A 57,671-nucleotide genomic window follows, 5' to 3' on the forward strand; every position below is an offset into this window, starting at 1 on the left:
CTTCCCAAGGACGACCGAAAACGAAGCCTTCGCTATGAAGCTCGGCGCCACAATCGGCCTGGACGTCGCCCCCGTCGAACCGAGGTCCGCAGAAGGACGCTCGTTTCTTCTGGTCGAAAGATATGACCGCGTCCGCGATGCCAGCGGCGCCGTGCGACGCATACACCAGGAAGATTTTTGCCAGGCGCTGGGCGTGCCTCCTGAAACGAAGTATGCCAGCGAAGGCGGTCCGACATTCAAGGATTGCTTTGAGCTATTGCGGCGAATATCAGCGCGGCCCGCTACAGATGTGTTGAAGCTGCTGGACGCCGCGATCTTTAACCTTATCGTCGGGAATGCCGACGCTCACGGCAAGAACTTCTCAGTCCTCTACGATGAGCAGGGACCTAGAATGGCCCCGTTGTACGATCTGCTTTCAACCGTTGCGTATCCAGACCTTTCACCCAAAATGGCCATGAGGATCGGAAAGTGTGCCACTCTCGCCGAGATGGACGTCGATGGTTGGCAGGCTTTTGCCAAGGAAGCCGGAGTTGGCTTACCTTTGATACGCCGCCGAATTACAGGCTTGGCCGACTCGACCGTTCATGCGGTAGCGAGAGTATTGGAAGACGTCTCAAACCTCTGGATCGATTCCGCTGCGACAAATCACTTTGCGGACTTGATCGAGAGCCGCGCCAAACTCGTCGGGTTGTCGATTTAGCCGAGCCACGGGATGCAATCCTAAAGGGCCATATTTCCGTACTATCCCGAATTCCGCGATCAGATTCGCCGCTTGTTACATCCAACATTTCGCAAGCGTATCCGTACCCGCCATCTGCGCCATAGGCACTGCCGCCCCAAGCATTGATGAATCAACCACGGTCCTCCACGTCGGCATCTGGCACAAAAAAGGCCGCGCTTCCCGTACGCCAGATCGAGATGCCGTGGCTTGTCTTCGGATGCTCAGCTTTCGTTTCGGTCGCTGCAACGGGAAACACGTCGAACGCACCGCGCCAGTGTTCGGAGGGTAGTGAAGTGTCCCTAGTCGGAAGCGCAGGGCCAGGCCGCCGGCGTGCTCAAGCCGGCAGGCAACTTGGTCGAGCTGTCGCCGCAGGTTAAGTCAATCTGTTCCTGTTCGAGCCCGGTCGCCTCGGAGAGGTTTACGCCCTCGATCCGCGTCAGGAACATGAAGGCGCCATCGAAGTCGATCGGGCCTGTAAAGCTCGAGTTGGTAAAGCTGGCGCGCGACAGGTTGGCGTGTGTAAAGCGGGTTCCGGTCAGTTCCGCCCTATCGAAATTGGCGCGCCCGAGTTCGGCTTTCGAGAAACTCGCACCCGTCAGCCGAGCTCCGGTGAAATTGGCACGCTGCAGTTCCGAGTTGACGAAGGACGCTTTTTCAGCGGCGATACCTGCGAAATTGCAGCGATAGGCTTCGATCTTCGAAAAATTCGCGCCCTCGGCCAGAGCGCCGGCTACCGATGATCGCACCAGCGTTGCCTTTTCCAGATTGGCGCCGGTCAGATTGGCTCCGCGCAGATCGGTCAAGGTGAAATCCGTATTGACCAGATTAGCGCCTTGCAGATCGCTGCCGCCAAGCATGAGCGCCTTCTTGTTGCAATCGGTCCAATCCGCTCCGGGTGTTGCCGAGTCCTTGCAACTGGCGGCGTGGCTCACAGCCGGTGCCGCAAGGGTAACAAGGCAGGCGGTCAGCGCCGGCGCCAGCAGGTTTTTCACCGCGCGCGCTGCGATTTTCAGCGCGTCCAGGCGCAGTGCTGTGGATTGGCGCACCGCGCCGCACCCGTGGTCGAGATCGGTTTTGAGGATAGTCATGGCGCCGCTCCAGGACCCACGGGGTCGAATCGATTGTATTTCAAATGGCATACACACCCTTCAGACGATCGGCATCACCGGTTGTGCGTGCTTCACTGGTAAACGTATGACGTTGCTGCCCTTTATGCAAATGACAGAAATGAAAACGGTTTGTTTCAGGCGGCGGCCGCCAACAACCAGTCACGCAATTTGGCGTGCGGGCTCTGCGCGGCAATGGCTGCCGGCGCAAGCAGTTGGTAGACAGTTCCGTCCTCGTTAAATCCCATCGGCGCAGCCAGAATGCCGCTGTCGATGTCACCCCGGACGAGCTGCCACGGGCCGATCGCGACACCGATCCCGGCGATCGCGGCCTGAAGGCTGATGTAGAAGTGCTCGAAACTCTGAGAGCGTCGCCCGAGCGTGCGGCAGCCGACGAGCCTTGCCCAGGTTTCCCACGCGTCCGGGCGGCTGCGCGCATGGAGGAGAACCGCATCTTGACGCAGTTCCGGCAGCCGATTTGCGTCTGATGCGTCGAAGAATGACACGACCTTGTCCGCGCGGCAGACCGGACCGGTCCGCTCGCGAAACAGCGGGATCGCATGGACTTTCTCAGCCTGCTCGAAATCGTTCCGCCGTATGGCGAGATCGATGCCGCGTCCGAGTGTTACCGGACCGCCTCCCGCCACGAGATGTACAGGGACATCAGGGTACTGCCGCTGAAAATCCGGAAGCCGCGGAATGAGCCAGCGCATCAACAGCGTCGGCTCACAGGAGACCACCAGGGCCGGCACCCTCGCCTCCTCCTTGATTTCGTGGACTGCTGCCTCGACAAGGGCAAACCCTTCGCGCACAGCCGCGGCGAGCTTGCGCCCGGCATCCGTCAAGAAGACGCGTCGGCTTCGCCTTTCAAACAGCGCAACGCCCAGATCATCCTCGACGAGACGAACTGCCCTGCTGACCGCGCCATGGGTAAGGCTCAGGGTGTCGGCAGCGCGGCTGAAGCTCTCCAGCCTGGCCGCTGCCTCGAAGCAACGGAGCGCCGCCAAAGGCGGCAGCCGGATGCCATGAATCTGTGAATGCTGCTCACCAATGTTGTCAGAACTCATCGTTAGTCGCCGAACACGCTGTCCTCTAAAGTGCCACATCATCAAAGGAACGGGCAGAATTTACAATGACGGAACTGTTAGCTGTTATCACAATTACCATGTTGGCTGTCGTCAGCCCCGGCCCCGATTTCGCAATGGTCACGCGCAACAGCCTCCTGCTCTCCCGGCGGGCCGGCGTCCTGACCGCGCTCGGGATCGGCGCAGGTGTCTGTATTCATGTCGCCTACACCATCCTGGGCATCGGGCTCGTCATCCGGCAATCAATCCTTCTTTTCAGCATCTTGAAGCTTGGCGGTGCCGCCTACCTGGTCTGGCTCGGTTTCAAGATGTTGCGCGCGAAACCAGCGGGCTCCCTGGAAAAGGTCGACGTCCCGCCGCTCTCCGATCTCGGTGCCCTGCGCACCGGATTCTTCACCAATGCGCTCAATCCGAAAACGACAGTCTTCATTGTCAGCCTGTTCATGCAGGTGGTCGGGGCGACGACACCGCTCTCTGTGCAAATCGGCTATGGCGCATTCATCGCGACGACCCATATCCTCTGGTTCGCCTTGGTGGCATTGTTCTTCTCCTCCGGTGCGGTGCGCATCCGCCTGCTTCGACTGCGGCACTGGATCGACCGCGTCTTCGGCGCCTTGCTGGTGGGCTTTGGCGTGCTATTGGCGTCGACGAGTGTCACCAGGTCCTAGTGGCCCTGAATCTCTCCTGGGAGCCTACCTCGTTCAGCAGCCAGGCAGGCGACTTGCCCGCCACGCAAAAGCATGCAATATCCATACAATCATAAAGGCCGGATATTGCAGTGATGAACGACGACCGCTTACAGCTCTCGTGGCGCCCAACCCTTCGCAAGGCGGATGGACCTCTCTATCTCGCGATCGCGGATGCGATTGCGGCGGACATCGCTGATGGCCGCCTCGTGGACGGCATCCGCCTGCCGCCGCAACGCGTGCTCGCCGAAGCCCTTGGGATCGATTTCACCACCGTCAGCCGCGCATATAACGAAGCGAGGCACCGTGGCCTCGTGGAAGGTCGCGTCGGCCAGGGCACCTATATCAGGGCACGGCGCGTCAAGAACGCCCGTCCGGCGACCGGCGGCATTGTCGACATGAGCATGAACCTGCCACCGTTGTTCGACAATCAAGCGTTTGCTGCAAGGCTCTGGGACGACATGGCGTCACTTCAGGCCGAGCACGGACTCGACCTCCTGATGCGCTACCAGGCGCCAGCCGGGACTGCGCACAACAGAGCCGCTGGCGCCGCCTGGCTGAGGCCGCGCCTCGGCGAGGCGCCGGTCGAGCGCGTGCTGGTCTGCCCGGGCGCACAAGGCGCGCTGCTTGCAACGCTCAGCAGCCTGGCAAAGCCAGGCGACACCATATGTGCCGAGGCCATTGCCTACCCCGGCCTCCGGGCGCTCGCCGCCCATCTCGGCCTCACGCTGATAGGGATCGCCGTCGATGAGAAAGGCCTTATACCAGAATCCTTTGATGAGCTATGTTCAACGCGAACATTAAAGGCGCTCTATTGCAATCCGACGCTTCACAATCCGACAACCGCCACGCTCCCGCTGGAACGTCGCGAAGCGATCGTCGCCATCGCCAGACGGCATGGGGTGCCGATCATTGAAGATGACGCCTACGGCGCTCTGCCCGTCGCGCCGCCACCCGCACTTGCCGCTCTGGCGCCCGATCTCGTCTACTACATCGGGGGCCTCGCGAAGTGCCTTTCGCCGGCGCTCCGCGTCGCCTATCTCGTCGTTCCGGATAGCTGCGGCTCGGTCCGGATCGAGGGCGCCATCCGGGCGACCGCCGGCCTCGCTTCACCGCTCACGGCGGCGATCGCGACCCGCTGGATCGAGGATGGGACGGCCGAGGCCGTCCTCGCCGCGATCCGTCACGAAACGGCCGCTCGGCAACAGATGGTCGAAAACTTCCTTCCCAAGGGTACGGCCGTCACCGACAAAAGTGCTTTTCACGTCTGGCTGCGCCTGCCGCAACCGTGGACACGCGGTGAGTTCAGCGGGCGGCTGCAGACAGCGGGCATTGCGGTCGTTCCGAGCGACGCCTTTTCCCTCTGCCCGCCCCCGGAGGCCGTGCGCTTGGGGCTTGGCGCACCGGCAACACAAGAAGATCTGCGCCGCAGTCTGCTGATCATCGCCGATCTTCTCGGCCAATCCCCCGCCGCATCCAGCCTCGTGGTCTAATGAGCGCCCTAACGTTCTCGGGCGAAATTGTCGCAGCAATGTATGCATACAATAAATTGACAATGTATGCTTTCAGGCGCTTAATCCCCTGGACCTGAGGCGGCGCCTGGAATGGCCGACCGCATACCCAGGCAACATCGGCGCAACATTAGGAAAGCGCCGGACAAGACGCCTGAAAGGAACGACGATGTCTTCGGATCACGATTGGCCGCCCATCCCGCCCATGCAGACCGGCCTGCGCGGCCGTTGCCCGCGCTGCGGACAGGGACATCTCTTCGAGGGATTCCTGAAGATGCGTAGGGAATGCGAAGTCTGCGGCCTCGACTATTCGTTCGCCGACCCAGCCGACGGGCCTGCGTTCTTCGTCATCTGCTTTGCCTGTGTCCCAAGCGTGCTTCTTGGCGTCTGGCTCGAAGTTCAGTACAGCGCGCCACTCTGGGTTCACCTGCTGGTCACAGGCCCCTTCATGCTGCTGACATGCATTCCACCGCTTCGGCCCTTGAAGGGATGGCTCGTCTCAAGTCAGTTCTTCTACAAGGCTGAGGAAGGCAAGGTCGTCAGGCGCAGCGCAGATTCACACGTCCCGACGACGCAGTAGATCTGGCTGAACACCGCCCCTCCGCGGAGACACGCGACCGGTCGCCGATGGCGCGGCGACCGCCTCCAGTTGCGGCAGGCCTTTCAGGCGCCAGGTACCCTCATCGCTATCCGCAAGGCTGACCACTTGCCCGATAAAGGGCGGCAATGGTCGAACAGGGCTTTCTCCTTGGTATCCGCGCGGGCGTGAGGAACTCACCGAAGCCGGTGGCGCAAGGGTTCCTTTCTCAGCAGTTTTTGAGGCGCGACGTGTGGGTCCGTAGGGCTCCCGATCGCGAAGGGCCGGTTCGCGTCCTGAAATCGCAAGCCCCTAAAAAGTAATTGCGCCGCCAACTGTTGATCGTTGACGGCGCTTTTCACCGGAAGCCTCTCTTCTCAAAGGCCGGCTTTAGGTAAAATAGAGACAATAATCCGTCAATGTTGGCCTCATGAAGTTTTTATGAGAGTTTTTTAACAACTATATTCGTCACTCTAAATATCGTTCGGATTATTTATTATTTTTCGCTCTCCGTATCTATTTTAGAAACACACGATTGTTGCCATAATGCAACACTATATAGCAATGAAGTCATCTGAGGATTCGAGGCGAAATTGTTACAAAACTGTCGTTTCACGGTGATAGCGGTGTCGCCGCTGCCCGCCGCGAGTCATTGCGGACGGTTCATTTCGTCGCAGCGCGAGCGAGGTAGCCGGTAAATCTCTGGGGGACACCAGGGTCGGGCCTTGTTGACCTTGAAAACCATTAGAGAGATCGTCCGCATGAATATCAAAAGTCTTCTTCTCGGCTCCGCCGCTGCTCTCGTAGCGGTTTCCGGCGCCCGGGCAGCCGACGCAATCGTCGCAGCCGAGCCGGAGCCCATGGAATATGTTCGCGTTTGCGACGCTTTTGGCACCGGCTACTTCTACATCCCGGGTACCGAAACCTGCCTCAAGATCGGCGGCTTCCTCCGCTTCCAGACCTCCTTCGGTCCGAACGAAGTCAATGGCCGCCAGGGCTGGGGTAACGCCGGTACGTCGGACTGGGATGCCTTCTCGCGCGCTTACATCTCGTTCTCTGCCAAGAGCGACACCGAGTACGGCACCCTCACTGGCTTCTTCGCTGCTGAATTCAACGCTGACAACGACACCGACGAAGGCGACAGCCGTATCGACGTCGACGAAGCCTACATCCAGCTCGGCGGCCTCAAGGCCGGTTTCTTCTACAGCTGGTGGGATAAGGGCCTAAACGGTGAAACCGACTCGATCGGCAACGTCACCGAGTTCAACTCGATCGCCTACCTCTATGATGGCGGTTCGTTCCAGGCTGGTATCGCTGTTGACGAGCTTGAAGGCTGGTCCACCAAGGCCAACGGCGTTGGCGTCGAAGGCATCGTTTCGGCCAACCTCGGCGGCGTTTCCTTCGACCTGCTCGGCGGCTATGACACCGAGTGGGAAGAAGGCGCGATCCGCGCGCTCCTCTCGGCCGACCTTGGTCCGGGCACGCTCCAGGTTGCTGGTATCTGGGCTTCCAACCCGAACACCTATTGGCGTGCATCGGAATGGAGCGTTGCAGCTTCTTACGCCTTCAAGGCCACCGACAAGCTGAAGATCACCCCCGGCGTTCAGTACTGGGACAGCCTGCGCACCGGCAACGAGTTCAACAACGACCTCGACAAGTGGCGCGCTGGTGTGACGCTCGACTACGCGATCACCGAAGGTCTGGCGACCCGTATATCGGTTCAGTACAACCAGGAAGACCTGACGGCTACGACCGACCGCGATTACGTATCGGGCTTCGTCCGCCTGCAGCGTAACTTCTAATCCGATCCCATCGGATGAAAGAGCCCGCAATCCCTGCCGGGGTTGCGGGCTTTACCATTGCCAGCGAAAGCCGCCGGATCCGACGTTCGTCAGTTGGCCGGAGTTGGCTCGCCCAGCGACAGCATCAGACGGTTCGCCCAGTTGAAGAAGGCGGCACCGTGGATCACGTCGGCGATTTCCAGCTCGTCAAGACCCGCCGCAGTCAACCGTGTAACGTGCTCGTCGCTGAAGGCCGGCGGTGTCGCAGTCAGCGCGACCGAGGCAGCGACGATCGCATTCCAGCGTTCGCCAAGTTCGGCACCGACACCCTCATCCAGCAGTTTTTGCACGTCCTCGCCGCGTTTCGAATGATGAGACGCGAAACGTGAATGGACGGATGCGCAGAAGATGCAGCCATTTGAGCGCGAGGCGGCCGTGGCCGCGAGTTCGCGCTCGGCACGCGGCAGGCCCGTGCGGGTGTTGTAGAAGATGTCCTTGTCCGTCTTCGTGCGTGCCTCCAGCACCTCCGGATCGCGCACCAGCAGACGAAAATAGGGAGACTTTGCGCGCGCCGCTTCGACAAGCCCAAGGCGGTGTCGTTCGGTCAGATCGTCCTCCGCCAAGGGCTGGAGCCAGGGTGTCCAGCCGATCTCGGCCTGAGTGAAGGTTACGGGAGGATTTGCTACGTCTGGGGTGATGGCACGTTCGGTCATTGTCTTGGCTCCTCTCGATGACTTATGCGGCGGCACGCTTCGAAGCAGCCGAGAGCAGGCTGAGCCCGGCGATCACGCGAATCTGGAATGCGACGAACGAGATGAGTTGAGACAGCGTGACGATGCCATCCGTCATCCAGCCGGCATCGAGCAGCGCCTGCAACGCTTGCGGGCTGGCCTCGCGAGGGCGGAAGACAAGCAGATGGGCATGTTCCAACGCGGCTGAGAGCCTTTCACCGAGCACGTCGCGGTTTGTGTCCGAGACGCGATAAACTAGCCCAGCCTTGTTTTCGACGCTCAGCGGACCTGCGGGATAATCGCCGTAGGGACCCGTCGCCCGCCCTGCCCCGATCTCCGCCTTCAATACTTCGACAAGCCAGCGGTCCGTACCGCTTTCCTCGAGCGGATTGACGTAGAATTCATAGATATCCGGCTGACGGTGAAGTCCGGCGATGAAGCTCGCGATTGCCTGCCGCTCCGCCAGGGAGACATCGCCATATGCCTTGGGTCGAAACAGCGCGAGATAGCTTTGCTGCGCCTGTTCTCGCGTTTCGGGCCGTTGGGCGCGGATGCGGTCGAGGCTCGATCCCGGTGTGATGCCGGCGAGCAAATCGATGACGTCTGGTGGCACTTGGGTCATGCTTGGTCTCCTCTAAGGGTGAAAGCGGTGTTCGGTCTCAGCCGACCGCTCCGAAACGGCGCGCATGGAACTTCTCCTGCGGCGACCAGCCGAGCGCCGGTGCGACCTTGGTCGCGATCAATTCGATCGAGCGCAGGATCAACGGGTGCGGCGGATCGACCGAGTGAACCTGGAACACGAGGTCGGTCACGCGCTCCACGGTTTCGTCGCGGCTGAGGCTTTCGATGACATCGTCCACCGATCCGACATGCACGTCGAAGGCGGCGATCAGATCGGCAAGGGAGTTGCCGGCAACCTTGTGGCCGGCGGCAATCAGGCGTTCTGCACCGCGGTTCAATCCGATCTCCGCCAGCCGCAGCGCTTCGGCGCGGCTATCGGCGACAAAAAGGCTGCGGGAACCGAGAATGCGCGGCGCGCGACCGGAGGGAAGCGCATGCAGATAGGCGTCAATGATCGGGTTCTGCAGTTCCGCCAATGTGGCACTCGGGTTGTCCTGCGGTCGCGGCTGCGTACGCGAAAGCATCAGGCCGTCGCCGGCGCGACCGGCGCGCTCGCCGCCGGCAACCGAGAAGGTTGCCTGCCAGATACGATCGAGCAGTTGCGGTGCCGCCGGATAGAGACGATCCCCGCCTACGAGCGCTCGGCCGGCCCAGGCATCGAGCACGGTTTGCAGATGCCGGGCAAAGACCACACCACGCTCCGCGCTTTCAAGGCCGAAGGCGGTGAAGGACGATGGCGTTCCGCCTGTACCGAAGCCGACGTCCAGACGGCCGCCGGAAAGCAAATCGAAAACCGCTGCGTCTTCCGCCACCCGGATCGGGTTTTCGAGCGGCAAGGTGATGACGCCCGTGCCGAGGCGGATGCGCGTCGTCTCGGCAGCCACATGAGCGAGGAAAACAAGGGGCGCGGGCAGACCGCCCTCATCAGCATGAAAGTGATGCTGCGCCACCCAAGCCGTATCGAAGCCGAAGCGCTCGGCCGCGACGATCTGCTCCTTGGCGAAGTAATAGCGGGTGCCGGCGGGGACATCGTCGAGCAGGCGCGTGAAAAAGCCAAGGCGCTTGCGTGGGGTCGTCTCTGTCATGGTCTGTCCTGTCTGTCGTTCCCGCTGCATCAGGCAGCGGCCCGGCGGCCTTGCCCGGGAATGGCGTTAATCAGTTCGCGGGTGTAGTCGCTGCTCGGATGTTCGAAGACCTCCGAAACCGTGCCACCGTCGACAAGGCGGCCATCCTTCAGGACGGAAACGGTGTCGGATATCTGGCGCACGACGGCGAGGTCGTGGGAGACGAAGAGGTAGGTGAGGCCGAGATCGCTCTGCAATTCCTGGAGGAGCGCGAGAATGCGTGCCTGGACACTCACATCCAGGGCGGACACGGCCTCGTCCAGCACCAGCACCTGAGGATCGAGCACAAGCGCCCTGGCGATCGCCACCCGCTGGCGCTGACCGCCGGAAAGCGCCTGTGGTCGCCGTGCAAACGCGTCTTCGGGCAGCCCAACCCGGGTGAGGATCGCCCTCGCCTTCTCCTCGCGATCGGTACGCTTGAGCCTGCTGAAATTGAGCAATGGCTCCGTCACGATTTGCAGGATGCCTTGGCGCGGATCGAGCGATCCGTAGGGGTTCTGGTAGACGAGCTGGATCTTGCGTCGAAACTGCCGGAGATCCTCTCCGGTAAGGCGAGAGAGATCTGTCCCGTCGATGTCGATCCGCCCCGCGGTCGGTTTGTCGAAGCCAACGATACTGCGGATGGTCGTCGTCTTCCCCGAGCCGGATTCACCAACGATTGCGTGGGTCGACCCGCGGCGGACGCGAAAGCTCAGATCATCGACGGCGCGAAACCGGCTGCTGCCCGCGCCGGCAAATTCGCGAACGAGACCGTCCACGACGACAATATCGTCCTGAACGCCTGGCGGGCTTGAACGCGTTTCCGGTCGTGACCTGGACACCGGCCGCGCAAAGGACGGTGCAGCCGCAAGCAGTTCTCGCGTGTAAGGGCTGCGCGGCGCCGCAAGAACGGCGCTGGCCGCGCCCTGTTCTTGAATTCGCCCGTTCTGGAGGACGACGATCCGGTCAGCGCGGTCAGCCGCGACACCGAGATCGTGGGTCACGAGGAGCACGGCGGTGCCGTACTCGGCTCGCAATTCATCGATGAGATCGAGAATGCGTTTCTGCACCGTGACGTCGAGCGCACTCGTCGGCTCGTCGGCGATGATCAATTGCGGTTTGAGGGCGACGGCGATCGCGATCAATACGCGCTGACGCATCCCGCCCGATAGCTCGTGCGGGTATTGCCGCGCTCTTAGTTCCGGCTCGCTCAGCCCCACACGCCCGAGCAGCGAAATGACGCGGCGGTCGATTTCGTCCGGGTGCAGCGCTCCGTGGATCCGGAAGATCTCACCGATCTGCGCCCCGATGGTCCTGACCGGATTGAGAGAGTTTCCCGGGTCCTGCGGCACCAGGCTGATCTTGGCGCCACGTACCGTCTCCAGTTGCCGATCGGTCCACCGGGCAATGTCGGCCCCGTTGAGCCTGATGCTGCCGCGCTCCACGCGACCGTTGGCGGCGAGCAGACCGATGATCGACTGCGCCGTGGTCGTCTTGCCCGAGCCGGATTCACCGACAAGGGCAACGACTTCGCCAGGATTGATGCGGAAGGAAACATCTTGGACAGCGCGGCGCAGCGCACTCCCATCATCATAGGCGATGCAGAGCCCCTCGACTTCGAGAACGGGCGGTACTTGTTCGTGGGTTACGGTCATGCGGCGGCCTTTCCAAAGGATTGGCTGACCCGGTTGGCGGCCAATACAACGAGAACGACCACGACGCCGGGAGCCGTCGTCAGCCACCAGGCCGTCGAGATGTAATTGCGGCCTTCGGCGATCAGCAGCCCCCATTCGGGCGTTGGCGGTGGCGCCCCATAGCCGAGAAAGCCGAGCGTCGAGATTTGCAGCACCGCCGCGCCGAATTGCAGCGATGCGAAGCCAAGAACCGAGGTGAGCGAGTTCGGCAGGATGTGCCGCCAAAGCACCGACGCAAACGTACCGCCGCTGCCAAAGGCGGCTTCGACATAGTCGCTGCGGCGCACACGTACGACTTCGGCGCGCGCCAATCTGGCGAAACCAGCAACCGAGGTAACGCCGACGGCAATGGCCGCATTCACCGTGCCGAAGCCGAGCAGGATGATGATGCTGAGTGAAAGCAGCAAGGGCGGGATTGACAGGAAAACGTCGACGAGCCGCATGATGGCGTCATCGAAGCGGCGTCGAACCGAGCCGGCGACGACCCCGAGTCCGGTGCCGACGATCAGGCCGAGGCCAACCGCGACGAAGGCACCAGTCAGCGAATGCACGGCACCATGGACGATGCGGGCGTACAGATCGCGCCCAAGGGCATCGGTCCCAAGCAGATGTTCTGCGCTCGGGCGCTTCAACTGCGCGCCGCCCACACCCTCCAGCGGGTTGAAACCCGTGAAGAGCGAGGGGGCGACGGCCCAGAGGAAAACCGTGGCCAGGATGAGCCAGGAGAAGACAAGGCTCGGAGGCAGACGGCGCAGCAGCGAAACCGCACGCGAGGGCCACCTTTCGGTTTGCCGCTTCGTATCTGCAACGATGTCGTCGTGAAGTGTATCGAAAGTGGTCATGCGGCGGCTCCGATTTTTGTCCTCAGGCGCGGATCGAGCACGGGGAAAAGCAGGTCCACGATGAGATTGATGATCACGAAGGCGAGCGCCGACAGTACGACGATGGCCTGAAGGACGGCGGCGTCCTGGCTGCCGACGGCGTTTTCAGTGAGGCCACCGATGCCGTTGAGCCCGAAGACGGTTTCCGTCACGACGGCCCCGGCGATCAGTTCGCCGAAGAGCACGCCGGCGATGGTCAGTGTCGGGAGGAGTGCATTCTTCGCGACGTGCCGCCAGAGTATCCACTGCCGGTTGGCGCCCTTGGCGCGGGCAACGCCGACGAAGGGTCGCGTCATCACGTCGTCGATGTTGCGCACGAGCACCTGGGCGAGCGGCGCGGAGATCGGCACCGCCAGCGTGATCACCGGCAGGATCAATTCCTGCCAAGGGCCAGGATTGATGACCGGAACGAGCTTCAGGCGAAAGGAAAAGATCTGGATCAGCATGATCCCGAGCCAGAAAGTGGGGATCGAAATGAAGAGTGAAGGAACGGATTGCAGCGCGCCGCGCAACCAGGCGAACGGCGTCAGGCTGGAAAGGAAGGAGATGAGGATCGCCAGCACTGAGGCAAGGAGGAAGCCAAGTGTGGCGAGCTTCAACGTCGCCGGCAGATGAGCCGCAAGAAGACTGCTCACCGGAACACCGGCCTGAACGGAGTAGCCGAAGTTGCCGGTCAGGAATTTGCCGATCGTGTGTGCGTACTGGACGAAAACGGGGCTATCGGCAGCATAGGATGCCCGGATCTCGGCAACCTGTTGCGCGGTCAGCCCAAGATCGGAATTCTGGAACTTGATGAGGACCGCGTCGCCGGGCATCGCCTGCAGCAACACGAAGGAGATCGTGAAAGCGGCCCACAGGACGAAGAGCGCCTGTCCAACACGATTGAGCAAATAGGCGGACATGATCCGTTCCTCTGCACGCAGATATCGAGATATCGGGAGTGGCGGCCACCGCGGGGCGCGGTGGCCGCGGGTCGATCAATGCTCGGCGAGCCAGGTGCTGTAGAAGCTCGGGCGACCGACGGCCTCGAAGGCGACGCCCTGGACATATGGCGCACCGGCATAGGCCTGCGGCTCCTCGAAGATCGGGATCGCATAGGCCTGGTCGACGACGTAATCCTGGATCTCGCCAGCAATCGCCAGGCGCTTTTCACGGTTCGGTTCGGAGGCCAGGGCCTCGAGCAGACCGTTCAGCTTGTCGTCGACGAAGCTCTGGACCTTGTCGCTGATCCCGCCCTTCTGGCGCAGTACGTCACGGTTCTTCGGATAGTATTGGCTCTTGATCACATCGGGGTCGGCGCGGCCGACCATGGCCGGCGAGACCGGCGTCTTCAGGGGATCGAGATCGTCGACCGTCTTGCTGCCGCTATCGCCGGCAAGCACGTTGAGCTTGACGCCCACCTTGCCCCATTGCTGGGCGACGAGTTGCAGCGTTTCCTTGTTCTGTGGCTGGGGCAGCGATTCATAGGCCGTCAGGACCAGTTCCTTGCCGTCCTTCTGGCGCAGGCCATTGGGACCGACCGACCAGCCGGCCTCATCAAGCAGCGCCTTGGCCTTCTCCGGATCGAATGCGAGCTTTGCCGAGATATCCTTGTAGCCGAGTGCCGAGGACGCGATGATCGAGGTCGCCTGCGGATAGTTGGCCGAAAACAGCGTCGTGACGATTTCCTTGGTGTCGGTCGCATGCAGCAGCGCCTGGCGCACCTTGACGTCGGCCACCAGCGGATTGTCCGGCCGAAAAACGACGCTGTTGTTCACGCCGCGTGTCGAAGGTGCGTAGATCTGGTAGTCCTGCGCCTCGACTTGGCTCTCGTCATAGGCCTGGACCTGGCGAATAAAATCGGCCTGGCCCGCAAGCAACGCACCGATGCGGACACTGTCCTCGCCGGTGATGATGTAGGTGATGCCATCGAGATAGGCTCGCCCCTGGTGCTCGAGCTTCGCCGGCCCCCAATTGTACTCCTCGCGGGCCTTGAGTTTCAGTTCCTTGCCGATCGTCTCGCTCTCGACCACGAAGGGACCGGAGCCAATGATCTTGGTCGCGTCGCCGAGTTCTTCGAAGGGCAATGCGAGAGTGCTTGCCGCCACGAGACCGGAGCCGATAACCGACGTTCCCTGCAGGAAACCGGGTGACGGCTTCTTGAAGTAGAATTTCACTGTCAGCGGGTCGACGACTTCACTACGTTCATAGTTGTTGATGACCTCGGAAACCGGGTGCTTCAGCGCTTTGTTGCCGAGGCCGAAAACGTCGTAGTTCTTGGCGACGGCTGCAGCGTCAAGCGGCGTTCCATCAGAGAAGGTGACGCCGGGGCGGATCTTGAACGTGTATTCGGTTGCATCCGCGTTGACCGTCCAGGATTCTGCAATCCACGGCTCGATCTCGAGCGTCTTCGGGTTCTGATAGGTCAGCTTGTCGGTGATCTGATTGAGGATGCCGCCGTTCGGATAGAAGCCGCCTGCGGGGGGATAGAGATTGGTATGGGCCTGCTGCTCCAGATAGATCAGTGTCCCGCCCTTGATTGGCTCCGCCGTGCCTTCAGCCCGGGCACCTGGGTGGGCCAGGCTGGTCGCTGCGAGCATCGCCAGGGTAACCGCAAGCCGTTTCAGTTTCGTCGTCATGAGAGCCTTCCTTCAAAAATCCGAAGGCAATGGTACGACTGTCGCGGCCATTATCAATTAAATCTAGTAAATTAATATGCTATATGTTTTGCCGGATGGGAAAGAAGCATCTCGCTCACAGGCAAGGCTGAGATAATTGTCCCCGGAGCGGATTTTCGCGCCGATCTCGATATGGCATTGAGCGGCTTGGCCTTGTGGAAAAGCGGCCTTACAGCCTACCCCGCCACACACGCGACATGGACGCGTGCTTGATTGCAGCCGCCATTGACAAGCCTGTCATTATCCGTTGAAAAATCTCGGCAATTCCTTTGAACCTCCCAGGGATCGAAAAGCATCATGGAAAGCAACAAAGTCCTCGTCGTCGGCGGTGCCGGCTATATCGGCTCGCACACCTGCCTCGAACTTGCCAACAAGGGGTTCGAACCGGTCGTCTACGACAACCTGTCGAATGGTCACGAGGAATTCGTCAAATGGGGCGTGCTCGAAAAGGGTGATATCCGCGATCGTCAGCGACTCGACGACGTGCTTGCCCGCCACAAGCCGCGCGCGATCCTTCATTTCGCCGCGATGATCGAGGTCGGTGAATCGGTCAAGGACCCGGTCTCCTTTTATGACAACAACGTCATTGGCACCCTGACGCTGCTTTCTGCCGCGCTCGCTGCCGGCGTCGAAGCCTTTGTCTTTTCATCGACTTGCGCAACCTATGGCCTGCCAGAAAGCGTTCCGATCGACGAGCAGCACCGGCAGGCGCCGATCAACCCCTATGGCCGAACGAAGTGGGTGTGCGAGCAGGCGCTGAAGGACTATGGCCAGTACAAGGGCCTTCGTTCGGTGATCCTGCGCTACTTCAACGCAGCCGGCGCCGATCCGGAAGGCCGCATTGGCGAGTGGCATGAGCCCGAGACGCATGCGATCCCGCTTGCGATCGACGCTGCTCTTGGCCGCCGCCAAAGCTTCAAGATCTTCGGCACGGACTACGACACCCGCGACGGCACCTGTGTCCGCGACTATATCCATGTGCTTGATCTGGCCGATGCGCATGTGCGCGCCGTCGAATACCTGCTTTCCGGCGGCGACAGCGTCGAACTCAATCTCGGCACGGGTACGGGCACGACCGTCAAGGAGCTTTTGACGGCGATCGCCGACGTCTCCGGCCGCGCGTTCAATATCGATTTGGTCGAGCGTCGCGAAGGCGATTCCACGACACTGGTCGCCAACAACGACAAGGCACGCGACATTCTCGGCTGGGTCCCGCAATACGATCTGTCGGACATCACCCGCACCGCCTGGAACTGGCATTCGCGTCGCAACCAGGGCGCCTGATGACGGGCTGACGTCGGTGCGGCGTTTCAGGCGCCGCACCGACGACCGCAAGCTACGCCACCTGCTGCGATGGCTTCGGCACGATCCGCGAGCGCAAACGCCGCGTCAGCGGTTTTTCGAAGAGAATATAGGCTGCGACGCCCAATGCCGTTCCCGCTAGCACGGCGAGGAGCGCCGACAGAGCCAGGTCCACACCTGCCCTGGCACAGACCTTCACCACAACTGATATGGCGAAGGTATGCCAGAGATAGATGGAGTAGGACGCATCGCCGAGAAGCATCGGCATCCCGCGCCCGCGAAACCAGCCACGGCCTTCGAGCGCCAATGTGCCGAAGACGAGCATGACGGCCAAGGGGCCAAGGACGAGTTCGTCGAAGGGCAGACGAAACACAGCCAGCGCCGAAAAACCTGAAATGGCGGTTGCAACGAGCGCCCATCCGACACTGCTTCCAGGTACCCTGCCCCGCAGCCAAAGCTCGGCTATGATCATGCCGGCCACGAATTCGAGAATGATCGGCCGCGTGTAGGCGACGAACAACGCGTTGTCGCTGTCGATGGCATAGCCCAGGCCCACCAGCAGCAGGAAGCAGGCGGTGATCGCCAGCAGTCGCCGCGACCGCGGCACAAGCAGGGTCAAGGCGAAGAGGGCATAGAAGAACATCTCGTAGTTCAGTGTCCACCCCTGGACGAGAACCGGCCAGACCTCGCCGGTGCTTGGGGATGGCATGGGAACAAACAGCATCGACGCCATTACGTGAGCGGGGCTGAGCACAAGATTGGGAAAAAGCCCGACAAGGCCGCCAAGGACCATCACGATCGTCGCCAGCCAATAGACCGGCGCGATCCTTTGCACGCGGTCTCGCAGGAACGAGAACGGCGACATCGGTCGGCGCTCGCTGATCACCCACATGATGAAGCCGCTGATGACAAAGAAGATATCGACGCCGGCAGCGCCGATCGCGAAATGATGACCCGTGCGCTCGGCCGCATGAAAGATGACGACGCCGAGCGCCGCAAAAGCGCGCAGATACTGGATGCCGTAGATTGTGGCCTTCACGCTCCCCGTGGTCCGATCCATCAGTACCTCAACTGCGGCATGCCATGCGGTGCGATCCGCGCGCTGCGGACCTCAGCCGGGCGCAATTCAGGCCGGGTAATCGGCAATGTCAGTTTGCCGGCGGCGAAATAGAGCAGGAACGAGCCAACGTGATAGGGGTTCATGATGTCGATCTCGACGAAAGAGCGAACCAGCAGCAGCATCGCGATACCGAAGAGCACCGAGGACTGGGTATCCTGGTCCTGCGTCAGCAGGCGCTTGATGTGGCCGAGCACGGTCGTGAGCAGAATGCCCGATAAGAGGACGAGCCCGATAGCACCGGTTTCCACGATCGCCTCGATGAAGGTGTTGTGGAAGTGGAAGCCCGCGCGCGTCGCGATGTAGAACTCCTCCCAAAGGCGCTCGGCCTCCGAGAAGCCTTGAACCCAATAGGCCTGGTAGCCGACGCCCACCAGGGGCGAGGCCATGGCTGCTTCAAATCCCTGCTGCCACAGATAGGTGCGCCCGGTCAGCGTCGAATCCTTGCCGAACAGACCCAGCACGAGATCGACACCGCCGCCATAGATGCCCGCAACCGCGACCAGCGCGCCGCAGATGACGGCAGCAAGAAACAGACCCTTGCGGTGGCCGGGCGAGAGCAACCCGACGACGCGCATGCCAAGCCAGAGGCCGATAATCACGGCGGCGGTCAAAACGGATGTGGCCGATTGCGAAGCGAGCAACGAATAGGCCGCGAGCAGTCCGACTGCGGCGGATGCGAAGAGCCACAAGCGTCGCTCCCCAAGGGCGACGGGCGCAATGAAAGCGAAATAGATGCCGAGAGAGGCGTAGAAGCCCAACTGGTTCTTCGAAGCGAAGGCGCCGACGAAGCTGTATGTGCCGTCGAGTGGATCGAGATGGTAGACGCCAAAAAGCAGGGAATAGACGAGTACGATCCCGGTCCCCGCGATCGCACCGCGCGTCAGCGTTCTGATGTCGATGAGCCTCATGGCGATCAGGGCGCAAACCACATGCGACAGGTATTGGATCCCGGTGCGGGCCGTCATCGAGGGTGCTGCCGACCAGAAGACCGACAGGCAGGCAAAGACGGCAAAGCCGAGGATCCAGAGACGCCTGCCGTAGTTGCCGAGCACGCGACGGTAATCGACAAGAACCAGCGGCAGCCACAGGCCGTAATAAAGCAGGATCGACGCCTGCCCGAAACGGGAGGAATAGGCGAAGACGAAAAACGACAGCGCGATCGCAACGGTGCCATAGGCGCCATTGCGGTCAGGCGATATCAAGCTCGACTTCGCAATTCTCACGGCCGATCCTACTGCGTCGCGAGGTTGGCTTGAACCTTGATCACGTCACCGGGCAACACCGCCGTGTTTTCATCGGCAGGGATCTCGGTCGGCTTGCCGTCACGCTCGCGGATGATCGAATAGGCGATGACGGCATCTTCCGTATTGTCCTTCGATTGGGCCGCTTCTGCCGATTGCAACAGTGCTTCTGCCATCAGGTCGCGGCTGGTGCCGAGCTTGAGCTCAAGCGTGTCGAGCTCGGCTTCGGTGTTCTGGAGATCCTGCGCCAACTGCGCGTCCCAGTCGTTGCGAAGATTGGTCTCGTCCTGCGCCGCCTTGCTGGCGTCCTGTTTCGCCTTGAGCGAAGCCGTGTCGATGTCGAGCAAGGCTGCCTGCAGTTCTGCCACCCGCTGCTCCAGCGACAGCTTGCGCTGGCTGAGCGCCAGCCCCTTTTCGGCCAGGCTCTCGACCTTCTCGCGATCTTCCACCACCAGCTCCATCTGGCGGTTTTGTGTTTCCGACTTCTTTGTCAGCGACTGGATTTCGCTTTCCAGCAATGACTTCAGGTCGGCGAGTGATTTCAATTGCAGCTTCTGCTTCCGGTCGCGCGAGTTCATCAGAGCCGTCTCGTTCGCAAGAAGCTTGTCGATGCCCGGCACGCCCTGGAGGTCCTTCGGCAACTCGATGTCCTGCTTGTTGGCAATCTCCGCCTGAAGCCGCGCGCGCCGGATCAGCAGCCTGTTGCGTTCGGCCGTCTGCACGCTCGATTCGCCATGAGCGTTGATGTAGTCGCGGGCGAAACGTTGACCGCTTTCGGAGCGACGCAATCCGCCGCCGAGACTGATCGCTTTCAGCACCGTCAGATTGGGAGCGTAGGGATATTCGCCTGGCTTTTCGACCTCGCCCGATAGATAGAGCGGGCGGTATTGTGCGAGTTCGACGGAGGCGGACGGGCGGTCACGCAGACCAAACAGGGTCTGCATCTTCTCGCCAATCGCCTCACCGACCTCGGCGGTCGTCTTGCCGGCCGCCGGGAGATCGCCGATGAACGGCAACGACAGTGCGCCGGACGGCCCGACGGTATATTCGCCGGTGATGACCGACCAATCGCGCACAGCGCCTTCAGCGGTCTGCCACTCGGCTACGCGGATTTTGAGCTTGTCCATGGTGCCAAGTTGATATTCCTCGGCTCGGACCTGAGCGGCCCCGAGGACCAAAGCGCCGGCCAGGACCGTGTGGTGAAGGAAACGAGACACCTTGCGGGAAATCCGGGATTTCCCTGACGGAGCATGTTTGTTCATATGAGCTTCCCGTTAAAAGACGCCGATCCCGCGGCCGACCTTGTTGGTCGGGCGGGAGTCAAAGCGCTGATCGTCAGTAGCTGCCGCGCGAGAAGCAAACGGCTGGAATGGTCTTCACGACGATGGAGAAGTCGCTGAGCAAGGACCAGTTCTGGACATAGTGGGTATCGAACGCGACGCGAGCCGCGTAGGAAACGTCGTTGCGCCCGCTGATCTGCCACAGGCCGGTCAGACCGGGACGCGATTGCAGGTAGTAGACGGCAGCACTGTCATAGAGTTCCAGCTCATCCTGCACCACCGGCCGTGGGCCGACGATGCTCATTTCACCGCGCAGGATGTTGATGAGCTGTGGCAGTTCGTCGAGGCTCAGCTTGCGCAACACGCTGCCGACGACGGTGACCCGGGGGTCATCCTGCAGTTTGCGTGTCGCACGCCACTCCTCGTAAGCGGCTGGATTGTTTCTAAGATACTCTTGCAGAATCCGGTCGCCGTCCGCCCGCATCGTGCGGAACTTCAGACAACGGAAAGGCTTCCCGTTGTGACCAATACGGCGATGGCCATAGAAGACGCTGCCGCCGTCAGAGAACTTGACGAGCGCAACCAGCATCAAAAAGAGCGGGCTCAGAAAGACGAGCGCCAGTGAAGCGACAAAAATATCGAAGCCACGCTTCGAAATTCCACCCACAGGCTTGAGCGCCGCAGTCTCTGCGGCACTGAAAAACGGCGAATTGGCCGATCGAGTCGCAGACTTCATAGAGATGACTCCATTTACGTTGGCGAATGGTCGGTCCCCCGAAAGGGAGCACTCATTATTCAAGGAAGAGTGTGTGGTGAGAATTTGTCTTTTGAAGGCAAAATAATGGCGGGTACCCGAAAGGCGCCCAAATGACGAATATCACTGATTTCGAATATATAATATTTCCATCCCGCGAGACGATATATTATCAGACGACCAAGTCTTACGTTCAGCGCTTTCGTGTATTGTATTCAGGGCGCGCAATTGCGTTGCGATAAAGCCAATATATCTTGGTATCTGTTATGTTTGCCTTCACCTGCAATCACGTGTTTTAGCCTCGATGAAAATTGACAGGCGTCAGTCTTTCCGACCAAATGCTGCGTTGCAACAAGGTTTTGCACCGCACGCGCAGCGAGACACCAAAAGTTAATTTGGTAACAAAAGGTGATGTCAATCGTTACGCAAACAGCAACCAGTGGGCGGTGCGGGCCTGACAAAACGCCGGATGGTGGAAGAATTGCCTTAGGATTGCCATGGAGTCACAAGGGCCGGATCGACGCGGGATCGAAAAACGGCCAATTTGATTCGTATGCTGGTGTTCTAAACGCGACATAAAGACTTTGGAGACAGAGTGGCAGCAGGACGGGCTTTTGGCGGTTGAAGCGAAAGGGCGCTGCCAATATATTGGAACTCTGAGGAGGAAAGGCCGAACTCCGATGACTACATCGTCGACATTACCGAGTGCGAGGTAGCGCTATGTACGCACCGCGCGTTCTTGCGAGCATGCTCGGCACACTGACCGTGTTTGCGATCGTTACCTATTTCCTAAACGGTTCACTGGCGTCGACACTTCTCCAGACCGTCATATGCGCCGTGCTGATGCAGATCGGTTATTTCCTGGCCGTGCTTTACCTCGTGTGGAAGAAGGCGCGGGAAAAGGAAAGACAGGCCGCCGCGTTGACGCAATTGGCTGGTGACGAGAAGACGGCCGCCGAGGCGGCGCCGCGCGGCCTTGATCGCCCCGGGCATTTCAATCGGTGATTCCGACCGGGCTTGCAGTCGGCTGACGGCAACGATCCACCAGAAAATCTTATCTTTGACGCGTTTGCGACACGATCGCCCTGCATGGTTCGGCCGTCGCCATCGCCGGCGACGTCGCGTGGCCGAGCTGACCCAGAAAGCAGGCCACGCTGAACGGAAGTGCGCAGCGTACCCAAAGACCAGTGCGCTGCCTGTAAGACACGATGCTGGAGGCCCACATGACCACGGACGTCTGCGTCATCATCGCCGCAAAGAATGCCGAGGCGACCATCGCCCGAGCCGTTGCATCGGCATTGGCCGAGCCGGAAAGCGCCGAAGTCGTGGTCATTGACGACGGCTCGTCGGATGAAACCGAGGCGGCTGCGCGCTTAGCCGACGATCTGAGCGGGCGCCTGACGATCGTCCGCTTCGAACGCAATCGTGGGCCGTCGGCCGCCCGCAACCATGCCATTTCGATCAGTCGTTCACCGGTGCTTGCAATCCTCGACGCCGACGATTTCTTCCTGCCGGGTCGCCTTGGCCGGTTACTCGCGGAGGATGATTGGGACTTTATCGCCGACAACATCGCCTTCATGGATGAGGCCGCGGCGACCGACGTCGCCCGAAAGATCGATGACTTCCCACCGCAGCCCCGGCTCCTCGGCCTTATCGATTTCGTTGACGGCAACATCTCCCGGCGCGGCGTGAAGCGCGGTGAGGTCGGGTTCTTGAAGCCATTGATGCGCCGCGACTTTCTGGATGCCCACTCCATCCGCTACCAGGAAACGCTTCGGCTGGGCGAGGATTACGATCTCTATCTTAGCGCATTGGCCAAGGGCGCGCGCTACAAGGTCATCCGCAGTTGCGGCTACGCGGCAATCGTGCGCAGCAATTCCTTGAGCGGCAGCCACCGCACAGAGGATCTCAAGCGGCTCTACGAGGCCGACCGGATTATCCTCGCGGCGAACAGACTGGAGAGCGCGGCTAAGGCCGCGATCCGAAGACACGAGCGGCATATCAGGGGCCGTTATCAGCACCGGCACTTTCTTGATCTGAAGAGAGAACGCGGCGCGGCCGCCGCAATAGGCTACCTTCTGCGGCAACCCGATGCCGTTCCTGCCGTCACGGCCGGCATATTCGCCGACAAGACCGAGCGTTTCAGACAGCCTCGCCCGGGTGCTCCCGCCGCGCTCGGTGGCGCCGGAGGGCTGCGTTATCTCCTTTCCGCAACTGTGGACGGTCAAGCGACCAATCGCTGAGTTTCAACTCCTGCCTATGCGGGGACTGGCCAACGGGTGACGCCCCCTACTTCATGGTGATGGTCATCCCGCTGACATCGGCGTTGACTTGCAGGCCGACCTGCTTGCCTGAGAGTTCGAGTTCGGCGCCCTTGTCGTTGGTCATGACTATCACCTGGGCCCCTTTGCCGAGCGCACCACCACCGCCCGCCGCACCGTAGACCCCCGTCACATCTCGCGCGCGGCGAATGTGGCGCACGGTGCCTTGGAAATAGGTCTTAGAAGCCCCAAAGGCGAGGCCGCCCGAGATGCCGCCAACTGTGATCGGGTAGCTGCGACCATGGAAGGTTAGCGTGCCTTCGCCTCCGGCGCCCCCCACGAAGAAAGCGGCCTTGTAGATGGCGAAGCGGATCTTGCCGGTGTCGGCGTGCGCAGCGCTGGCAATAGTGATTCCGGCCGCGGCGATAACGGTGACCACGACTGAACGGAAGCTGGACGAGATTTTCATGATGAGAGCTCCTCAATTGTCGCCGCGGACCCGGCAGGCCGGATACGTCAGCGTCGTATCAAAGTTACAACTGAACAGCCCGGCCGGACATTAGTTCCGTACCCGTAAACTGATTTTCGGACGGGGCTGCCCCCTCATGACAAGTCGCTTCTGTCGAGTATGCCTGCGGCATCCGATCCCTGAACGGATGGATACGACCGAGGCCGAGCGCTAGTCTTTGCCCGAATCCATTTTTTGGATCGAAACCAATGGCTTAGCAGAGAGCGATCCAGTCGCGGCTTGGCGACAGGACGGCACTCGGATCCTCATTCATGGTGCGCCCATCCGGACAGGGGCCGGCGGCAATCGAACTTCTCTCTTGGCCGAATGGGGGATCAGTTCCGCGCATCAGCGCTGGCGCGCCAATGCCGTGGCCGTGTCATCAGAAATACGCGCGCCGTACGGCCGCCAGAACCTCCTGAAAGCGGTCCTTGCGCTCGGCAAGTCTGTTGTCGCTGCTCAATTGCGGTGTCGCCCGCATAGCCTGCCAAAGTGCGAGCGTCGAAGGTGCGGCAAGAACCTGCTTGGCGGCGCTGCGCAGGAAGGTCTGCCGCGGCTCTATTGCTGCCGCGATCACACCGTGACCGACGGGCCGCAGGTTCGGAGCTTCAACCAGCGCCTGTGCCTCGAAGCCCATCCCCCAGAAACGCTCCCCCTTGAGTATGGCTTCGGCGCGGCTCGAGACCGGTACGTGGCGGGGCTGATAGTGGACGCCGACGGTGCTTGCCCAATCGTTCCACTTGAAACTGTTGATGCTGTCAGAGGTCGTCACGGCCACCCAAGGCACGCGGAAGGCATCCGCGAGAATGGCCCCATGCATCGATTCGGCGATGATGAGTTCGGACTGGGCAATCTCACGGATCACGCTTTTCGCTTCGCCACGGGGATCGATATAATGCAGGCCGACCGTACCGCAGGTAACCGGCCACATGCCGGCAACCGCACTTTCCCAGTGCGGAACGAAGCTGCGTTTGTGGCGCTTCGGCAGGTTTTGGAACTCCGGCATCTCTGCGACCATCACGGCGGGATCGACGATGCCCAGTTCGGGCGCGATGCCGATCTTCCCGGCGGTCAGCGGGCCTCGAACACAACGAATGTCCCATTCCTTCGGATCATGCATGTCTGGCAGGGTGCCATAGCCGAAGCCGCTGCCGATAACGAGCTTTCTGATGCCGTCAGGCAGAAGCGCCCGGTTGAGCACCGTGCCTACGCCCACCAGCAGGATATCCTCATGAACGTCGCGCAACCCCGGCAGCAGGAAATCCCAGAGCCAAAGATTGAGGTCGTCGCCGAAATTGCCGTGCTGAGATTCCCAATAATAGGGGTTCATGGGGTAGTCCCTTCTTTCAAAATGCTGGGTACGTCCGGGTACCGACAGGCGGTCTTGTTCTTCCTCCTCGAAGGAGCGTTTCGGTTGCTCAATGCGAGCGGGAAAACTTGCCGACAGCGAGTTCCAGTGCGCTTCGCAGGAGTATGGGATCACGCAGGACCCAACGCGCGAGCAAGCGGAATTGCGGCGACTTACGTCGCTTGAGCCGGCGCGCCTGGCTCCACAGCGCCTGACGCCGTGCCGTATGTTGATAGGAGCGGATCGATGCGATTGCCGTAGGCTTGCGTGAGAAGCGGCCCTCGAGCGTTTCCAGAGCAACGAAGGTGTTGAACTGCTGCTGCAGGAACTGCGGCGAATCGTTGTCGATAGAGTGAAAGATGTTGATGCCCTCGCCCCGCTCGGCGCCAGCTTCGTCACAAAGCACGACGCGTCTTGCGGCGAGAATGCAGTCGCAGAAGAACAACACGTCCTCCGCCGCCAGTCTCAACGCCGCATCGAAGCGGATCCTCTCGAAAAGGCTGCGCCCGATCACCATGCAGGAGAGATGCAGGAAGCTCCAGTTTCTGAGCATCACATTGGTAAGGTCAGGAATTTCGACGACCAGCGGCGCTTCCTGCAGCCTGACGACGCTGTGGCTTTCCGTCAGCTCGGCAACATCGAAATGGTAGTAGAACGCCTCACCGCCGGTGATCGAGGCCCAGTAGCAGTCGGCGCCAAAGCGGCTCATGCTTTCATAGGCATTTTTCAGATGGTCCGGGGTCCATACATCATCGGAATCGAGGAACGCAACGAACTCGGCATCATCAGGAACATGGTCCAGTCCGGTGTTGCGTGCGCCGCCAGGCCCCTTGTTGGGCTGGCGAATCACGGTCAGCCGCGCCCGCTCCCCCTCAGTTAACGGTTTCAACTCCTCATCTATCGAATAGGGTGAGCGATCGTCTATCACCAGCACGTGGAAGTCCTGGAACGTCTGGGCAAAGACGGAGCCGAGCGCCCGCCGAAGAATACCCGGTTCCTTCTGATAGTACGGAATAATAACAGTCAGCTTCGCCATCTTTTCGCCCCTGCGGTTTCTCTAAAAGAGTATTGCGTGGTCTCCTCCCACCGGGTCGCGGCCTTATATTTAGCCCTAGTCCTTTGTCGGGAATCCTTCAAAGGCATCATAGGATGCTCGCTATGCCCTCAACCGTAAATGCCAAGTCCGTGACACGGAATGTCGGCTGGAGCGTCCTTTCAAAGACAGGTACTTTCGGGCTGAAGTTTGTCACGGTGCCGATTCTGGCGCGTATCCTGACGCCGGAAGAGTTCGGAACGGTGGCCGTTGCGCTCACTGTCGTGCAGTTTCTGGCGATGATCGGCGGTGCTGGTCTCGCCTCCGCGCTGATCATTCAGCGCGACGAAGACCTGGAACTCATCCACTCCGCTTTCTGGGCCAATCTCGCGGTCGCGCTTCTGATGGCGCTTGCGCTTTTCGCCTTCGCCGATCCGCTCGCAAGCCTGCTCGGGGCACCCGAGGCGGGTCACTTGCTCCGGATCATGAGCCTGCTGATCCCGCTGCAGCTTGGCGGAGACGTCGCCTATTCGCTCCTTGCCCGCAGGATGAACTTCAGCAAGGACGCGGTCTGGACCATGATCTCCGAGACCGTCGGGGCGCTTGTTGCCGTTGGGGCGGCCCTTCTTGGCTTCGGCGTCTGGTCGCTGCTGGCGCAGCTTTTCGTCTCCGCATTCATCCGCCTTGCCGGTCTCTATACCGTATCCGGCTATGTGCCCAGATTTGTCTTTTCCCCGCGCCGCGTTCTTACGCTCAGCCGGTTCAGCTTCGGCATGATGGGGTCGGAAATGGCCAATTTCGTCACTTTCCAATCGCCGATGGTGGTGATCAGCCGATACCTCGGCCTTTCGGACGCCGGAGCCTATTCGGCGGCAAACCGTTTCTCCAGCATTCCCAACCAGATCGTGCTTTCGGCGGTCATGGGCGTGCTCTTTCCAGCTTTCAGCCATATGGGCGAAGATCGTCAACGGCGGTCACAAGCGCTGATGCTGAGCACGCAGGTCACCACCGTGCTGCTCGCGCCGATGATGTTTGGCCTTTGGGCACTTGCCGAACCGGCGATGCTGGTGCTCTTTGGCCAGCAATGGGCGGCCGCCTGGCCGGCCCTTGGATTGCTTGCGCTGTCAAAGGGACTTTTGACGCCCTGCAGTACCTACATTCCCTACCTGAAAGGGATCGGCCAGGGGATCGTCCTCTTCTGGTGGGCGGTGATCCGCGCCGTCGTGACGACCGCGGCGGTCGCGTATGGGGCGATCGGCGGCTCGCTCGTGGACGCCATGATTGCGCTCTGCGTCGTCAACCTGGCGACGCTGGTCGGCTATTCCTGGGTGGTATTTCGGGCCGACCGCCTGCCCTTCCTGCGCAGCTTCCTGGTCTCGATCAGGCCGATGATCGCCGCTTTCGTGATGGCGGTTGTCGTCAGGCTGTTGCTGGATTTCTATGGTGCGATTGTCCCGAACGCGGTCGTGCAGGTGGTTATCGGAACCGCGGTCGGCGGATTAATCTATCTCGTGCTGATGCTCCTGGTAGAGCGTCCATTGTTGCTGAAACTCTACGGCATGATCCGCAGACGCGATGTTTCGCCGACCGCGCCCGCGGCGGCGGAATAACCGATTTCAAGAGCTGCAAACTGCCTCACCCTCGCCGCATTTCAGCTTGGCGCGCGCTCGTACAGGTCATTTTTCGCCTGACGAAAGAGAAAAAATGCACAATTTTACCGCGCGTCAGCGTGAATTATGCAAGTAGTAGCACTCACCAAATAAGCATCTGAGAATATTCCGTAAACACCGAGGGCATAGGCTTTTTTCCTCGTCACCACCGCTCCGATAGGTACATTTTCCTAGAAACCGCGGAACGCGCCATGCTGCACCGCAACAAACTGCGACCGATTCGTTTGCTGCGGCGCCATATTTTGATCCGCGCCCAAGCCTACCTTTAGCACAGTGAAATGCGGGCTCTGGTCTGCTCTGTTGAAACGGTCGCCTGCAAATGGCGCTGGCAGATAGGGGTGACGGACATCGTGGATGTGAACGCGAACATCTCGTCGCGGATCAATCTGATGCGCATCGTACTGATCTCCGGCATCGTCTTCGTGCACGTGCCGCATGATCCGGCGACGAGCCCGTATGTGGGCACCTATGGTGTGCTCGATTGGCTGCGTGTCTTTCTCGGCGACAGCCTCTTTCGTGTCGGCGTTCCGTGCCTCAGCGCGATCTCCGGCTATCTCCTGTTCCGGCGTGGCCTCGACAATTTCGATTACGGCAAGACGCTGAAGACAAAGGCAAGAACCGTCCTGTTGCCCTTCCTGCTTTGGAACGTAGCTTTTCTCGCGCTCGCCTTCGTTGCGCAAAGCAAGGGTATCAGCTTCGGCTACCTGCCGGATGTCGTGGGTGCAAGCGCACGGGAATGGTTGAACCTTGCCGTGGCGATCCAGGGTCTGCCGATCAACGTGCCGCTCTACTTCCTCAGGGATCTGCTGCTTTGCATCGTGCTTTCGCCGGTCCTGGCGTGGCTGATCAGGCGCTACCCGATGCAGACGCTCGCCCTGCTGTTCGCCTATGCCGTGCTGCCATTGCCAAACGGAATCTTCCTGAAGAAGTCGATCCTCTTCGGTTTCAGCGTCGGCATCTACATGAGCCTGCATCGCGTCGACGTTCGCAGTCTCGACCGCTTGTCCTGGCCGATCGCCATCACCGTTCTTGGCGCCTCGGTGCTGCTTTCGCTCGTGCTCTACCCGTACGGACCGGACTTCCCTGTCTGGGTCGACATGCTGCGCAGCCTGACGGCGCTGTCCGGCATCCTCGGTTCCTGGGCGGTTTCCGCGCTGCTGGTCCGCACGAGCTTCGGAGCATCGCTGGCGCGCGGCGGCGGGCTCAGCTTCTGGATCTTCTGTACGCACTATCCGCTGCTGGTTCTCTTCTGGATGATCTGGAACCGCACCGGTTTCGGATATTATCCGGCCTTCTACTACACGGTTCCGTTCATCACGATCGCCATCCTTGTCGCCGCCTACGGCCTCGCCGGGCGTTGGCTCCCGAACCTGACCGCAATCCTGACCGGCAGTCGAGCGGGAGCGACCCGAGACGCGAGGGCACGGCCGGCGGAAGCGCGCGCCGAACTCTCACCACAGCAAAGGACCTGACCATGAGATCTTCCGGACCTCACCGCCTTGCCCTTTTGAGCCTTGTCGCCATTGGCCTTGCCGGCCCGGTAAGCGCCGCGGGCACTGGAGAGGCAACGTCCTTCATCGACAACTTCGATACCCTAGACACCGGCATCTGGTACGTCTCAGACGGCTGGAACAACGGGGCACACCAGAACTGCACCTGGTCCAAGAAGCAGGTGAAGGTTGAGAACGGCGTTGCGGAACTCTCCTTTGCCGAAGGAAAACTTGGCAAGCGCAATTACGTCTGCGGCGAAATCCAGACCCGCAAGCGCTTCAGCTATGGCACCTACGAGGCCCGTATCAAGACGGCCGATGGTTCCGGGCTTAACTCGGCGTTCTTCACCTATATCGGCCCGGCCGACAAGAAGCCGCATGACGAGATCGATTTCGAAGTTCTCGGCAAGAACCCCGCAAAGGTTCAGATCAACCAATATGTCTCCGCCAAGGGCGGCAATGAAAAGCTCGTCGACGTGCCCGGCGGCGCCAACCAGGGTTTCAACGATTACGCCTTTGTCTGGGAAAAGGAGCGGATCCGCTACTACGTCAATGGCGAACTGGTCCACGAAGTCACCGACCCCGCGAAGATCCCCACCAACCCGCAGAAGATCTTCCTCAGCCTTTGGGGAAGCGACACGCTTTCGGATTGGATGGGCGCCTTCTCCTACAAGGGACCGTCGACAATGCAGATCGATCGGATCGCGTTCACCTCGCCGGGCGACAAATGCCAGTTTGCCGAGTCTGTCGCCTGCCGAACGAACTAGGCGGAGACGAGGAACAGCATTCATAGGCGACGCGTTCAAACCGCGACGTGCAACGTTCTAAACCATGCTCGGCGACGGCCGAGCAGAAAACCGGGTGTAAATGCTGCAGGTACTCTATTTCGCACAGGATCTTGCCGATCCCGCCGTCCGCCGGCGCGTCCTGATGCTTCTTGCCGGGGGCGCAAAGGTCGAGCTTGCCGGGTTCCGGCGCGACGCCAACCCGCTGGCGGCGATCGAGGGCATCGAACCCATTGAGCTCGGGACAACGCATGACGGGCGTTTCGTCCAAAGGATCGGTGCGATTGCCAGGAGCTGCCTTTCGCTCAGGCAGGCGCTGCGCAATGTCGAACGCCCTGATGTGATCATCGCACGCAATCTCGACATGCTGGCGATCGCCAGGAAGGCTGTCAGTGTATTCGGCGGCGACGTGCCGATCGTCTACGAATGTCTCGACATTCATCGCCTGCTTTTGCGCCGTGACATCGCCGGCAAGACGTTGCGGGCGAGCGAGACGTTTCTCGGGCGTGATGCACGACTGCTGATCACCAGTTCTCCGGCCTTCGTCGAACACTATTTCCGCCCGCTGTCCGGCATCTCGGCGCCGACCATGATGCTGGAAAACAAGGTGCTCGAGCTCGACGAGACCGTGGCGCGGCCGCTCGTTCCGGCAGCAATGCCGCCACGGGACGGGCCGTGGCGGATCGGCTGGTTTGGAGCACTGCGGTGCCGCAAGTCCTTGGCACTGCTGTCGGCCTTTTCCCGCAGGATGGAAGGCCGCTTCGAGATCGTGCTGCGCGGCCGGCCCGCCTACTCGGAGTTCGACGACTTCGACGGCTTCGTCCGCAATGAGCCGTTCATTGAGTTCCACGGGCCCTACCGCAGCCCGGAAGAACTGGGCGCGATCTATTCCGACGTGCACCTCACCTGGGCGATCGATTTCTTCGAGGAAGGCCAGAACTCGAAATGGCTGTTGCCAAACCGGCTCTACGAGGGCTGCCGCTTCGGCCGCGTGCCGATTGCGCTGCGTGGTACGGAGACGGCAAGGTTCCTCGCGATCCGCGGGCTCGGCATGCTGCTCGATGAAGCGGAGCCGGAGGCTCTCGCCGCCCTCCTCGGCTCGGTCGACGCCGAACGCTACGCCGAGGCATCCGACCGGATCGCGGCTTGTGCGGCCGATACCTGGATCTTCAATCGCAGCGACTGTGAAAACCTGGTCCGTTGCCTTTCGGCGGCGACGTCGGCGGCTCCGCCGCGGATTGCGCCGAAACTCGCCCCAACGCCCCAGAACGAAGGCGGATTGTCATGAGCAACAACACGCTGGCTTCGACGCGAACCCTTATCGTCATTCCCTGCCTCAACGAGGCCGAGCACATCGAGGGCCTGGTTGAGGGATTGCGACCGTCGGCGGCACGTCTCAACGGCGCCATACTGATCGTCGACGGCGGCAGCACGGATGGCACGCGCGAGATTGCTGCCCGCCTCGCTGCGGCGGACGCATCGGTCCTTGCCCTCGACAATCCCAAGCGCATTCAGAGTGCGGCGATCAATCTAGCGGTCGCCGAATATGGAGCGTCCTTCGACTATCTGATCCGGATCGATGCGCACGGGACCTATCCTGAGGACTACTGCGAGCGCCTTGTCGAAGAGGCGCTTGAGACCGGTGCGGATTCGGTTGTCGTCGCGATGCAGACGGTTGGCTTCACGCCCTTCCAGAAGGCGACGGCCTACGCCCAGAATTCCAAGCTCGGCAATGGCGGCGCCAAGCATCGACTTGGAGCGACGAGCCACTGGGCCGATCACGGTCACCACGCACTGATGCGGATCTCCGCCTTCCAGGCGATCGGCGGCTATGACGAAATTTTCAGTCACAACGAAGACGCCGAGTTCGACTACCGCTTCCGTCAGGCGGGCTACCGCATCTGGATGACCGACCGGACGAGCATGGTCTACTATCCGCGCGCCGAGGTCGGCCCACTCTTTCGCCAATACTTCGCCTACGGACGAGGACGCGCACGCAATGTGCTGAAGCACCGTGCCTGGCCGAGCCTCCGGCAGCTTCTGCCGCTTGCCGTGGCGCCGGTCGCGATCGGCGCTCTGCTCGCCGTCATCAACTGGCTCGCCGTCGTGCCGGTGGCGCTCTGGGCCGCCGCCTGCATCGGCTACGGCATGTGGATGGCGCTTGGCCAAAGGAACCCCTACGGCCCGCTTGCGGCCCTTTCGGCCATGGTCATGCATTTCGCCTGGTCGGCCGGCTTCTGGCGCGAACTGCTCGCTTCGCGAAACCGAAAGATGGCGCCATGACCGGAACGATCGCCAGAAAGCGGATCGATGTTGCGGTCTGCACCTTCCGCCGTCCGGAGCTTGCGGAAACGCTGCATTCGCTGGCGCTCATCACGGTGCCGGCCGATGTCGACCTGCGCGTCATCGTCGCCGACAACGACACGACGCCGAGTGCCGAGGCATTGGTCAAGCAGATGCGCCCGACCATGCCTTTCGAGATCCTCTACGTGCATTGCCCGGCGTCGAACATTTCGATCGCCCGCAATGCCTGTCTCGACAACAGCGCCGGCCACTATCTCGCTTTCGTCGACGACGACGAGACGGTGTCGAGAACATGGCTCGTGCAATTGCTCGACACGGCGCTTGCGACCGGGGCCGATGTCGTGCTCGGCCCGGTTCGCGCCGAATACGCGTTGTCCGCGCCGAACTGGATGCGTCGCGGCGACTTTCATTCGACCCGTCCCGTATGGGTCAATGGCGAAATCCGCACGGGCTACACCTGCAATGTCCTGCTCGATCTCACCCGGCCGGTCCTTTCCGGCAGGCGGTTCAACCTGGCGCTCGGGCGGACCGGCGGCGAGGACACGGAGTTCTTCCGCCATATGCATGCGGCCGGCGGACGTCTCGCCTATGCCCCGGATGCGCTGGTTTTCGAGCCGGTCCCGGAAAAGCGGGCACGCCTTGCCTGGCTTGCCAAGCGTCGCTTCCGCTCCGGCCAGACCCACGGGCGCCTGTTGCGTGAGCCTGGCCAACCTAGAAGGCAGGTTGTGGAAATCGCCCGGGCGATGGCCAAATCCGGCTATTGCGCTGCAGCGAGCCTCCTCCTTCTCGGATCGCCGGTCGCCCGTTCGCGCTACGCCTTGCGCGCCATCATGCATGCGGGTGTCGTCAGTGGGCTTCTCGGCGTACGTGAACTCCAGCAATATGGGGCCGCGACCGCCTGATGACGCTTTCCGCACCAGAGGTCAGTTTTGTCGTCGCGGCCTATAACGCCGCTGACACGATCCGCCGCGCCATTTTGAGCGCGCTCGCCCAGGAACGCGTCGATCTGGAAGTGATCGTCGTCGACGATTGCTCCACCGACGGCACCTCAGCCGTGGTCGAAGAGATCGCCGATCCCCGCGTAAGACTGTTGCGGCTTGCGAAAAACCGCGGACCGGGCGGAGCGCGCAATGCCGGGCTTGAAGCCGCACGCGGCAACTGGATCGCCATTCTCGACGCGGACGACACCATCACCGCCAACCGGCTGTCCCGCATGATTGATTTGGCGACGACCGCCGGCGCTGAGATTGCTGTCGACAACATCGATGTTGCAAACCTCGATGGGCGCGTCGAGCGCATGTTCCCTGAAACCTTGCTCGAGCACCACCGGGTGCTGACACTTGCGGCGTTCATTCAATCCAATGTGCTTTTCCGCTCGACCTATAATTTTGGCTATATGAAGCCGATTTTCGAGCGGCGTTTTCTGAACGAGCATGGCCTGCGCTTCCAGGAAGCCATCCGGATTGGAGAAGACTACATCCTGCTGGCGTCCGCGCTTGCCTGCGGCGGGCGCTGCGTCGTCGATCCCTCGGCCGGCTATTGCTACCACATTCGCGAGGGTTCGATCTCTCGCGTCCTCGAACTCCGCCATATCGAGGCGATGATTGCGGCCGACAGGGATTTCCTCGCAAAACACGCGATCGATGCCAGAGCTATGACAATGCAGCGTCGCCGCGACAGGAGCCTGCGCGAGGCGCATGCCTTCCTGCGCCTCGTCGATCATCTGAAATCCAGATCGTTGGTGGGGGCCGCCCAGGTGGCCTTCTCCGACCCCCGCGCGCTTCGGCATCTCAGGATGCCGATCGCCGTGCGGCTGCGCCGCTTGCTTGCGCCGTTCGCACGATTGAAGTCCGCCACACCGACGGTGGCGGCTGAACGATCCACCTCGGGCAATAGCCCCCACGTACGCAAAGGATAAAGCTATGGACCGTATCAGGACCGTCAGGAAAGCTGTGATCCCGGTCGCCGGCAATGGAACGCGGTTCCTTCCCGCGACAAAGGCGATCCCCAAGGAGATGTTGACGATCGTCGATCGTCCGGTCGTGCAATATGCGGTCGATGAAGCCCGCCAGGCGGGCATAGAGCACATCGTTTTCGTTACCAGCCGCAACAAGCAGGCAATCGAGGACCACTTCGACGACACGCCGGAGCTCATCTCGTCGCTGACCCGTTCCGGCAAGAATGCCCAGATTTCCGAACTCGAGGAGATGCTGCCACGCGCTGGCTCCGTCAGCTTCACACGGCAGCAGGCGCCGCTCGGTCTCGGCCATGCCGTCTGGTGTGCGCGTGACTTGATCGGCGATGAGCCCTTCGCGCTGCTGCTGCCGGATATGCTGTGTCATGGCGCGCGCGGCTGCATGGCCGGTCTCGTCGATCTCTATCGCCAGACCGGAGGCAACGTGGTCGGCGTCGAACAATGCGCCCCGGAAGATGCGTCGAAATATGGCATTGTCGGCAAGGGCGCTGCGGTTCCCTACGGTTTCGAAGTCACGAAAATGGTCGAAAAACCACGTGCCGGCGAAGCACCGTCGAATTTTTATCTGAACGGCCGCTACATCCTTCAGCCGGAGATCTTCGACATCCTCGCACATCAACAACGGGGTGCCGGCAACGAAATCCAGTTGACCGATGGGATGCTGAAACTCTCGCAAAATCAAGCCTTTCACGCCCATCCCTATGAGGGCCGCACCTTCGACTGCGGTTCCAAGGAAGGCTTCATCGCCGCCAATGTCGCCTTCGCACTCGCGCGCGCGGACCTCGGCGACATGGTCTATGCCTCGGTCAAGGACATGGTCCTGTCTCACGAAGGCCGCATCCGCGCGGCATAAAGCTGTTTGGCGCCTCTATTTTCTAAAGGGGCGCCAAACCGTCGGACCAAAAGGGAAACGGACAGAGCGACCCAATGAACCAAAGAAGTCTCCCATTCAACAGCGTCGTGCCGCGGGAAATGGAGGAACCCGATAGGTTCATCGACCTTGACCGGCTCTTCTCGGTCATCGTCCGCCGTGCCAGGCTGGTTGGCGCGTTCGTCGTGCTTTTCCTGGCACTTGGCGCGGCCTATCTCGTTTTCGCGACACCGTTCTATACGTCGATGACGCAGATCCTGCTCGACGAGAACCTGTCGAAATACGCCGAGGAAGAGGCAACACCACAGAACAGCCAGTTGCTCGACACACAGATGGCGAGCGCCGTCGAGATCCTGAAATCCGGCGAACTCGCCTTGCGGGTCGTCGACAAGATGAACCTCGACGACAACGATACGGTTCTCAATCCGCCACGCTCGCCCTTCGGCGTCGTCAAGGACTGGCTGAGATCCGTAACCGGCGTCTTTTCGTTTTTTGGCCCCGAGATTTCGGAAGAAGCAGCGCGCAATGGCCGGCGGCAGAGGGCGGCCGCACTCATCCAGCAGGGACTGGCCGTCGAACGCGTCACCAGAAGCTCCGTCATTTCGCTTGCCTACGGCTCCAGCGATCCACAACTCGCTGCGGCAATCGTGCGCGGCTATGCGGACGCCTATCTTAACGATCAGCTGAACGCCAATTTCGAAGCGACGGAACGCGCCTCCGTCTGGCTGCAGGAGCGCCTTGCGGATCTGAGGCAACGCTCCCAGGCCGCTTCGCTTGAGGTCGAGAAATATCGCAGCGAGAATGGCCTGACGCTCGCCCGCGGCGAACTCATGTCAGAACAGCAGCTGGCAGATCTCAACAGCCAGCTCATCATCGCTCAAGCCGACACGGCAAGCGCTTCCGCGCGCTTCAAGCAGTTCCAGGCAATCGTCGACCAGGGACCCGAAACCGCGGTCAAGAATGCGACGATTTCCGCCAAGGAGGGCGACAACTCCGTCATCCGGGAGCTGCGCACCCGCTACCTCGCCGTCAGCAAGCGTGAGCAGGAAATAACGCAGAGCTTCGGCGCCGATCATCCCCAGGCGGTATCGCTGCGCAAGGAAAGGGCCGATATCGGCCGTCAGATCTTCCAGGAGCTGCAGCAACTGACCGCAAGTTACCGCAACGAATACGAGGTTGCGCGCTCGCGCGAAGCTTCCTTGCGGGAAAACATCGAAGGCACCACCGGTCGCAACTCGGATGCGAACCTATCGCTCGTGCATCTGCGCGAACTCGAGCAGAAGTCGGCAGCGTTGAAGACCCTCTACGAGACCTATCTCAATCGCTATGAGCAGGCCTCGCAGCAGCGCTCCTTCCCGATCGCCAAGGCTCGGGTCATCTCCGCCGCTGGCGTTCCGACCGCGCCCTCAAGCCCGAAGAAGACGCTGGTTCTGGCGCTTTCGGCTGTGCTCGGCATGATGGCAGGCGGTGCCTTTGCCGCGTTCCAGGAATTTCGCGAGCGGACCTTCCGGCTGGAAAGCGACGTGCGCTCCATCCTCGGACACAGGTCTTTCGGCTACGTTCCGCTGATCGGCCCGCGTCAACCGACCACGACGGACCGGGTTCGTGCGCACTTGATGAAGGGCAAGACGCCGCTGCCGACGACACAGGCGGCAGTGCCATTCGAGCGGGTCAGCCGCATCGTGCTCGACGCGCCGCGCTCCTCTTTCGCCGAGACCTTCCGCAACGCCAAGCTCGCCTGTGACCGGATGCTGCATGGCAACGGCTCGCGCGTGATCGGTATCGTTTCGGCTGTTCCGGACGAGGGCAAGTCGATCATCGCGGCGAACTTTGCCGCACTGCTCGCGGCGAGCGGCAAGAAGACGTTGTTGATCGACGCCGACATCCGCAAGCCGGGTCTCAGCCAAATGATCAACCCGCCGCCGAAAACCGGCCTCGTCGAAGCGCTGATCGGCGAATCCTCCTGGCCCGCCGGTATCAAGATCGACCAGAAGACAAAACTGGCGATCTTCCCGGTTGGCGGACAAGCAGGCGCAAAGAGCGAGCCCTATGACAGCCACGAATTGCTCGCCTCCCCGGCGATGGCCGAACTCATCGACAATGCCCGCAAATCGTTCGACTACGTGGTTGTCGATCTTGCGGCGCTGGCTCCGGTGGTCGATGCCAAGGCGTTTTCACCGCTCGCCGATGGCTTCATCTACGTCGCCGAATGGGGCCGCACTCCGTCGCGTCTGGTGCGTGACCTGCTCAACTCCGAACCGCAGATCAATGGCAAGATCCTTGGCGTGATCCTCAACAAGACGGATATGAACGAGCTGGCGAAGTACAGCGACTTCGGTGGCCCCGAGCACTATCGCCATCATTTCGAGAAGTACTATGTCGAAAACGCCGGGACCTATCGCAGGACAGAGGCGGCCTGAGGCCCCTTCGCCTACCAACATACGAAGGTTCGGACAGGAAAAGAACCGGAGCTTTAACCCTGCACCAGAGCGAGGGACTGATAGGATTGAATAATGCGACTGGAACTCAGCCATAAATGGCCGAGCAGCAATACAACCAGGAGAGTCATCAGCGGTCGAACTTGCGCCTTAGGCTGCGCCACTAGCGCTCGGGTTCTGGGCCAAGAGAAATGGCCCCGAAAGGCGACGTCGAGGCCAAGGGAAGAGTGCGTAGCTTCATCTAGGCCCAGGTAAGGACCACGGCGGCACGTGTTCTCACACCATAAAGAAGTCCGAAGATGTCACGGCAAGGTTTATACCTATAGTCGCGAACTGAACGCTGCCACCAGCGGCACTCCCGTTGCTGTCGTAGAAGAGCTTGCCGGTATCCGTCTCGTATATGATCCGATCGCTGGTGTCGGCTGCGAGGCCTGTGGTGTTTTTGACGAACTGGTCCGCAGTCAATGTCCCGGTCCCGGTGATCGCGGTAAAGATCGCATTCTCAAGCCGGATCGTGTCGTCCGCGACGGTGAACCCACTTATTGTATCAACATTCGAAGTGGCATTTAGTGCAGTATTAAAGAAAAAAGTGTCCAATCCGGTGGAGCCGGTCAGGGTATCGTTGCCGAGGCCACCATTGATTATGTCGTTGCCGGCGCCCCCGTTGAGAGCATTGTTGCCGGAATTGCCGCTCAAGGCATTGTTCAAGGCATTTCCAGTGCCGTTGATGTTGGCGGTGCCAAGTAGTGTCAGGTTCTCGATGCTACCCTTCACGGCAGTGGTATTGCCGAGATTGAAGCTGATGCTAGAGCGAACGGTGTCTGTGCCAGCGGCACTGTCGACGCTTTCGTCAACTATATCGCCCGTGTTGTCGACGACGTAAAAATCATTCCCTTGTCCACCCCGCATTTGATCGGCGCCACCAGCGCCGTTTAGGGTGTCATTGCCTGCAAATCCCCGAAGGACGTTGGAGACTGCACTGCCGGTAATGGCGTCGTTTGCATTCGTGCCGCGGACGTTCTCGATGTTCTTCAACGTGTCCTGAGATCCGAAGCCATCGATTGCCGTACCGGTCGACAAGTTGACATTCACGCCGAGATTTCCACCTCGTTGAGCGTCCCGATCGTATCGAACGGTATCAGCGCCAGCGCCACCATCGATCGAGTCTCTGCCGCCGAGCCCCATGAACGCTTCATCGATTGCTGAACCGATGAATGAATCGGCGAACTGTGTGCCTCTGTATTCTTCGAAATTCTTGAAACTCTCGGAGAAGCCAAAAGGATCGATCGCAACACCAGTTGTCGCATCGATTTTAACCCCACCAAGGGCGGTCCTGAGCCCATAGGTATCTTGATAACTCAGGACGTCGAAACCGTTGCCGCCATCGTAAGTATCGTCTCCCTCGCCACCCATGATATGATCGTTACCGTCATTGCCATTTAAGATGTCATTCCCGGCGCGCCCGGACAAATCGTCGTCGCCGGCTGATCCATTGAATGTATCCGCCTTGTTGAACAACCACTCCTCAAAGTTCCACTTGTCGAAGGCGGCGGCGGCGTCATGAAATGTCTCGAATGAAAGATTCAGGTCCTTAATCGTCATCACGGAGGTGGTGCCATTATTCAGTAGTACTTCGATTGAGGAAATTGTGCCCCCAATCGCATCTCCGCTCGCGTTGAACGCCAGTCCAGTGCCAATGATTTTAAGCTTTAGCCCATTGTCGAGGCCGTAGAGAACCGCAGTGCTGCTGGTGCTGAGCCGGGTCGCTGTGCTTAGATCGACCAACTCGCCGAAGGTCGCATTGAAGTCCATTCCTGCGATGGGAGGGTTATACTGTTGAGGATAAATGCCGCCTGGAAAATGATACGTAATCGTGGCCATGGTTCCTCCATGCCGAGCACGCCCGGCCCAATTATGGTTGTGCAGGTGAGGGATGCGAGACTGGAATGGTTATCATTTTAGGTTGTTCTAATTATCAGAAAGCGAGCGATTTGTCACATCGCCCGTTTGGGTGGCAAAATCCCGCGAACACCAAAAGCCTTGCGCTGAACCCCTGTTCTCGAAGCTATGGCGGCGACAAATGATTGCGACCAAGGTGCGCGGATGAACGAGCATGGTCTTGCGCTAACTGACCGGACTCTGGTGCACGTAGCGACCTCGGGGACCGCGACAAACCTTCGAGCGACTCGTCCCGCGGACAGGATCTCGCAGGTAATCTGCAACGTACGGATCATGTTGGCAGGTGTCGAGGAGCGCGGCCCTTTCTTGATCGCCTGCCGGCGGCTCATGGTCCGGAAACGGGGAGCCGAAAGTGCCGAGTGCCCGAAAAGGTGCCCCGCATAGAGCGTGACTTGAAAATCGCTGGTACGGCTGAGCTCAATCTCTCCAGAACAGCGGCGTCAGGATGACGAGCACCGTCAGGATTTCTAGACGGCCGAGCAGCATCATGGCCGACAGCAGGTAAAGCGCCGGATCCGACAAAGTCGAGAAATTGCCGGCCGGTCCGATGATTGGCCCGAGCCCGGCGCCGACATTCGAGAGCGCGGTGGCAATGGCGGATGCGGCCGTGACGAGATCGTAGCCCATGGCGCCCATCGCCAGGCTGCCGAACGCCCAGATGAACATGTAGGCGGTGAAGAACATGAAGACCGTACGCTGGACATCGATGTCGATGAGGCCCTTGCCGTAGTGCACCGTGTGAACCGCATTCGGGTAGATCAACTTGAAGAGTCCCGCCCGGATGGAATTGAAGATGATGATGAAGCGGTAGGCCTTCATACCGCCGGCCGTCGAGCCGGAGCAACCGCCCATGAAGGTTGCGGCGAAGGCAAGCGCGACGATGAACTCCCCCCACAGCATGTAATCGTCGCTGGCAAAGCCCGTCGTCGACAGGATCGACGAGACGGTGAAGAACCCATGCGCAAGCGCATCGTTTGCGGCGACGCCATTGGCAAGCCGCTGATAGAGGCTTGCCGCAAGCGCGAGCACCGTCAGATAGGACAGGAAGACGATGATCTGCGGATCCTTCAGCGTATCGAGCCGGCCGCGAACGATGAAGAGAATGAGCACCGAAAACGGCAGGCTGCTCAATGTCATGAAGAACGTGGCGACCCAGAGGATCGGCAGGCTCTTGAAGTAGCCGAGCGAGGCGTCGTGGGTGGAAAAGCCTCCGGTCGCGATCGTCGACATCGCATGATTGAGCGCGTCGAAGCGGCTCATGCCGAGATAGGAGTAGATAATGGTGCAGGCAACGGTCAGCACCACGTAGATGAGGATGAAGGCGCGCGTGAAGGTGACGATCCTGGCGAAGGGTTTCTCGGTGGTATCCGAGGATTCCATCTTGAAGAAGGACATGCCGCCGACACGCAGGTAAGGCATGACGAAGAGCCCGAGCGCCACGATCCCGATACCGCCCAGCCAATGTAGCAGCGAGCGCCAGAGAAGAATGCCGGGGGGCGCGAAGTCGAGCCCGGTGATCACCGTCGAGCCAGTCGTCGTGATGCCGGAGACCGATTCAAACAGGGCCTTGGCAAAATCGAGCTTCAGCGAAGAGAACCAGAAAGGCACCGCTCCGACGAGCGAAATGACCAGCCAGAGCAAGTTGACAACGAGGAAGCCCATCTTGCGGCTGAACGGCGGCGACCCGCCTTGCGTTGCAGCCATCGTCAGAAGCGATATGCCCCCGGTGATGAAGGCCGAAACGGCAAAGATCCGCCAATCTGGATGTCCATAGACCAGGTCGGCCGCCGCAGGAAAAAGCATCGCCAGCGACAGGTAGAACGCTGCCTTCGCGGCGATGTTAATCGCTGACTGGTAGAGAGGTGCATGCAATGGTCGACGGCCTCAGCGCTGTTGTCCGAAAGCCCGAATCGGCTGTTGGGATCGGCTGGCATTCAATCCGAAAGACGCGCGATTCGCACCCGCCGCGCCAGCATAGCGTATCGGTGATTGACCAAACGCTCCGTTCTTGCCGGACAGTCTAAGCGCTTTATCACTGTCGACGGCGCTGCAAGTGGCGAGATACTACGGTTTCCACAACCGTGCTGCGGCATTTTGCCCAATCAATTCTAACTCACGAAAAGATCAGGGCTTTTGGGCGCGACAAGTCATCACCTTGACTTATTTCTGCGTGTAAAGCCTGCTTCATCCGTTCCACAATGCAACCTTGAGCACGATCGATGACCCCCGCCCGTTTCACCCAATGCCTTCTTGTTCTTCGTTGGACGCCGATCAATCTGGCGAGCGCCCTCCATTGCAACCTGGCATGGATAGAGGCGATGGAGACCGGCGACGAGAAAGTGCCGGAAGAGCTGGCGACCTGGCTCGAGACACTGGCACGAACCCACGAGGAGCTCGGCATCCCGGTCACCTATCGCGGCAAGGGCCTTGAGCCAGCATCGAGCCGCGCTGCACGCCGCTGACTGACAAGGTTGGCGCCTGCCGTGGGAGCACCCCCAGCTAACGAGGATCGCCTGTTCCCGGGGCGATCGCCAAGGCACCCGCCGGACTTAGCGAACCGCAGCGCCACAGACGATAGGATTGCTGCGTGTCCCAGTCGTAGTAATAGGCCGCATCCAGTCGCTTTGCCTTCGCGAAGTCGGAAAAGACCGTGCGCATGGCAGCCATAGCGCCTATGCGCTCACGATCATCGACGGGACAGGTACGCGCCGTGTTGGCGATCCCCCATTCCGTCACCCAGCATGGCCGGCCGCTCTCGGATGGCTTGCAGAAATCGAGGAGCTCGGTGACGACGGATCTGATCGCTTTCGGATCCTTGCGGGCGGGGTAGATGTGGATGCCATAGGCATCGACAAGCTGGTCCATTCCCCGGGCCTGCAGAAGTGTTATCACCTCAGCCGGATCGAGCCGCTCCATGCCCTGTCGGTCCGCTTCCTTGGCACCCATGTCGGAGAGGCCGGCGGAGACGATGGCCGCGGCGCTGCTTTTTTCGCTTTTGCGCACCTCGTCCCGGGTGATCTTTAGCACCTCAATGTAGCGGTCCAGACCTTCTTCAAACGCTGCGCGATCCTTGAGATCGGCGAGCGTTCGCGACGTTGGCTGACCGGGTTTTGGATAGACGGCAAGGTCGCCGTTGTAGCCGGCAAGGTTGATCTCGTTTCCAGGCTCCACCGCTTCGAGGTGAACGCCAAGAGCATCGAGGCGCATGAGCGCTTCGCGAAGACCTGCGCGATACCGATCGAGATCCAGATCGGACAGGCGGTTGATATCCCAGATGCGTCGCTGACCACTACGAGGGCGAACCGCTTCCCCATAGTAGCTTGTGTTCGAAAGCTGGATTTCGAGCAGGATGCGCAATCCCAGCCGGCTGGCTATGGCGACGGCCTCGATGCTTCGGTCGACCGGCCGCGACAGGGAAAGGCGCACATGCGTGGCGCCGCTGTCGGCGATCTCCTTGAGCACGCGCTCCTGTTCGCTGCGATCCAGCCAGGCGAGGTTGAGGCGGTTGACCCCGTAGCGCGCGAAAGCCGCATCCTCGGCCAGCGCGACAGGGGCGCCAGCGATCGCCGCCATGGAAATCTGGGCGGCAAGGAGCAGCGCCCACGGCGCTGCCCTCGTCATGTGGCGATTAGATCCCAACCTGTTTGAGCGCACTTTGGAAGTTCGCCTCGCAAGCCGAGTACCGCTCGGTGACGGCCTGTGCGTCGATCTTGGACAGGAAGTTGGCAAGATGGGTGCGCTTGTCGCCTTCGCGGTTCCACACCCCGGCCTCGATATAGGGGAAGCCGATGAATTCGAGCATCTCCCGCATGCGGTCGTCGACGGCGATCATCAGCGACGGCGTGCCCGCCTGCATGCCGATGACGCAGCCGTGGAACCGCCGACCAATGCACAGGTCGCGGGACGACGACCAGGCGCGCCACTGGTTGGTGTCGAAGAACACGAGGAGCTCGTTCTGCCGCTGCCATTTCTCCTGATGCTTGTATTCGGTCTTGCCGGTGATGCGTCCGCTCGAGCGATCATAGACTGGGGCGTTGTCGTCAACGGGAAGCGTCAGGTTGTAGGCGACAACCTCGTCCTGGATGACGTAGCTTGCGACGCTATCGGGCTTTAAGAGCGCATGGGCATCGACGATCGTGTCGGCGACGCTGCCGAGATAGCCGCCGAGAGCGAGTTTCTGGGCGGATGCCAGGTCCGCATTGGCAAGAGACGTCAGCGAGCGCCGCATCTCGTTCGGCGCGAAGAAGAGCGACGGGCAGCCGGTCGGCTTGACGAACTTCATGCCTTCGGCCCTGAGGAACTCCGCGGTGAAATAGCCCCGGGTCAGGAAAAAGCTTTCCTTCTGCTTCAACACCTCGAGGAATCGCAATGTGCCGGCCGGCAGGTTCTCCTTGAGCCCCTCACGCTTCTGGATGCCGATGCCCATCACCAGCACCGGCATCTTCAGTTTCTCAAAAACATCGGCTTCGAGATCGGCTGAATATCCCGGACGCAAGAGGTTCGCCGAGGCGAACACGCACATGTCGAATTCCTTGTTCAGCGCATCATAGACATCGTTGGCTCCGCGGCTGTTGGCCAGGTGCCAGAAGGGCACATAGGTCACATCATGTCCGCGCAGGGCGTAAGCTGCCCCCTCGCCGATCAGGTAGTTGCCGGTGTTGGCGATCTTTTTAACCTGATCGATCAGGTCCTTCTTGCTTCGGATGTCGTCGAAGTAAGGCTTGTGATGAACCGTCGCACCGGAAACGCGCGAGACGGTACGCTGGAGATAAGAAGGGATTCCGGTGAGCAGGATACGCATCGATACACCTGAGTTATGGACTGACCGACAGAGTTGACGAAGAGCGCGGGCGGAATGAGGAGACGTATGCGCGGTCTTCCTGTTTCTGCCCGAACAGTATGAAATCGATCGCATCATGCCTCGGGTGCGAACGCACCCGAGGCCCATGCAATTTACTGGCCGATGCCGATCTCGCGCAGCACCGTGCGGAAGTTGCGTTCGCGGTCGGAGTAGCGGTCCACCAGTTCCGACGCGTTCAGACCGGCCAGATGGTCGGCGACGAACTGCGCGCGGTTTTCCGCCTTTTCGAGGTCCTGGACGTCGACCGCCGGCAGACCGGTAAAGCCCAGCATTTCGCGCATGCGGTCGTCGACCGCCACCATCAGGCTTGGAACGCCCGCCTGCATGGCGATGATCGAGCCGTGGAACCGCCGGCCGAAGTTGAAGTCCATGTGCGAGGCCCACGCGCGCCACTGGTTGGTATCGAAGAAGGTGCGCACGTCGAACGGCACCCTCTGGCGGTCGGCGCCCGGATAAGTAAGATCGCCGAGCATCTTGCCCGAGCAGGAGTCGAAAACCCTGCCATCGGCATCCGGCTCGACCTTCATGTCGAAGTGCAGGAACTCGTCCTGGATGACATATTGCGGCTTCGCGCCCTCGGGGTTCAACGCAAGGGCATCGACAATGCAATCGTGATTGGCACCGAGATAGCCCGAGAAGATGGTCTTTGCCTGTCCGATCTTGACGTTCGGCAGCTTGCGCATCGACGCGCGCATGTTGTTCGGCGCGAAGTAGACCGAGGGGCAACCAGTCGGCCGAACGAACTTGAAGCCCTGGTCCTTCAGGTAGCCGGCCGTTTCATAGCCGCGCGTCAGGAAATAATGTTCACGGTCCTTCAGGACGTCGAGCAGCCGCCTCGTTCCTTCCGGCAGGCCGGTTTCCAGATCCTTACGGTTCTGGTGGCCGATGCCGAGCATGACGATCGGCATCTTGAGCTTGCTTAGAACATCAGCCTCCGCATCCGCGGAAAGTCCCTTGCGCAAGAGGTTCGCGCAGGTGAAGACGCAAATATCGAAGTTGTTGTTGAACTCTTCGAAACCGGTGCCGTTCTTGTGGCAATTATAGAGGTGCCAGAACGGAATCTGCTTGGCGTGCGGCGCGATGGCGCGCAAGGCCCCCTCACCGATCAGATAGTTACCGGTGTTGCTGATGTTGCGAAGCTCCTGAAGAAACTCGTCCTTGGATTCGGGCTGCTTTTGCCGTTCCGAATAGGAAACCGACAGGCCATTCGCGCCATTGGCGAGGCGCGTGTAATGACCAGGAATTCCCGTCAGGAGGATTCTTGGACGCATGCGTATGTCCCTTCTAGTTGAATAGTCGCCCGGAGCGCTCAAACTGCTGCTGCGACGCCGGTATTGGTTGTCTCACGCGCACGGATGACCTTGGCGCGCGAAAGAGATGAATTGCTCACGGCGCCGTCGCACCAGCCGAGGAATTCCGCGAAGGAGTTGGGCCAGGCGCGTCGCGCCGCCGTTCTGAGGCAGCCTTCCATGATGGGGGCGAGCAGGTTGCGGTCGCGGGCAACCTCGGTGATCGCCTTGACCATGTCTCGCACCACCTGCGGATCGGAAGGAGCGTCGATCAGGATACCGTCCTCGCGATCGACGATGAGCTCGTCCACCGCGCCGACGGCGGTTGCTATCGGAACGCAGCCAAGCTGCTGCGCTTCCGCGATCATCAGGGGCGCACCTTCCCAGCGCGACGGCATGACCAGCACGTCGGCCCAGCCGAGCGCCTTGATCAGGTCCCGGCTGGCAAAGACGGGCGGGCGCACGTCGACGCCAAGTTCCTTGAGCCTATCCGTCCAGGAGAAGCTGGCGTCGGCCAGGATCTCGCCCCCGATTGCGCGCGCGTCAAACGGCACATGAGCTGCGCGCAGTTCCGCAATCGTCGCGGCAAGCCGGTCGATGCCCTTCTGCTGGTCGAGGCGGCCCATGTAAAGCAGCCTCAACCGATCGTCCTTGCGTTCGATCCGACGCACCTGCAGCACCTCCGCAAGCACCTTGGGCGGGACCGAGAAGCTCGCGCCGTTCGGAACCGCAAAGATCTTCTCAAGCGGCACGCCGAAGCTGTGCAGATAGAACTTGAGCTGTTCCGAACAGGTCAGGAAGACGTCATAGCAATGCTCATGCGCGATGGCTGCGAAAGGCTGGCCGGCCGGGCGCTTGAACGGCGTGTTGTCGACGACATGCAGGTAGCAGGCCGTGCGCGTGCCTTCGGAGCGCAGGCGAGCGATCAGCGGGTGCATCGCCATGACGTGGTTGTTGATGACGAGGTCAAAGCCCGAAAGCTGGCCCTTCAGTGCGCCCCAGTCCACCTCATGATGTTCAGCGATGAAGTCCTGTCCCAGGAACGAACCCGAGCCGCCCCAGGCCGGAATGCCCTGATCCCAGAAATGAACGTAGTCGAAGCTCGCATCGAATTCGTCGATCACGTCCATGCGGCTGGTGCCGAGCACGAAGAGGTGCGTCTCGTAGCCGGCGGCGCGCAACTCGCGCGAAGCGGCATAGATGACCTTCTCAGCACCGCCGAAGGAGGCGTTCGGCACGAGCAGTGCGGCCGTCTTCTTTCCGGCCTCGCTATGTCCGAGCGGTAGCACCGGCGAACCGCCGATTTCCGTGCGCAAGGCCTTGTGCAGATCGGAATAGGGCATGAGCCGCGGCGGCCGCCAGGTCCAGCGGCGGCCGGCAGTGCGGCGCAGCGGGCTCGTGGCGATTGCGTTGACGCAGTTGATCATCACCTGTTGCGGCGTGATCAGCGTTCGGCGCGGCAGAGCCCGCGGGAACGGGAACCGCACATTGAGAACCGCCGACGTCGGCCAGACCTGCTGGCTGCCGATCGAGGCGAACCAGTCGAGCGCATTGTTGCGGATGACGTCGCGCAGAAGCGCGGTTGAAATGAAGATAAGATCCGGCTGGCCGACATGCTCCGATCCGGCATCGCGGAACGTCGGCTCGATCTTGCGTTGAGTGGCGTCGTTACCGAGATGGACGAAGACGACGTTGGCCTTTTCGCTCAAGCGCTCGAGATGGCAAAGCACGTTCGGCAACATGCGCGAGCGTAAGAGGAGATCGATCGTCGCGCCGCTGCCGGCCATCACGAAGGGCGGGAAGTGCACGTTGTCCGGCTCGCCGGTATTTGCCCAGAAGGCCGGAATGATGTCGTCGAGACGCAGCCTTTTTGGCTGCTTGGTCGGGTCGGTGAAGAACGAGATCGCCGCGTCTTCGGTGCGGGCGAAGAGATAGCGCGGGCATTCCTCGTGTTCGAAGTCGACAAGCATCGGCCGCTGGAAGAGCGCCCTGTGGCGCTTTCTGAGGAAGCTGACGGACGTCGCACGGTCGCGGTTGGCTTCCTTGAAGCGGCTTTCCGCGCGAAGCCGGTATTCGAAGGTCGTCTCGTGGCAGGGCGTACCAACGAAACCGTGCTCGACGCAGGAAAGCCAGAATTCCCAGTCTTCGAAACCGTTCTGCCGGTCATCGTTGAAACGAACGCCCTCCCGGAAGACATCGATGGAAATCATCGAGCCGGTGTCGCAGATGTTGTCGGTGATGCAGTGAACCAGTCTGGAATAGTGGTTGCCGTAGTGCGCCCGCCAGCTCACCGAGAAGGTATCGATGTTGGTGTAGACCCAGCCCGCTCCGCTCTCACGCAGTTGCCGGTAAAGGGTTTCGATCGTGCCCGGCAGAATGCGGTTGTCGGCATCGAGAAAATAGACGGCCTTCGCGTCGGAGAGGTTTTCGAGCACATAGTCGATGGCGCGATTGCGCGCGCCGCCCGGCCCCGCATTGCGGCCAAAGACCACATGGATGTCGGGATGAGCGGCAGAAAACAACAGCAACTGATCGAAGGTTTCGTGTCGCGGATCACCGTCGACGGAGACGACGATCGCGATCCGGCAATCTGAAAGCACTGACGCCAGTGCAGACTCGATTGCCTCGAGTGCCAGTGCCGCGTGCCCGTAAAGCGGCATGGCAATCGCGATAAGGTCGCGGGGATCGCTATTGCTGGACATGAGACGCACCACCCGATTGCTTCACCATCCGGAAGCCCGACACCTTGAGCCAGGAAAAATCGACGGAGTCGGTGACCGCACGGCTGAGGATCATCAGATCCATGGGCTGGCGCACCGGCTCGTCCAGTTGGAAATTGATGTTGATCGGCTGCTGGTTCGTCACCTCGCGCCAGCCACTGAAAAAGGCCGAAGGCTTGGCGGAACCCTTGCGGGCGAGCTCGGCAACTTCCGAGCGCGCGTTCGAATTGGCGGGCGCAAGCAGGAAGCTGACTGCGGCAGGGGCGCCCTTCGGATGATCGACGATGGCGCTTGCGGAAAACGATATGGTTCCCGGCTCCACCGCGCGGCCGATGGCGCCCGCCGACACCCCGCTCGGGAGCGGATGGCAGACCACCGCGTGTTCGTGCTCGAGGAAGCGTACCGTCTGGAATTCCGGAACCACCGGAGTGACGGAAACATCGACGATCTGGCTCAAAAGATCCACCGACAGCCGGTAGTCCTCGATGAAGTGACCGTCGAGCAGCGCCGTTGGCGCGATCATGTTGGGCATGCGTGTCGGCTTGACGCCGGGAAGGCCCGTGTAGATGCGGAAGGCGAGCGGCCGCAGATCGAGGTCGGCATGACGCGTTTCAGAGCGTGCCGTGTAATGCTCGCTGGCAATGGGATAGCCGAGCGAAAGGCCGATGGTTTCCGAGCCGGTGGTCGACACCCTCACCCGCAAGGTTCTTGCGCCGCCGCCGCAGGTGCGCGGCAGGGCGAAGAAATTCCACGTTGGCACCAGTTGCGAAAACGGCACGGACCATTCGGCGACACCTTCACCGCTTTCGACATAGCTCAGGACAACGACAAGTTCGCCGCCGTCACGTGGGACCGAATTGAAATGAAGCGCAATGCCGGCCACGCCATGGCTGGAAACCGGCAAGAGTTGTTCGACGAAGGCATTGGCAATCAGATGGCCGATCCCCTCATCCTTGGGATCGACATAGGGATCGTGCGCAAAGACCTCGGTGACCGGCTCCCAGTTGCGGGCCTGGAAGGCATCTTCGAGCGCGCGGTAGTTTTCGAGCAGCGTTTCGCGCTCACGGCGCAGCAGCGCAAGTTCCGAGGTGATTGCACTCGAAAAGCGCGCGAGACGCCCGACACCGCCATCGACGAGCGCCTGAATGAGGGCTGCACTTTCTGCCGCCGTGTGCGCGCTCAACCGCTTGACCGGGAACTCCGGCACGGTGCCCAGCGCACGGAGCGAGACGAGCCGCTCCGCAAGGTCCTCCTCCCCCTCTTTCGAGAAGGCGAGCCCGATCAGCGGGAATACGTTTTCGAGCGTGGTTTTCTCCCGATCCCCTGCAGGAAGGAAATGGACCAGGTGCTCGATGCCGCTACCCGCGACACTCGCCCTGTCGCGATCCGATGCCACCACCAGCTTTCGCTTCGCCTGCGAATACCTCACGCCAGAAGACATCAATTCTTGCACGCGCCACCTTCATAAAATGAACAACTTCCCTCTGAAGTTGAATTCGCCGAGACGAAATAAATCGGCGAATTCAACCTTCTACGGAAATCATACCAAGGTTATTTGCAGTGCACAATAAGTTATATTTGTGTTTCTCGTGAAATAATACTTCAGATTTTGAAGTATTATGCAGATGAAACCAGTGAAATATTAGAGGTCGAGGCACTGCCTGTTGCCTTATCCAGCAACATCATCTGTCGGGCGATGCAATCACCCAGCCTGAACCGCTGCTCGATCGTCCGACGGGCGGCCGCACGCATCTCGGTATACTTTTCCGGATGCCGCACCGCCTCGGAGACGACACCCGCGAGCGCGTCCGTATCGAAAAACGGCACGAGCATGCCGTTGCGACCGGAACTCACCACTTCCTTAATGGGGGCGGTATCCGACCCGATGACCAGTGCGCCGCAGGCCATGGCTTCCAACACCGACCAGGAAAGGACAAAGGGATAGGTCAGGTAGATATGGGCTGCAGAGATCTGGAAGAGTTGCCGCAACACGGCATGCGGGACGACGCCAGGAAACAAAAACCTGTCTGCCGGCACATCCAGGGTCTGGAGGAGATAGTCTCTCCAGGGGCCTCCGCCCGGCGGCGGAGCGCCGTAGCTGACGCCATCACCCCCGACGAACACGAAGAGCGCGTCGGGGTGCTCGCGTGCGACTTTCGCAGCCGCGGCAAGCGCCTGTGGAAAACCACGATAGGGCTCGAGATCACGGGCGACGAAAGTGACGATCGGCGGGCTGCCGGCCTTCAGAACCCGCCCATCCGGAAGCTTGAGGGAGGCCGATGCATCCGGGCGAAAGACACGGGTATCCACACCCTCATGGCAGACGGCGATGCGTCCGCGGTGCTCGGCCGGATAGAGGCTTCTTTGCCATTGGGTCGGACTGATGCCGCCATCCAGCGCCTCCAGCGACAGAAGCTGCGCCATGTTGCGCAGACGCAGCCGCTTTCGCGTGTCCGAATCGGGCTGGTCATCCGGGGCAAAACCGATGTCCGCCCCCTCGGCGCGATAGAAGAATTCGCAATAACCGAGTGCTGGAACATTCGGCAGCACGTCCTTGACGAACATCATGCTGCCCCAGCCGGTGTGCCCGACGATGACATCGGGCACCTGGCCTTGCTTGGCCATCGCCTCGAAGGTTTCTGCAACCCGATGACCGATCCGGACGTGATGGTCCGGGACGCCCAAATGCCTTGCCATTTGCGCATTGGCCTGTGGTCCCGGCTCGGCCCTGTGGCGGATGACCCTGGTGGACGGAATCCGCTGATCCACGGTTTCCGTTACCAAGGTTACTTCGTTTCCCGTCTGCGCCAAATGGGCTGCGAGAGCGGCGAACTGGCAGAAGCCGCGCCGGTGTACAAATGCTACGTGCATGTTCCTAGCCTTTTGCCGATGAAAGGAGAGCGTTCGCAATGCGGCTCAGATGCCGTAGCGCGTTGCATTCCCCCAAACCAGCTCAAGCCGGTGCAGCGTTTGAAATGCGGTTTCGAGATTGCGTCGGTCCTGATCGCCGTGACTGAGCACCCGCTCATAAGCGCCGGCGGCTTTGCGGAGCGAATCGCAGAGCTTCTTACCCTTCTCCGAAAGCCGGATGCGCGCCGAACGCCGGTCGCGCTGCGATGCAGCCCGGTCGATGTACTCCCCATCGCCCAGTTGTTTCAGATAGTACGAAACGTTGGAACCGACATAGTGGCCGCGATCCAGAAGCTCCGCGACGGACACTTCCGCATCGCCGATCGCGAGCAGGACCATGGCTTGCGCCGGGCCGATATCGTCGACGCCAAGCTTCGTCAGCTCGGCGCGCAACAGGCCGGTAAAGCGTCTGCTGGCTCGCTCCATCATCCGCGCCAGCTCGAAATACGAGACCACGGAGGCTTCGCTCTCCTGGCCAGTATTTTCGTGTTCAGCGGCACTACCAACTGCGTCATCCCCGGGGCGGATGGCAACAGCGCCGCCAAAGTCTGCGAACGGATAGAGAATCTTTTGATTCATCCCTCTCTCCAACTAAGCATTACTACAATATTCAAAAATTGCTTCAAATTTTGAAGCAATTTCCGGCCCCCTTTACTCCCCCCGAATATGATTATCTTGAGCATTCCACCATTATTGTGTCACACTTATCACGGCAACACTGTGATTTAAGTGATAACAAACAAAATAGCTCGCTCAAGACCCCAACGAACTTATCCAGAAAATCGCCACGCGTGACAGCAAACGAGGCAATATGATTAGCAAGAACCAAATTGGGCCAAAGACGGCGCAAAATGGAGCAAACGATCCACGGCTGCTTATTTTGAAGGCGCGCCGGGTGTTCGTTTTGGCACTTATTTATGCAGCGGTGCTGAGCGCTTGCATCGGCATCTTGCAGCTGTCGACGCCGCTTTACATGATGCAGGTGCACGACCGGGTTCTCAACAGCCAGAGCATGGACACGCTCACCATGCTGACGCTTCTGGTGGCAGGCGCGCTCATCATCTATGGCGTGCTCGAATATATCCGGGCGCTGACATTCCAGGCGATGGGCAGTGCGGTCGTGCGTTGGCTGAACCTGCCGGTGCTGACGGCTGCCGTTCAGGCGGCCGCCGATCAAGGGCTGACCCGCGCGACCCAGTCGCTGCGCGACCTGGCGGAGCTGCGCAGCTTTCTCACGACCTCAGCCGTCAGTGCGCCGCTCGATGCCGCCTGGTCGCCAATTTTCCTTGGCGTGCTCTTCGCTTTGCACCCAATGTTCGGCCTTCTTGGCGCCATTTCGATTGCCCTGCTCGTGTGTTGTGGATTGCTGACTGATTTGCTGACTCGCCGGATGATGAAAGAGGCCAATCAAGCCAATATCGAGGCCGTCTCGAAAATTGGTGCGAGCTTGCGCCATGCCGAGGCCATCGAGGCGATGGGCATGTTGCCGGCTCTCGCCCGCCGCTGGCGCGCGGCGCAACTGCATGCGCTGGATGCGCTTGAAGTCAGCGGCAGCCGAAGTAAGGCGATGGCCTCCATCACCCGTTCGCTGCGTTTCATGATCCAGGCGGCGGCGCTGGCCACAGGCTCTATCCTCGTGATGAAGCAGGAAATTTCTCCCGGCGCGATGATGGCGACAACCATTCTGACGGGACGCCTACTCGCCCCATTTGATTCGATGATCGAAAACTGGCGCCAATGGGTGCTCGCCATCGCCAGCTGGCGCCGCATCGAGGCGGCACTCAAGGAAGATCTGGCCGTACGCCAGACGATGCCGCAGCCGCGTTCTCAGGGTGATCTCGTCGTCGACAAACTGGTCTACGCCGCCCCCGGCCTCGATGTTCCGATCATCAAGGGAATCGGGTTTACGCTTTCGCCAGGCGAAGTGCTCGGCATTGTCGGCCCGTCGGCTGCGGGAAAATCGACGCTCGCGCGGCTTCTGGTCGGCATTTTGAAGCCGACCACTGGTGGCGTCTTCCTCGACGGCAACAACGTCTATCTCTGGGAGCGCTCCTCGTTCGGACAGATGACCGGCTATCTGCCGCAATCGGTCTCTCTGCTCGAAGGGACCATCCGCGACAACATTTCGCGCATGGAGGAAGGCGAGCCGCAAAAGGTGCTCGATGCCGCCCGTCTTGCCGACGTCCACGACATGATCGGCCGGTTGCCGCTTGGCTACGATACACCGGTCGGTGACGGCCATCTGACGCTCTCGGGCGGTCAGCGGCAACGAATAGCACTCGCCCGCTGCCTTTACGACCGCCCTCGCCTGATCGTCCTCGACGAGCCAAACGCCAATCTCGACGCGATCGGCGAACGGGCACTGATTCGCGCGATCGACAGGGCCCGCAACGACGGCGCGATCGTCATCATGATCGCCCACCGGCCGACCATCATGCAGGCGGCAGACAAGCTGCTCGTCCTCGAGAACGGCCGCATCACCCAGTTCGGACCGCGCACCGACGTGGTCGCATCCATGACTCCTGGCGAACCGAGACGGGAAGGCGTTACCGCATGACGAACAAGCCAAAACTGCCGATCGCGCGGGATGCAAGAAGCGCGGTGACTACGCGTGGCCCGGAGAACCTGCCTGCCATCGTCGACCGGCCTCATCCGCTGCACGGGCTGGAGGTCGATGCGGAAAGCAGCGCCACCGCTCCGCTGCGCGGCGTGTTCCTCGCAGGGCTCACGACGATACTCGTCGCCTTTGGCGGCTTCTTCGGCTGGGCTTTCTCGACGGAGCTCAGCAGTGCCTCGGTCGCAAGCGGCACCATCGTGGTCGATTCGAAACGCAAGACCGTCAGCCATTTCGAAGGCGGTATCTTGAACCGGCTCCTGGTCCAGGAGGGGGATCGGGTAGCGGCCGGGCAGCCGTTGCTCAAGCTGGAGGACACGCGCGCCCGATCTGATCTTCAGGCGCTGCAAAGTCGCCGCATCGGTTTGATCGCAAAACTTGCGCGCCTGCGCGCGGAGCAGACTGGGTCGCAATCAATCGCCTTTCCGAATGAGCTGACCGCAACATCTGATGCTACGGCCGAGGATGCGATCACAGCGGAAACGAACTTCTTCGAACGGCGGCGTGAAGCCAAAAACGGCCGGCTGGAGGTTCAGAGCAAGACGATCGAGGAGTTTTCCGAAAAAGCGAAATCGCTGGCGGAGCAGCTCCGCGCAACCGACCGCCAGATCGAACTGATCAGCGAACAGCGCACATCAATCGCGACGCTGGTCGAGAAAGAATACGCACAGCGCTCGAAGCTGATCGAGATCGACGCCAAGCTCAGCGAACTTGCCGCAACCCGCGGCGAGCTTGCGGGCAACAAGGCCCAGGCCGAAAAGGCGGAAGCCGGCGCCGAACTCGGCTTGACCGGGATCGAGAATGAATTCCAGTCGGAGATTGCCGGGGAAATCACCACGGCCCGTCTGGAGCTTTCCGACGTCGAAGAACGCCTGGTCGCCGCCAAGGACGTCCTGACCCGTCTCGACATCCGCTCGCCGCAGGCGGGCATCGTCACCAATATTCAGCTGCGCACGCCGGGTAGTGCCGTCTCGGCCGGCCAGCCGCTGCTCGATATTGTGCCCGAGGACGAACCGCTTCTCGTCGAAATGCATGTCGGCACCCGCGACATCGACAGCATCGGCATCGGTTCGAAGACGCAGATCCGGCTGACGGCCTACAACCAGCGCACGCATCTGCCTCTTGACGGCGAGATCAGCTATGTTGCGGCCGACCAGTCGGTGGATGAGAAATCGAATGTCTCCTACTACGTGGCGCGCGCCCGCATTGCGCCCTCGTCGCTTAGCGCCAACCCTGACATTCGGCTCTACCCGGGCATGCCCGCCGAGGTTTTGATCGTCCACAAGCCACGTTCGGCGATCGACTACATGGTCTCACCGATTGCAGATAGCCTGAACCGTGCTTTTCGCGAAGACTGATGCAAAAGATCCAAATTCGGCAGCCGCCGGCGAAATTCAATTTCGCCGGCAATTTGCTTCTAATTTTGAATTTAATTCCAAGTAATATCAAAGATACTTACCCCTTATATCGTGGGGATAAACATCAAAATGACACACAAGATACATCCTAGGTAGAAAACAATAATACAGTACATCTGTATTTCTTTTGTTTTTGCTGTTGCCTTCTGTTTTATTGCAGTGCAATGTCGCGGCGCTCATCCAAGGTTTTGAGACCAGTGATGAGCGTAAGCAACAACTAAGAGGAGTAGCATATGGCCACGTTGGAAGGCGGCGCGTATGATGACGCCCTTTTTGGCTCGCGCTTCGACGACTTCATCCATGCTCGTAGCGGTGATGACTTCGTGAACGGAGGCAATGGCGACGACACCATCTTCGGTGACGAAGGTGATGATCTGCTGTTCGGCGGTAACGGCAGCGATACCCTGTTCGGCGGCTGGGGCAGCGATGTTCTCCATGGCGACAACGGGAACGATGTCCTGTTTGGCGGCCAGGGTGACGACCTGCTCTACGGCGACAATGGGAACGATATCCTCATTGGCGGCGGCGGTAGCGACCTGCTCATGGGTGGCCGCGGCAGCGACATCCTGTTCGGTGGTGCCGACAACGACATCATCAACGGCGGCCACGGCGACGACGTCATGGCTGGCGGCGAAGGCAGCGATGTGTTCGTCTTTGACGGCGGTGGCGGCAACGACGTCATCCTCGACTTCACGCCCGGCGAAGACCTGCTGCAGGTTTCGAAGGACATCAACGGTCTCGACATCTCTTCTCCGGAAGATCTGGCATCGCGCGTCACCCAGGTTGGCGGCAACGTGGTGATCGATTTCGGCCATGGCGACACTCTGACGCTCGTCAATGCCGATGCCGAAGACATCCAGGCCAACCCGAACCACTACTTCACGATCCATTGAGATTGACCGGTGCGCCCTGCTTCCTCCCGTGGGGCGCGCCCTCCCTTTTCGTCCTTCAGGAGTAGCGCGTGGCGGCAGACGACCGTATCAGGAGCCTCAGTGCGGAATTCTCGACGGCTGTAGCATTCAGGCTCAGCCTTGATGTTGCTGTGTTGATCTGGGACGCACCTGCAGAACTGCCGGCGAAAACGAAATACGCGCTCACTGCATCCCGGTCTCTCGTTCCCCTCGTCAGCATGACCCTTGCGCGCGCCGATGGCGGGCAACGTGTTTTCTGGGCACTGCGTGCGGGAAGCGAACGCGAACTTGCGGAAATCGCCGTCGGTCACGATGTGCTTCAGACCGTCGTCATCGAGCCGGCCGGCAGGCTTCCGTTCCTCGATATGGCAGCGCAGTTCGTCGACCTTATGCCGGAGGGGCGCTTCAAGTTTCTCAACACCCTGCTCACCGTCTGGAGGAGCGCGTTCCGGCTCTCCCGCGACGAGTTCTTTACCGGCCTTGTCGACGACGCGATCCACGCCCTGAACCTTGGACAGCGGCCTGCGGCGATAGCGTGCCGACTCGCCGATGGCCGATATCTGGCGGAAACGACCGTCAGCGCCGAATTCGGCGAGATCAGCGCGATTTATGCGCTGAGTGCGGACGCAGTCCTGCCGTTGCCGCAGCAGTTTGCCGTCACCGGCCGGGCGGAGCGCGGCTGGCGCCGCTGCCACTTCGTCATCGAAACGCCGCGTGCGCCGCAGGCGCTCTCCCTGATGATCATGGGCAAGCGCGGAATTGCGATCCGTGAGGTGACGGAACGCGGCGCACGCTGCCCAGGCCTCCAGGAGTGGTGGCCCGAACACGGAGCCGCCCCAGGGCTACGGGAGTTTGTCGTCAGGTGTCTCTCGGCAATGCCAGAAAGTGGAACGGCACTCGCCACCGACTTGCAGCTTCGTTCGCCCTTGCAGGCGCGCCAGGCCGGCAAGTCCCCGCTCCACCCCGGCGCAGAGATCGATCTGGCGCTTGCGCTTGCCGATGGGTTGCTGGTCGGCGGCTGGACGCGTGACCCGTCCGGCGTGCATGCCGGCATCGACTATCTCCAGGAAGATGGCACGGCGCTTCCGCTTGACGGCAACTGGTATGAATTCCCGGGCTGGGCCCGCGGAGCGGAGGAAGGCTCGAAGACCGATGTCACGGGCTTCGTCAGCTGGCTGCCGATGCGCGAGCCCCTCGGCGCCCTGCTTCAGCCCCGGTTCCAGATGCGGCTTGCTTCCGGCGCCGTCAAATCGCTGGTGCCGAAGCCGCAGCCCTTCGATCCTGTCACACAACGCAACCGCATCTTAAGGGCGGTTCCGCCGCAGCATGCCGTCGATGCGGCTTTCCGCACGATCCTTGCCCCCGCACTCAAGGACGTGGAGGAAAGATTGGGGAAGACGATCAGGGTCGATCAGACGAAGGACTTCGGTCCGATGCTGGAGGCACCCCTGGTCT

General features: G+C 60.8%; 47 protein-coding genes (2 of these 47 cut by a window edge). 22 read left to right on the forward strand and 25 right to left on the reverse strand.

Going from position 1 to position 57,671, the window contains the following annotated elements; genetic code table 11:
• Positions 1 to 700 carry the 3' portion of a type II toxin-antitoxin system HipA family toxin gene (locus QM996_RS23995; protein ID WP_334198522.1) on the forward strand. 563 nt of this gene lie to the left of the window's left edge, so the window shows 700 of its 1,263 coding nt (coding positions 564–1,263); its start codon lies off the left edge, out of view; the stop codon is at positions 698 to 700.
• A gap of 320 nt (positions 701 to 1,020) precedes the next feature.
• Here QM996_RS23995 and QM996_RS24000 read toward each other — a convergent pair whose 3' ends face one another.
• Positions 1,021 to 1,809: a pentapeptide repeat-containing protein gene (locus QM996_RS24000; protein WP_334198523.1), complete on the reverse strand. Its 789-nt coding sequence runs from the start codon at positions 1,807 to 1,809 to the stop codon at positions 1,021 to 1,023.
• Between the two features lie 155 nt (positions 1,810 to 1,964).
• Entirely contained in the window at positions 1,965 to 2,894 is a 930-nt protein-coding gene (locus tag QM996_RS24005; protein ID WP_334198524.1) for a LysR substrate-binding domain-containing protein, read from the reverse strand.
• A gap of 65 nt (positions 2,895 to 2,959) precedes the next feature.
• On the opposite strand from QM996_RS24005, the gene QM996_RS24010 reads away from it, so the two are divergent.
• From QM996_RS24010 to QM996_RS24025, 4 genes are all read left to right on the forward strand, one after another.
• Complete coding sequence (locus QM996_RS24010; protein ID WP_334198525.1) at positions 2,960 to 3,580, forward strand: LysE family transporter; 621 nt, start codon at positions 2,960 to 2,962, stop codon at positions 3,578 to 3,580.
• Between the two features lie 113 nt (positions 3,581 to 3,693).
• A complete protein-coding gene (locus tag QM996_RS24015; protein ID WP_334198526.1) occupies positions 3,694 to 5,091 on the forward strand; it encodes an aminotransferase-like domain-containing protein in 1,398 nt (465 codons plus the stop codon).
• A 187-nt stretch (positions 5,092 to 5,278) separates the two neighbouring features.
• Positions 5,279 to 5,689 carry a DUF983 domain-containing protein gene (locus QM996_RS24020; RefSeq protein ID WP_334198527.1) on the forward strand — a complete coding sequence of 137 codons (411 nt, stop codon included), beginning with the start codon at positions 5,279 to 5,281 and terminating at the stop codon, positions 5,687 to 5,689.
• A gap of 758 nt (positions 5,690 to 6,447) precedes the next feature.
• Positions 6,448 to 7,488, forward strand: coding sequence for a porin (locus tag QM996_RS24025; protein WP_334198528.1), 1,041 nt, complete (start codon positions 6,448 to 6,450; stop codon positions 7,486 to 7,488).
• Between the two features lie 89 nt (positions 7,489 to 7,577).
• Here the strand turns inward: QM996_RS24025 and QM996_RS24030 are convergent, their stop codons facing one another.
• The 7 genes from QM996_RS24030 to QM996_RS24060 form a co-directional block, all read right to left on the reverse strand.
• On the reverse strand, positions 7,578 to 8,180 hold the full coding sequence (locus QM996_RS24030; RefSeq protein ID WP_334198529.1) for an alkylhydroperoxidase domain protein: 603 nt from the start codon (positions 8,178 to 8,180) through the stop codon (positions 7,578 to 7,580).
• A gap of 22 nt (positions 8,181 to 8,202) precedes the next feature.
• Positions 8,203 to 8,820 carry a CMD domain protein gene (locus QM996_RS24035; protein ID WP_334198530.1) on the reverse strand — a complete coding sequence of 206 codons (618 nt, stop codon included), beginning with the start codon at positions 8,818 to 8,820 and terminating at the stop codon, positions 8,203 to 8,205.
• Between the two features lie 37 nt (positions 8,821 to 8,857).
• A complete protein-coding gene (locus QM996_RS24040) occupies positions 8,858 to 9,904 on the reverse strand; it encodes a putative FMN-dependent luciferase-like monooxygenase (RefSeq protein ID WP_334198531.1) in 1,047 nt (348 codons plus the stop codon).
• Positions 9,905 to 9,933: 29 nt separating this feature from the next.
• The gene (locus QM996_RS24045) at positions 9,934 to 11,577 is read right to left on the reverse strand and encodes a dipeptide ABC transporter ATP-binding protein (RefSeq protein WP_334198532.1); all 1,644 of its coding nucleotides are present in this window, start codon (positions 11,575 to 11,577) and stop codon (positions 9,934 to 9,936) included.
• A complete protein-coding gene (locus QM996_RS24050; RefSeq protein WP_334198533.1) occupies positions 11,574 to 12,458 on the reverse strand; it encodes an ABC transporter permease in 885 nt (294 codons plus the stop codon). Before QM996_RS24050 ends, QM996_RS24045 begins: the two co-directional genes overlap by 4 nt.
• The gene (locus QM996_RS24055) at positions 12,455 to 13,399 is read right to left on the reverse strand and encodes an ABC transporter permease (RefSeq protein ID WP_334198534.1); all 945 of its coding nucleotides are present in this window, start codon (positions 13,397 to 13,399) and stop codon (positions 12,455 to 12,457) included. The genes QM996_RS24050 and QM996_RS24055 overlap by 4 nt, the downstream gene beginning before the upstream one ends.
• 75 nt (positions 13,400 to 13,474) lie before the next feature.
• A complete protein-coding gene (locus tag QM996_RS24060) occupies positions 13,475 to 15,076 on the reverse strand; it encodes a TIGR04028 family ABC transporter substrate-binding protein (protein WP_334198782.1) in 1,602 nt (533 codons plus the stop codon).
• A 375-nt stretch (positions 15,077 to 15,451) separates the two neighbouring features.
• Here QM996_RS24060 and galE point away from each other — a divergent pair, with 375 nt between their 5' ends.
• Entirely contained in the window at positions 15,452 to 16,438 is a 987-nt protein-coding gene (gene galE, locus QM996_RS24065; RefSeq protein WP_334198535.1) for a UDP-glucose 4-epimerase GalE, read from the forward strand.
• Positions 16,439 to 16,490: 52 nt separating this feature from the next.
• On the opposite strand, the gene QM996_RS24070 is transcribed toward galE, so the two are convergent.
• The 4 genes from QM996_RS24070 to QM996_RS24085 all read right to left on the reverse strand — a co-directional run bounded on the left by QM996_RS24070 (position 16,491) and on the right by QM996_RS24085 (position 20,833).
• Positions 16,491 to 17,516 carry an acyltransferase family protein gene (locus QM996_RS24070; protein WP_334198536.1) on the reverse strand — a complete coding sequence of 342 codons (1,026 nt, stop codon included), beginning with the start codon at positions 17,514 to 17,516 and terminating at the stop codon, positions 16,491 to 16,493.
• Positions 17,516 to 18,799, reverse strand: a complete 1,284-nt coding sequence (locus QM996_RS24075) for an O-antigen ligase family protein (protein WP_334198537.1) — start codon at positions 18,797 to 18,799, stop codon at positions 17,516 to 17,518. The genes QM996_RS24070 and QM996_RS24075 overlap by 1 nt, the downstream gene beginning before the upstream one ends.
• An 8-nt stretch (positions 18,800 to 18,807) precedes the next feature.
• On the reverse strand, positions 18,808 to 20,079 hold the full coding sequence (locus tag QM996_RS24080) for a polysaccharide biosynthesis/export family protein (RefSeq protein ID WP_334198538.1): 1,272 nt from the start codon (positions 20,077 to 20,079) through the stop codon (positions 18,808 to 18,810).
• A gap of 73 nt (positions 20,080 to 20,152) precedes the next feature.
• A complete protein-coding gene (locus tag QM996_RS24085) occupies positions 20,153 to 20,833 on the reverse strand; it encodes a sugar transferase (RefSeq protein ID WP_334198539.1) in 681 nt (226 codons plus the stop codon).
• Between the two features lie 738 nt (positions 20,834 to 21,571).
• Here QM996_RS24085 and QM996_RS24090 point away from each other — a divergent pair.
• The gene (locus QM996_RS24090; protein ID WP_334198540.1) at positions 21,572 to 21,856 is read left to right on the forward strand and encodes an exopolysaccharide production repressor protein; all 285 of its coding nucleotides are present in this window, start codon (positions 21,572 to 21,574) and stop codon (positions 21,854 to 21,856) included.
• A 203-nt stretch (positions 21,857 to 22,059) separates the two neighbouring features.
• Positions 22,060 to 23,094 (forward strand): glycosyltransferase family 2 protein, encoded by a 1,035-nt coding sequence (locus QM996_RS24095; protein WP_500270494.1) that lies wholly within the window; start codon positions 22,060 to 22,062, stop codon positions 23,092 to 23,094.
• Positions 23,095 to 23,140: 46 nt separating this feature from the next.
• On the opposite strand, the gene QM996_RS24100 is transcribed toward QM996_RS24095, so the two are convergent.
• The 3 genes from QM996_RS24100 to QM996_RS24110 all read right to left on the reverse strand — a co-directional run bounded on the left by QM996_RS24100 (position 23,141) and on the right by QM996_RS24110 (position 26,004).
• Positions 23,141 to 23,581 carry a lipid-binding SYLF domain-containing protein gene (locus tag QM996_RS24100; RefSeq protein WP_334198542.1) on the reverse strand — a complete coding sequence of 147 codons (441 nt, stop codon included), beginning with the start codon at positions 23,579 to 23,581 and terminating at the stop codon, positions 23,141 to 23,143.
• A 421-nt stretch (positions 23,582 to 24,002) separates the two neighbouring features.
• A complete protein-coding gene (locus QM996_RS24105) occupies positions 24,003 to 24,950 on the reverse strand; it encodes a polysaccharide pyruvyl transferase family protein (RefSeq protein WP_334198543.1) in 948 nt (315 codons plus the stop codon).
• A gap of 88 nt (positions 24,951 to 25,038) precedes the next feature.
• The gene (locus QM996_RS24110) at positions 25,039 to 26,004 is read right to left on the reverse strand and encodes a glycosyltransferase family 2 protein (protein ID WP_334198544.1); all 966 of its coding nucleotides are present in this window, start codon (positions 26,002 to 26,004) and stop codon (positions 25,039 to 25,041) included.
• 122 nt (positions 26,005 to 26,126) lie between these two features.
• Here QM996_RS24110 and QM996_RS24115 point away from each other — a divergent pair, with 122 nt between their 5' ends.
• The 9 genes from QM996_RS24115 to QM996_RS24155 all read left to right on the forward strand — a co-directional run bounded on the left by QM996_RS24115 (position 26,127) and on the right by QM996_RS24155 (position 37,516).
• Positions 26,127 to 27,611, forward strand: a complete 1,485-nt coding sequence (locus tag QM996_RS24115; protein ID WP_334198545.1) for a lipopolysaccharide biosynthesis protein — start codon at positions 26,127 to 26,129, stop codon at positions 27,609 to 27,611.
• Between the two features lie 449 nt (positions 27,612 to 28,060).
• Positions 28,061 to 29,143, forward strand: a complete 1,083-nt coding sequence (locus tag QM996_RS24120) for an acyltransferase family protein (protein WP_500270531.1) — start codon at positions 28,061 to 28,063, stop codon at positions 29,141 to 29,143.
• Positions 29,144 to 29,145: 2 nt separating this feature from the next.
• Complete coding sequence (gene exoK / locus QM996_RS24125; RefSeq protein WP_334198546.1) at positions 29,146 to 29,928, forward strand: endo-1,3-1,4-beta-glycanase ExoK; 783 nt, start codon at positions 29,146 to 29,148, stop codon at positions 29,926 to 29,928.
• A gap of 100 nt (positions 29,929 to 30,028) precedes the next feature.
• Positions 30,029 to 31,234, forward strand: a complete 1,206-nt coding sequence (locus QM996_RS24130) for a glycosyltransferase family protein (RefSeq protein ID WP_334198547.1) — start codon at positions 30,029 to 30,031, stop codon at positions 31,232 to 31,234.
• Positions 31,231 to 32,229: a glycosyltransferase family 2 protein gene (locus QM996_RS24135; RefSeq protein ID WP_334198548.1), complete on the forward strand. Its 999-nt coding sequence runs from the start codon at positions 31,231 to 31,233 to the stop codon at positions 32,227 to 32,229. Before QM996_RS24130 ends, QM996_RS24135 begins: the two co-directional genes overlap by 4 nt.
• The gene (locus QM996_RS24140) at positions 32,226 to 33,152 is read left to right on the forward strand and encodes a glycosyltransferase family 2 protein (protein WP_334198549.1); all 927 of its coding nucleotides are present in this window, start codon (positions 32,226 to 32,228) and stop codon (positions 33,150 to 33,152) included. Before QM996_RS24135 ends, QM996_RS24140 begins: the two co-directional genes overlap by 4 nt.
• Positions 33,152 to 34,168, forward strand: coding sequence for a glycosyltransferase family 2 protein (locus QM996_RS24145; protein ID WP_334198550.1), 1,017 nt, complete (start codon positions 33,152 to 33,154; stop codon positions 34,166 to 34,168). Before QM996_RS24140 ends, QM996_RS24145 begins: the two co-directional genes overlap by 1 nt.
• A 4-nt stretch (positions 34,169 to 34,172) precedes the next feature.
• Entirely contained in the window at positions 34,173 to 35,078 is a 906-nt protein-coding gene (locus QM996_RS24150) for a UTP--glucose-1-phosphate uridylyltransferase (protein WP_334198551.1), read from the forward strand.
• A 74-nt stretch (positions 35,079 to 35,152) separates the two neighbouring features.
• Positions 35,153 to 37,516 (forward strand): polysaccharide biosynthesis tyrosine autokinase, encoded by a 2,364-nt coding sequence (locus QM996_RS24155; protein ID WP_334198552.1) that lies wholly within the window; start codon positions 35,153 to 35,155, stop codon positions 37,514 to 37,516.
• A gap of 294 nt (positions 37,517 to 37,810) precedes the next feature.
• Here QM996_RS24155 and QM996_RS24160 read toward each other — a convergent pair whose 3' ends face one another.
• Both QM996_RS24160 and QM996_RS24165 read right to left on the reverse strand, forming a co-directional pair.
• Complete coding sequence (locus tag QM996_RS24160; RefSeq protein WP_334198553.1) at positions 37,811 to 39,415, reverse strand: calcium-binding protein; 1,605 nt, start codon at positions 39,413 to 39,415, stop codon at positions 37,811 to 37,813.
• A 495-nt stretch (positions 39,416 to 39,910) separates the two neighbouring features.
• Positions 39,911 to 41,365 carry a TrkH family potassium uptake protein gene (locus QM996_RS24165; RefSeq protein ID WP_334198554.1) on the reverse strand — a complete coding sequence of 485 codons (1,455 nt, stop codon included), beginning with the start codon at positions 41,363 to 41,365 and terminating at the stop codon, positions 39,911 to 39,913.
• 347 nt (positions 41,366 to 41,712) lie between these two features.
• Between QM996_RS24165 and QM996_RS24170 the strand changes: the two genes are divergently transcribed.
• Entirely contained in the window at positions 41,713 to 41,955 is a 243-nt protein-coding gene (locus QM996_RS24170) for a hypothetical protein (RefSeq protein ID WP_334198555.1), read from the forward strand.
• Positions 41,956 to 41,992: 37 nt separating this feature from the next.
• On the opposite strand, the gene QM996_RS24175 is transcribed toward QM996_RS24170, so the two are convergent.
• From QM996_RS24175 to QM996_RS24205, 7 genes are all read right to left on the reverse strand, one after another.
• Complete coding sequence (locus tag QM996_RS24175) at positions 41,993 to 43,114, reverse strand: glycoside hydrolase (RefSeq protein ID WP_500270495.1); 1,122 nt, start codon at positions 43,112 to 43,114, stop codon at positions 41,993 to 41,995.
• 7 nt (positions 43,115 to 43,121) lie between these two features.
• Positions 43,122 to 44,294 carry a polysaccharide pyruvyl transferase family protein gene (locus tag QM996_RS24180; RefSeq protein ID WP_334198556.1) on the reverse strand — a complete coding sequence of 391 codons (1,173 nt, stop codon included), beginning with the start codon at positions 44,292 to 44,294 and terminating at the stop codon, positions 43,122 to 43,124.
• A 152-nt stretch (positions 44,295 to 44,446) separates the two neighbouring features.
• Positions 44,447 to 45,625 (reverse strand): polysaccharide pyruvyl transferase family protein, encoded by a 1,179-nt coding sequence (locus QM996_RS24185; RefSeq protein ID WP_334198557.1) that lies wholly within the window; start codon positions 45,623 to 45,625, stop codon positions 44,447 to 44,449.
• Between the two features lie 38 nt (positions 45,626 to 45,663).
• Positions 45,664 to 48,345 (reverse strand): glycosyltransferase, encoded by a 2,682-nt coding sequence (locus QM996_RS24190; protein WP_334198558.1) that lies wholly within the window; start codon positions 48,343 to 48,345, stop codon positions 45,664 to 45,666.
• Positions 48,332 to 49,804, reverse strand: coding sequence for a DUF6212 domain-containing protein (locus tag QM996_RS24195; protein ID WP_334198559.1), 1,473 nt, complete (start codon positions 49,802 to 49,804; stop codon positions 48,332 to 48,334). Before QM996_RS24195 ends, QM996_RS24190 begins: the two co-directional genes overlap by 14 nt.
• A 176-nt stretch (positions 49,805 to 49,980) precedes the next feature.
• Positions 49,981 to 51,234 carry a glycosyltransferase family 4 protein gene (locus QM996_RS24200; protein WP_334198560.1) on the reverse strand — a complete coding sequence of 418 codons (1,254 nt, stop codon included), beginning with the start codon at positions 51,232 to 51,234 and terminating at the stop codon, positions 49,981 to 49,983.
• 45 nt (positions 51,235 to 51,279) lie between these two features.
• Complete coding sequence (locus tag QM996_RS24205) at positions 51,280 to 51,852, reverse strand: MarR family transcriptional regulator (protein ID WP_334198785.1); 573 nt, start codon at positions 51,850 to 51,852, stop codon at positions 51,280 to 51,282.
• Positions 51,853 to 52,084: 232 nt separating this feature from the next.
• On the opposite strand from QM996_RS24205, the gene QM996_RS24210 reads away from it, so the two are divergent.
• From QM996_RS24210 to QM996_RS24225, 4 genes are all read left to right on the forward strand, one after another.
• Entirely contained in the window at positions 52,085 to 53,830 is a 1,746-nt protein-coding gene (locus tag QM996_RS24210) for a type I secretion system permease/ATPase (protein WP_334198561.1), read from the forward strand.
• On the forward strand, positions 53,827 to 55,245 hold the full coding sequence (locus QM996_RS24215; protein ID WP_334198562.1) for an HlyD family type I secretion periplasmic adaptor subunit: 1,419 nt from the start codon (positions 53,827 to 53,829) through the stop codon (positions 55,243 to 55,245). Before QM996_RS24210 ends, QM996_RS24215 begins: the two co-directional genes overlap by 4 nt.
• 293 nt (positions 55,246 to 55,538) lie before the next feature.
• Entirely contained in the window at positions 55,539 to 56,198 is a 660-nt protein-coding gene (locus QM996_RS24220) for a calcium-binding protein (protein ID WP_334198563.1), read from the forward strand.
• A gap of 68 nt (positions 56,199 to 56,266) precedes the next feature.
• Positions 56,267 to 57,671 carry the 5' portion of a glycosyltransferase family 2 protein gene (locus tag QM996_RS24225; protein ID WP_334198564.1) on the forward strand. It continues 848 nt past the right edge of the window, so 1,405 of the gene's 2,253 nt are visible here — the first part of the coding sequence; the start codon lies at positions 56,267 to 56,269; its stop codon lies beyond the right edge, outside the window.

Origin of the sequence: Sinorhizobium chiapasense (assembly GCF_045277575.1) — a bacterium.
GTDB classification, from domain to species: domain Bacteria; phylum Pseudomonadota; class Alphaproteobacteria; order Rhizobiales; family Rhizobiaceae; genus Ensifer; species Ensifer chiapasense_A.

Excerpts from the sequence above, each read along its gene's own strand:
- QM996_RS24150 (WP_334198551.1), top strand. The coding sequence starts at position 34,173 with ATGGACCGTATCAGGACCGTCAGGAAAGCTGTGATCCCGGTCGCCGGC.
- QM996_RS24140 (WP_334198549.1), top strand. The coding sequence starts at position 32,226 with ATGACCGGAACGATCGCCAGAAAGCGGATCGATGTTGCGGTCTGCACC.
- QM996_RS24080 (WP_334198538.1), bottom strand. The coding sequence starts at position 20,079 with ATGAACAAACATGCTCCGTCAGGGAAATCCCGGATTTCCCGCAAGGTG.
- QM996_RS24000 (WP_334198523.1), bottom strand. The coding sequence starts at position 1,809 with ATGACTATCCTCAAAACCGATCTCGACCACGGGTGCGGCGCGGTGCGC.
- QM996_RS24110 (WP_334198544.1), bottom strand. The coding sequence starts at position 26,004 with ATGGCGAAGCTGACTGTTATTATTCCGTACTATCAGAAGGAACCGGGT.
- QM996_RS24020 (WP_334198527.1), top strand. The coding sequence starts at position 5,279 with ATGTCTTCGGATCACGATTGGCCGCCCATCCCGCCCATGCAGACCGGC.
- QM996_RS24200 (WP_334198560.1), bottom strand. The coding sequence starts at position 51,234 with ATGCACGTAGCATTTGTACACCGGCGCGGCTTCTGCCAGTTCGCCGCT.
- QM996_RS24050 (WP_334198533.1), bottom strand. The coding sequence starts at position 12,458 with ATGACCACTTTCGATACACTTCACGACGACATCGTTGCAGATACGAAG.
- QM996_RS24090 (WP_334198540.1), top strand. The coding sequence starts at position 21,572 with ATGTACGCACCGCGCGTTCTTGCGAGCATGCTCGGCACACTGACCGTG.
- QM996_RS24045 (WP_334198532.1), bottom strand. The coding sequence starts at position 11,577 with ATGACCGTAACCCACGAACAAGTACCGCCCGTTCTCGAAGTCGAGGGG.
- QM996_RS24055 (WP_334198534.1), bottom strand. The coding sequence starts at position 13,399 with ATGTCCGCCTATTTGCTCAATCGTGTTGGACAGGCGCTCTTCGTCCTG.
- QM996_RS24220 (WP_334198563.1), top strand. The coding sequence starts at position 55,539 with ATGGCCACGTTGGAAGGCGGCGCGTATGATGACGCCCTTTTTGGCTCG.
- QM996_RS24095 (WP_500270494.1), top strand. The coding sequence starts at position 22,060 with ATGCTGGAGGCCCACATGACCACGGACGTCTGCGTCATCATCGCCGCA.
- QM996_RS24170 (WP_334198555.1), top strand. The coding sequence starts at position 41,713 with ATGACCCCCGCCCGTTTCACCCAATGCCTTCTTGTTCTTCGTTGGACG.
- QM996_RS24030 (WP_334198529.1), bottom strand. The coding sequence starts at position 8,180 with ATGACCGAACGTGCCATCACCCCAGACGTAGCAAATCCTCCCGTAACC.
- QM996_RS24035 (WP_334198530.1), bottom strand. The coding sequence starts at position 8,820 with ATGACCCAAGTGCCACCAGACGTCATCGATTTGCTCGCCGGCATCACA.
- QM996_RS24210 (WP_334198561.1), top strand. The coding sequence starts at position 52,085 with ATGATTAGCAAGAACCAAATTGGGCCAAAGACGGCGCAAAATGGAGCA.
- QM996_RS24160 (WP_334198553.1), bottom strand. The coding sequence starts at position 39,415 with ATGGCCACGATTACGTATCATTTTCCAGGCGGCATTTATCCTCAACAG.
- QM996_RS24100 (WP_334198542.1), bottom strand. The coding sequence starts at position 23,581 with ATGAAAATCTCGTCCAGCTTCCGTTCAGTCGTGGTCACCGTTATCGCC.
- QM996_RS24135 (WP_334198548.1), top strand. The coding sequence starts at position 31,231 with ATGAGCAACAACACGCTGGCTTCGACGCGAACCCTTATCGTCATTCCC.
- QM996_RS24085 (WP_334198539.1), bottom strand. The coding sequence starts at position 20,833 with ATGAAGTCTGCGACTCGATCGGCCAATTCGCCGTTTTTCAGTGCCGCA.
- exoK (WP_334198546.1), top strand. The coding sequence starts at position 29,146 with ATGAGATCTTCCGGACCTCACCGCCTTGCCCTTTTGAGCCTTGTCGCC.
- QM996_RS24155 (WP_334198552.1), top strand. The coding sequence starts at position 35,153 with ATGAACCAAAGAAGTCTCCCATTCAACAGCGTCGTGCCGCGGGAAATG.
- QM996_RS24070 (WP_334198536.1), bottom strand. The coding sequence starts at position 17,516 with ATGGATCGGACCACGGGGAGCGTGAAGGCCACAATCTACGGCATCCAG.
- QM996_RS24060 (WP_334198782.1), bottom strand. The coding sequence starts at position 15,076 with ATGCTCGCAGCGACCAGCCTGGCCCACCCAGGTGCCCGGGCTGAAGGC.
- QM996_RS24195 (WP_334198559.1), bottom strand. The coding sequence starts at position 49,804 with ATGTCTTCTGGCGTGAGGTATTCGCAGGCGAAGCGAAAGCTGGTGGTG.
- QM996_RS24120 (WP_500270531.1), top strand. The coding sequence starts at position 28,061 with ATGCGCATCGTACTGATCTCCGGCATCGTCTTCGTGCACGTGCCGCAT.
- QM996_RS24010 (WP_334198525.1), top strand. The coding sequence starts at position 2,960 with ATGACGGAACTGTTAGCTGTTATCACAATTACCATGTTGGCTGTCGTC.
- QM996_RS24105 (WP_334198543.1), bottom strand. The coding sequence starts at position 24,950 with ATGAACCCCTATTATTGGGAATCTCAGCACGGCAATTTCGGCGACGAC.
- QM996_RS24130 (WP_334198547.1), top strand. The coding sequence starts at position 30,029 with ATGCTGCAGGTACTCTATTTCGCACAGGATCTTGCCGATCCCGCCGTC.
- QM996_RS24215 (WP_334198562.1), top strand. The coding sequence starts at position 53,827 with ATGACGAACAAGCCAAAACTGCCGATCGCGCGGGATGCAAGAAGCGCG.
- QM996_RS24175 (WP_500270495.1), bottom strand. The coding sequence starts at position 43,114 with ATGACGAGGGCAGCGCCGTGGGCGCTGCTCCTTGCCGCCCAGATTTCC.
- QM996_RS24190 (WP_334198558.1), bottom strand. The coding sequence starts at position 48,345 with ATGTCCAGCAATAGCGATCCCCGCGACCTTATCGCGATTGCCATGCCG.
- QM996_RS24015 (WP_334198526.1), top strand. The coding sequence starts at position 3,694 with ATGAACGACGACCGCTTACAGCTCTCGTGGCGCCCAACCCTTCGCAAG.
- QM996_RS24205 (WP_334198785.1), bottom strand. The coding sequence starts at position 51,852 with ATGAATCAAAAGATTCTCTATCCGTTCGCAGACTTTGGCGGCGCTGTT.
- QM996_RS24145 (WP_334198550.1), top strand. The coding sequence starts at position 33,152 with ATGACGCTTTCCGCACCAGAGGTCAGTTTTGTCGTCGCGGCCTATAAC.
- QM996_RS24185 (WP_334198557.1), bottom strand. The coding sequence starts at position 45,625 with ATGCGTCCAAGAATCCTCCTGACGGGAATTCCTGGTCATTACACGCGC.
- QM996_RS24040 (WP_334198531.1), bottom strand. The coding sequence starts at position 9,904 with ATGACAGAGACGACCCCACGCAAGCGCCTTGGCTTTTTCACGCGCCTG.
- QM996_RS24180 (WP_334198556.1), bottom strand. The coding sequence starts at position 44,294 with ATGCGTATCCTGCTCACCGGAATCCCTTCTTATCTCCAGCGTACCGTC.
- galE (WP_334198535.1), top strand. The coding sequence starts at position 15,452 with ATGGAAAGCAACAAAGTCCTCGTCGTCGGCGGTGCCGGCTATATCGGC.
- QM996_RS24115 (WP_334198545.1), top strand. The coding sequence starts at position 26,127 with ATGCCCTCAACCGTAAATGCCAAGTCCGTGACACGGAATGTCGGCTGG.
- QM996_RS24005 (WP_334198524.1), bottom strand. The coding sequence starts at position 2,894 with ATGAGTTCTGACAACATTGGTGAGCAGCATTCACAGATTCATGGCATC.
- QM996_RS24025 (WP_334198528.1), top strand. The coding sequence starts at position 6,448 with ATGAATATCAAAAGTCTTCTTCTCGGCTCCGCCGCTGCTCTCGTAGCG.